Below are 56,739 nucleotides of genomic sequence, written 5' to 3'. Positions count from 1 at the left end.
GACCAGATAGCGAAGCGGCCCCGAGGTCACGGCGTCGAAGGGAAAGCATGTCGCCAGGACGAGATGGGCGCCGCGCGCATCGGGGTCTATTTCAGCCTCATCCCAGCGGGCCACGGCCATGCGGCTCACGCGGAAAGTGAAAGTCCGGCCGTCGCGACGTGTGATGCGGATACGGTCGTTCACATGGATATCTTTTAGGAAAGTAAAATGGGTATCGCGGTGTGCTGCATAGACCGCTGTACCCTCTTCGCCTGCCTGCGGGGTGTTGTCGAGATGACCGGGGCCGAAGGCAAGCGCCTGGCCGCTTGCACCCTTCAGGGCGATGGCGGAAACGCCAAGGCGCGGAACCTCGATACGCGCCACCGGCCAGGTATCGGCCCAGCTCCAGGGCTTGACCGCTGCGCCTGACGTTACGCTTTCGGCAAAGGCACGTTCCAGAAGGACTTGCGCCAAAGCTGCCTTGGCGTAGATCCATCCGCCTTGCGCGGCGAGGAAGAGACCGGCGGCAATGAAAATGCCGGCCGCAAAAGTCAGAAGGGAGCGCGCTGGCGCGCTCCCCATGGTTTGGAGGCGAGTGGCGACGATCATGCCCGGCTCCTTCGCGATGCTAGGAACAGCAGCGAAGCCCCACACAGAAGAGCAAGCAATCCCTGGAGGATGAGAAGCATTCCCGGCGTTGCCGTCTGCGGCAGCGGAACGCTTGCCGGAGCCGGTGCGGAGATTGGCTCGAGCTCCGCATCGCCATCGGCACCCTGCGACTTGTCGTCTGCCTGCAGATGCCTGGTGTCGGCTTTCGCATCCCGCGTTGCACCGATGCCGAGGAGCTTGTTGTAATCCCAGCCTGCGGGAAGCTGCAATGGAATGTCGGCCTGCGTCAGCGGTGCGTTTGTCGGTCGCAGACGCTTGGTATCGACGGCGACGAGACTTGTAAGGCGCGTGACCAGATGATGGTCGAGCGCCAATTGCAGGATGCGCTTGTCGGCATCGGCCTGCGAGATCTTGCCAAGCGTGAGATTGACCTCGGCATCATCTATCTGGCGCCGTGCCCAGATCTCGGAGATACCCTTGGCATTGCTTGCCTGATCGAGCGGCAAGGAGATCGTCCATGGGCGGTCACCGATCTTGCCGCTGACGGTCAGGGTTCCGGCAGCTTTTCCCATCCGGGCCGCCAGAACGAGCGGTTCGCCATGGTAGATGTCAGGCAGGAGGTTGGGCGACAGGCTGACATTCTTCTCCGAAAAGGCAGCGACGACATCGGTGACGGCCGGGTTCTCCAGCTTGTCGAAGAGGGCGCGCATGCGTTCGTTCACTTCTGCGACCGACCCGATATGGGTGAAGCTGCCACGGCCAAGTTCGGCGGCGCGGCTCATCAGGTAGGTGTTCGGCGCCGAGCCGATGCCGACCATGAAGATGCGAGAGCGCCCGCGCGACTTCGCGATCGCATCGAGAAGCTGCTGCTCGTTGCTGACCTCGCCGTCGGTCAGGAACACGACCTGGCGCAATCCGTTCGCTTGATGGCTGTCGTCGAGTGCTGCTTGAAGCGGTGGCAGCATTTCCGTTCCGCCGGCAGCTTCCAGACCGGTGACGAAGCGGCGGGCCGAGGCGATATTTTCAGCCGTCGCCATGACCGAATCGGGGAAGAATTTGGTCATCGTGTTGTCAAAGCGGATGACGTTGAAGCGATCGTTCGGCTCGAGTCGGGAGAGGGCATAATCGAGGCTCGCCCTTGCCTGTTCGATCGACGTGCCGCCCATCGACCCGGAATTGTCGATGACGAAGACCACTTCGCGGCCCGCCTTCTGCGGCGTTGCCACCGCCGGCGGCATCACATAGGCAAGCACATAGTCAGCCTTGCCGACACGCTCGCGGAAGAGACCGACGCTTGGCATATTGCTTGCGATCGCGCTCCATTCGAGCACGAAGTCGCGATCTGCAGTCGCATCGCCATCCAGGATGATCCGGCGCTCGGTGTCGCTTACTTTGTCGATCTTGACCGCGTGATAGAGGCTTTTGACGTCATCGAGCGGAAAGCCGGCATTGAGATTGACTTTGAGGGTGACAGGGTTGGTGCGGTCGTCGCCAGGTGCCATCAGGGGCGCCGAGACAGGCTTGTCGCTAAGTTTCCGCGATGAGCTCTGTTTGGACTGACCCCAGCCGGCCTTCAGATCGGCTTGCTGTGTAATGGGCGAGGCATCCCGCGGCGTGTAGCGCGGAGCCACAACCAGGGGAACTCGCAGGGAGAAACGCCCGTCGGCGAGATGCACGGCCTGCTGATATTCGATCTGAACGACGATCTTTTCATGCGGGCCTATGTTTGCGACCGCATTGGTAAAGACGTTCGGGCGCTGATGTTCGACGAGGGAGGCCTTCTTTCCTTCTCTGCGCGCCTTCTCGTAGATGGCACGCGCAGCCTGCTTCTCCTTGATATCAGCGACAACGACCCGGTTGCCGACGATCATCTTCAGGGAATAGACGGCGCTGTCTTCCGGAAGAGGAAATACGTAGAGGGCTTCGACCCATTTGTCGGTTGAATTTTCGAAGGCTTGGGTGAGGACTGCGCGTGCCGTCGGTCCATTGACGTCGAGATCGACATCGGTCGCAAGGCGGGGCGCCTCTATATATTTTCCTTCGTCCTTGGTCTGAAGAAGAAGGCTGCCGGTGCCCATTTCGTTCGGCGTGACGAAGGCTGCCGGTTGCGCGTGCGATTCCAGCGGATGCAGCAGTGCGAAAATGACGGCAAGCATCGGCAGCAGGATGGCATTGCTGAACCAAAGCAGCAGGCCGAATCTGATGAGGAAATTTTGCCGCTTCTGGCAGCGCGAGATGTTTGGCGAGGCTGACATGACAGGCTCCTTGTTTCGCTGGTGGATTGACTGAAGCCATTGTGAACAAAGGCTATTTTCTCGCCAGCGTAAGCTTTGACCTGTTTCGTCCGCATCTTGCCGCAAACGGTCTTGCCGGTTACGGCCATGTGTGGAATTGTGAAAAAAATTACGCAAACAGGAAACGAAGGAATGGTCCAGGGCGACCCCTATTTGTCCGACAGCCAGAACAGCGCCGTGGCAGCGCGGGTTCGCGAGGAGATCGCCAGACGGCGCATTTCCCGGCAGCGTCTTGCCAATGACGCGCGCATCAGCCTTTCGACCTTGGAGAAGGCCCTTTCCGGCCACCGTCCCTTCACGCTCGCGACCCTCATTCGGCTGGAGCAGGCGATGGGTGTCGTCCTGCGGGAGCCGGCTGGAACGCAAGCGACCGTTGTCAATGACAAGCCCGGCCATGCCCCCGAGGAGCTTGGTGCCTATTCCCGCGCCTCGGTGTCATGGCTGGAAGGCACTTACCTGACGCTTCGTCCGTCCTTCGGCGATGCGAAGGCGATTTTCGCCTATTGCACCGAGATCGCCTGGGATGGAGAACGGACCTGTCTGAGCTTCCGGGAACGCGAGCGCAGCGACGCCTCTTTTTCACAGCAGGGCTCGGTGTCGGTGCCGCACCTGTCGGGGCATATCTACCTGGTGACGAATTCGTCCGGGCAGTATCGCATGGCGATATTGTCGAGGCCCAGTATCACCGGCGAAATGTTCGGCTTGCTGACGACATTGCGCGCCGGGCAGGGGTCGCACCTCACACCTGTTTCGACGCCGCTCGCCCTCCTGCCCATGTCGGCTTTCGCGCAGCCGTCGCTCGGGCGCGTCTTGGCGGGCGATCAGAATCACGAGGCATACTCGGCCATCATGCACAGAATTATCGGAGAAAATTACGCCGGCTTCGTCGGTTAGCGGCGCCCTTAGCGGGCGTCGTGAAAGATGATCCCCACAGTGTGGCGCATGCCTGAACGGACGCGGCTTACCCCGTGCCTTAGATTGACACGGTGGCTGCCCTTTGTGCCCTGCGCGGGCCGGTTATGGACAGCAAAAGCGACGGCGTCGCCTTGCCGAAGCGACACGACTTCCACACGGCTTTGCATGCGTGGCCGCTGCTCGGTCAGGACAAACTCGCCACCGGTGAAATCCTGTCCCGGCTCGGAAAGCAGAGTGGCCACCTGGATCGGAAAGGCAAGCTCGCCGTAGAGATCCTGATGCAGGCAGTTGAAGTCTCCCGGCACATATTGCAGCAGCAGCGGCGTCGGACGCCTCTGGCCGGCTTCGTGGCATTGCCTCAGGAAGGCGGCATGCTCATCGGGATAGCGTTCGGCGACGCCCATGCGTTCATTCCACCGGTTTGCGATGCCGGCGAGGTGGGGATAAAGCGCTGTGCGCAGTCCACTGAGAAGCCCCGGTAGCGGATAGTTGAAATAGCGGTATTCGCCTCTTCCGAAACCGTGACGCGCCATGATGATGTGGTTGCGGAAATGACGTTCCTCGGAGTAGAGCCCGGAGACCGCAGCGCATTCATCGGGTGCCAGAAGCTTCGGAAGGACGACGCAGCCGAAGCCGTCAAGCTCTCTTGCGAGCGACGGCCAATCATAAGCGTCGACCCGAGCCTCTATAGAGTTTTCCGTGAAAGCCGGTGCGGAAGTGGAGATCGATGTGTTCATGTCGGGTCCTCGGAAGCCGTGATAAGCTGAAGTCTAGCGTTCGAACCGGAGCGGTAGCCACCCGATTTCCGATGAGCAGCTCACACGAATGGGTTTCCCTGGCTACATTGCGATACAATCGAGCCGTTTCCTGAAATTTAGCGGATACAATTCCCGGCGATCTTCTGCGGGATTATCCGTCAGGCAGGAGTCAAAAATGAAATTCGCATTCCTTGGCGCATTGGCCGTCTCAAGCCTTGCCGTCGGCATCGCCGCGTCTCAATCGGCAGGTTCTGCAACGCCGGAAAATGCTTCGCCGATTTACGGCGTCACCATACCGGAAGGCTATCGGGACTGGAAATTCATTGCGCCGGCACAAGAGGCTCCACCGCTTGACGAACTTCGCGCGGTACTCGGCAACGATATCGCTATCGACGCGTATAAAAAGGGTACCCTGCCTTTTCCGGATGGTTCGATCCTCGTCAAGCTTGCCTATAAGCGCAAGCAATCAACGGAGTTCGCGCCGGCAACGGTGCCTGGAACGCCGACCACGGTGCAGGTCATGGTGAAGGATTCCAAGAAATATCCCGACAGTCACGGCTGGGGTTTCGGACGGTTCGTCGACGGCAAGCCGGTTGATATTGCGCAACATGAAACCTGCCTCAGCTGCCATGTTGGCAACGTCAGGGATCACGACTACGTCTTTACGCGCTATGCGCCGTAAGGTGCGGCAACGCGATTGAGTGAAATTTGCCGGCCTGATTTCATCCTATCGCGGCCGGCCGGCTATCATGGTTTCTCCTCCCGCTAGGATAGTCCCCTCTTTTCACCGATAGGCGAGCGTTGCTCTCGGCAAGCCGCCATCGAACCTCTTCCATCATCGAAGACGACTTCCATACGCTCGCGCAAACCCTCTGGTTCCACTTCAGGGTTCGGCAGCGCCGCATTGCCTCATTTCCCACCCTCAAGATTCTCCAAAAATTCCTCTTCACTGGCTACTCGGCCAAGTTCCATATTTTTCGGGTGCATTTTGCCGCTGGCAAAGCCAAAACGCAGAGTTCTTTGTTCCATTGTAGCCTCGGTCGATCCGGACAAAGAGGGATACAATTTGGCTAGGTTGAGGACACAACCGGGATACACGCAGAGAGCAAAACTTCGCGGCATTCAACAAACCTCCCAAACATTTGGAGAACCTGATGTCGCCTTTATCCTTCTCAATGAATAGACGCGCCTTTGTGACTGCGGCTGCTGTCGCCGGTGCAGCCTCGCTCCTGAAGCCCGCCATATCCTTTGCCGCATCGGACGCCTTGCCTGATGGTGTGAAGCCGTTCAAGGTCCATATTGCCAACAGCGCGATTGCCGAACTGAAGCAGAGGCTTGCGACGGCACGCTGGCCGCTCAAGGAGAATGTCGCTGACGACTCCCAGGGCGTGCAACTCGAACGCCTGCGCGATCTCGTTGGATATTGGGCCGACGGCTATGATTGGCGAAAGGTGGAACAGAAGCTCAATTCTCTGCCGATGTTCATGACCGAAATCGATGGGCTGGATATTCACTTCATTCACGTGCGCTCCCCACACGAAAATGCAATGCCGCTGATCATGACCCACGGTTGGCCGGGCTCGGCTCTGGAAATGCTCAAGGTCATCGATCCCTTGACGAATCCGACCGCTCATGGCGGCAAGGCCGAAGACGCCTTTCATCTCGTGGTGCCATCGATCCCCGGTTTCGGCTTCTCCGGCAAGCCGAAGACGAGGGGCTGGGGTTCGGACCATATCGGCCGGGCATGGGGCACGCTGATGAATCGGCTCGGATATGAGAAGTTCGTCTCGCAAGGCGGCGATTGCGGCTCGGTCATCTCCGAGCGCATGGCGCATCAAAAGGTGCCCGGACTGCTGGGCATTCATCTCAACATGCCTGCGATCGTTCCAAAAGAAATCGTGCTGATCTTGGCTGCAGGTGCCCCTGTGCCCGCAGGTCTCACTGCGGACGAACGCGCCTGCTTCGAGAAGCTCGCGATTTTCTACCGGGACAGCGCTGCCTACGCCCAAATGATGGTTACGCGTCCGCAGACGATCGGTTACTCGCTCGTCGATTCGCCGATCGGAATGGCCGCGTGGATGTACGACAAGTTCGCCGAGTGGACGTATAGCAACAAGCAGCCGGAAAAGGTTCTCACTCGGGACGAGATGTTGGACGACATTTCTCTCTATTGGTTCACGGAGACCGGTACCTCGGCAGCCCAGATCTATTGGGAAGACCACACCAACAATTTCAACGCTCTCGAAAGGATCCCTTCCGTGCCGGTCGCGGTTAGTGTCTTTCCGGGAGAAATCTATCAGGCACCCAAGTCGTGGACGGAGCGTGCCTTCGGCAATCTGATCTACTTCAACAAGACCGAGAATGGCGGCCACTTTGCGGCCTGGGAGCAGCCGGCGATTTTCACCAATGAAGTCAGGGCGGCATTTCGCTCGCTGCGTTAAGCGGGCAGAGGCTCCTGGTTTGGTGAAAGCACCGCAGGCGAGCGATGCCCCACGCTTGGCTGCGGAGGAGGGGGAAGCGTATAGCGTTCCCCCTCACAGCGAATAACGGATCCTGGCGAAGATGGAGGCGACTTCAGCGATAGGAGAGCCCTTATGCAAAAGCGCTGCGGCGTGCGGAGAGCGACCCGATGCCCATCAAGGCGGCGAGGATGACCGGGATGCAGACAAGGTAGGCCGTGCGAATTCCTGCATGTTCGGCAACGAATCCCAGCAGCGGTGGAGCCAGGAAGAAGACGACGAAGGACATTTGTCCAAGTGCGGCAACATTGACATGAGCCGGACGATCGGTGCGCTGGGCGGCGGCCGAAACCGCAAGCGGATAAACAGCGCTGCAGCCGGCGCCCATGAGGGCAAAGCCGAGCAGCGCCACATTGGGGTGGGGTGCGACCCAGACGGCGCAGAGGCCGGCAGTCGAGAGGAGCAGCAGCGACAGTGCAACGGAGCGGGAGCCGAAGCGATCGACGAACTGGTCCGCAAACAATCTTGCCAGCGCCATGAAGAAGGTAAAAAGCGTCAATCCGAGACCGCCGACCAAGGGCTCGACGTGAAAGACGTCGCGCATGTAGATCGCCGACCAGTCGATACCTGCGCCCTCGACCAGAAAAGCGGCAATGCCGATCACGCAGAGAGGCAGAAGGCCGAGCGTCGGCAGCGCGACATGCCCGGCCTCCGGATGATCCTGTGCCGGGCGGGCGGGCGCATTGCGCATGCCGGCAATGACAAGCGAACCCACGATCAGCACGAAAGTGAATGTCAGGGCAAGGTGCAGCTGCATCGAAATGCCGGCCTGGCGGATGACCGAAGATGCGAGGGCGGTGACGAAGAAGCCGAGGCTCCAGAACCCATGGGCGCGGTTCATCACGCCCCGGCCAGCAGACCTTCACAAAGCAGGATGGCAAAGACAAGCGGAGCAACGCCCATCCAGGGCACGAGCGCCAGGGATGCGGAAGTTCCGAGCACGGTGATGAATGCCGTCTTGCGCGCGCCCAGACGTGCAACGATCGGGGAGGCGAAGGTGAGCGATATCAGCGCCCCGATAGCTGCGCCGATCAGTGTCAGACCGAGCTCCGATTTGTCGATCTGCAAGGCGTCCTGCAGATCGGGAAGGCGCGACAGCATTGCGCCCATCGATACCGCAAAGAGGAAGAAGCAGACATAAATTCGCTGCTGCGGTTCAAGACGCATTTCGATGCTCCGGAAAATCTGAACACGAGAGATGGAAAGGGTCTATCCGAAAGCAACCAGCGCTGGCAATACGAAGGCCTTTAATTCATAAGACAAATTAGAAGTGCCGGCCAATTTCGGTAAGTGTGGCACCGGCCAGCACTATACGACAAGGCGTGCCTTCGACAGGACAGAGCCACAAGCATCCCCGGAATGCGCAAAACCGCCTGCAGGCGATGGCATCAACCTGCAGACGGCATGATCAGGCTTCATTATCGAGGGCTTGGACGCTTTGAGCTTATCAAGCGCCGCAATTTGCCGGGAGCGATGACTGTTTGCGTGTACCGATCAACACCAGCGCCAAGCCGGCGGCGGCCAACAGACCTCCGGCAATCGCGACGGCCGCATAGCCGAAGCCGAGGCTGATGACGGCGGCACCGGTGGCCGCCCCCAGAGCATTGCCGAGATTGAAGGCTCCGACATTGATGGAGGAAGCAAGCCCCGGCGCTTCTGACGCTGCTTCCATGACGCGCATCTGCACGGGCGGGACGAGGGCAAATGCCGCGCCACCCCAGAGAAGCAGACCGATGGCGGCACCAACGTGGGTGACCATCGCCAGCGGCAGCGCGAACATGATGGCTGCGAGCAGAGCCAGGAAGATCTTGGTCGCACCGTCGAGCGACCAGTCGGCGAGCCGTCCGCCCAGCCAGTTGCCGATCGTGAAGCCGACGCCGATGAGGACCAACCCAAGGGTCACGAAGCTATTGGATGCGCCGGTAAGTTCGGTGAGAGCCGGAGCGACATAGGTATATAGCGAGAACATCGCGCCTGCGCCCATGACGGTGGTTGCCATCGCAAGCAGCACGGTGGGGTGAGTAAGTACGGTAAGTTCCCGCCTGATATCAGGCATCGCGCCGCGCTCGCCTTTCGGCAGGGCGAACCATAGCGCTGCAATGGCGGCTATGCCGATCAGCGCCGTTCCTGCAAAAGCCATGCGCCAGCCGATCGCTTGACCGACCCAGGTTGCGGCCGGCACGCCGCCGATATTGGCGATCGTCAGCCCCATGAACATGGCGGCAACGGCGCTTGCCTGCTTTTCCTTCGGCACGACGCTAGCCGCCACCACCGCACCTAGGCCGAAGAAGGCGCCATGGTTAAGGCTGGTGACGAGCCGCGCAAGCAGCAGCGTGAAGTAGCCCGGCGCCATCGCCGACATGAGATTTCCGATCGTAAAGATGCTCATCAGCAGCATCAGTGCCGTGCGCTTGCCAAAGCGGCTGAAGGCGAGCGTCATGAAGGGGGCGCCGACCATCACGCCGATCGCATAGGCGCTGATCAGAAGGCCGGCGGTCGGGATCGAGACGTCGACCCCCTTGGCGATGACGGGGAGAAGTCCCATCGGCGAAAACTCGGTCGTGCCGATGCCAAAGGCACCGATCGCAAGGGCGAGAAGCGCCCATTGGGCGTGAGAGGATGTTTGGGCCTTTTGGGCCGTCGAAATCTTGGTGTCCATATTGAAGCTCCTTAGGCGTCCCATTCGGGCGCGAGACCGGGCGGGCTGACGATCCGGCCATCCGGGCGTGCGAGATTGGCGATGGCGGCCATATCCGCCTCGTCGAGATTGAAGTCGAAGATTGCGATGTTTTCCTTGACGCGCTCCGGGTTGGCCGTCTTGGACAAAGCGATGTGGCCTTGTTGGATCAGCCAGCGAAGACCGACCTGCGCGGCGCTCTTGCCATATCTGGCGCCGATCCGCTGCAGCACTGGATCCTTCGGCACCGCACCGTCGGCCATGCCGTAGTAGGCGGTGATCGCAGGACCGCTTGCTTTTGCGGCTGCAACGAGCGCGTGCTGGGGCAGATAGGGATGGATCTCGACCTGATTGGTCATGATCGGCGTGCTGGAAAGTCTGACCGATTCCCGCATCTGGGCGATATTCTGGTTGCTGACGCCGACGAAGCGGGTTTTGCCGGTGGCTTTGACAGCGCTCAGCATTTCGATCTGCTCCGCGACCGGCACCTTGTCGCCCGGCCAATGCAGAAGGAGAAGATCGACGCGGTCGGTCTTGAGCTTGTCGAGGCTCTCGTCGACCGAGGCGGCGAACCTGTCCTGACTATAATTGTCGACCCAGATCTTCGTCGTCAGGAATAGATCATCGCGCTTGGCGCCGGCGGCAGCAAGAGCCCGGCCGAGGGCCGCCTCGTTCTGATAGATCTGTGCGGTATCGAAATGACGGAAACCGGCCTCCAGTGCGGCCGGGATGACCCGCTCTACTTCTGCGTCCGACATGCGGAAGACGCCGAAGCCGAGCGCGGGAATTGTTGCGCCATGGGCGGTAACGGTAAGCATCGAAAACTCCTTTTGAAAGCCTCGGCGGCTTCGGCCGCCGTGAATGGATCGAGCACCGGACTTGATGGCGCAATCTCTTCCGCCTATGAATAGAGAGCGCATTCTCGCTTGAGAATTGGCTGAGTTTTCACATTATTTGTGAAACTAAATCAAAGATTGGTGTTCCATGGACAATCGCGCTGGCGAAATGCAGGTATTTCTTCGTGTAGTGGAAGCCGGCAGCTTTTCGGAAGCGGCGCGCCTGCTGCGGATGACGCCTTCGACCGTCAGCAAGCTGATCTCCCGCATCGAAGCCAGGCTCGGCGTGCGGCTCGTCGAGCGTTCCACCCGGCGGCTGTCGCTGACCCCGGAGGGCCAGATTTATTATGAGCGCAGCCAGGCCCTGCTGCACGATCTCGACGAGGTCGAACAGGAGCTGGCACAGGGTGCGACGACGACCGGCGGCACGGTGCGGGTCAATATTGCCGTTGCGCTGGGGGTGCTCGGCCTCGAGCCGCTCTTGCCGGAATTTTGGCGGACCTATCCCAATGTTGTCGTCGATCTGTCGCTTTCCGATGAAATCGTCGATCTTTATCTCGACCGCACCGACGTTGCTTTTCGGGTTGGGGCTTTGCCGGCTTCAGGCATGATTGCACGCCGCATCGGTATTGCCCGCCGCAAGATCGTCGCAGCGCCCAGCTACCTCGATCACCACGGAATACCGCTGGGTGTCGATGATCTCTCGCGGCACAATTGCCTGGGTTTCAATTTCCGCCGTCTTGCACCTGTCTGGCCGGTGCGGGAAAGCGGCCGCATCGTCGATCGCGCCATGACGAGCTCGCTGCTTGCCAATAATGGCGAAACCGTACGGCGCATGGCGCTCGCGGGTGTGGGGCTTGCCCGCATGGGCGACTATCACGTGCGGGCCGATATTGCGGCCGGTCGTCTCATCGAGGTGCTTGCCGATGTCGTCGAGCCGGACGAGGAACAGATACACGCGGTTTTTCTCGGCGGCGCGCGCATGCCGCAGCGCGTGCGCGTCTTCCTCGACTTCGTCGTGCCGCGCCTCCGGCAATTTCTGGATGGCGAAGCCTGAGCCGCCTTGGTATGGATTTAATCCCGACCATGCTGTGTGCCGGCAACCCGCCACCAAGACGTCGGCGGGCAGGGATCACTGCAGCGGCCGCGGTATGGCGCCGGTTCGAGGCTGGATCGACAGATTTTCGTCCTCCCGATCGGTCTCGAGCCGCTGCAGGATCGGGCAATGCGGACGATGGTCGCCCTGGCAGGAGTTAACGAGCATGGTGAGTGTGTGCTCCATATCCTGCAGGTCCGCGATCTTTTTCTTCAGTGCCGCGATATGACCCTGAGCGAGGCGCTTGACCTCGGCGCTCTGGCGGCTTTCGTCGCGCCAGAGCCCCAAAAGCTCGCTGATTTCGGCAACGGCAAAGCCGAGATCGCGCGCCCGGCGGATGAAACGCAGCATGTGCACGTCGGTATCCGAATAGTCGCGATAGCCCGATGCCGTTCTGCCGGCCGCGGGGATAAGGCCGGTTTCTTCGTAATAGCGGATCATCTTGGCCGATACGCCCGATGCTTTCGCCGCCTGTCCGATATTCATGATGTTCTCCCTGACAGGTACCGCCTGATATTGCCGATGGAAGGTGGGGCTTCCAACCATGGGAAGGTCAATAGCATATTTTTCGCCGCAGGACACTTGACCTTACCATGGTTGGAACCTCCACTTTGAGCACCATGAGATCGAAACAGATGAGAATTCTCATGGTGCGGCGACTTGAAAACATGACCTGCGGCGGCGGCAGATCCGCCACCAAGGCAATCAGTCTGTCGATCCAGACGCCAGGATCGAGACCAGTCCGGATGCGTTCACGGTGGTGAGCGGTCTTATGAGGATATCGTTGAGCGAGAGGAAGCAATCGATGCATCGACGTAATTTTCTGACAGGGCTGGCGGGTCTTGCGCTTTCTGGGCCGACCGCGGCCCAAATGATGCATGACATGGGACATATGGGAACAAACGGCGCTCATGACATGCCGATGACCGGCGGTAAGCCTGTCCTGCAGGAAGGACAGCCTTTGCGGGAGCTGCCGCGTTTGCTGAACGAGGCCGGCGAAGCGGGTCTATTCAAGGCAAGGCTTGCCGCCGAACCGGGGTTGGTTCGCTTCGCAGACAGGCTCGACACGCCGGCCCTCCTCTATAACGACGGAAATCCGGTGATCGAGGCGCATGAGGGCGACAGGGTCGAGATCAGCTTCAGGAACGGCATTCCCGATGAACCGACGACGGTTCATTGGCACGGAATGCCGGTGCCGGCCGATCAGGATGGCAATCCCATGGAATACATCGCCTCGGGTAGCGAGCGCCTCTATGCTTTCGATCTGCCGCAAGGCAGCGCAGCATCCTATTGGTTTCATCCCCATCCGCACGGCTTCACCGCCGCGCAGGTCTATCGGGGTCTCGCAGGCATCTTTCTGGTGAAATCCAAGGATGACCCGATCCCTGCGGAATATGGCGATACTGTTTTGATGTTCACCGATCTTCGGATCGCTGAAGATGGAAGCATGCCGGCGAGCAACATGATCGATGTGATGAACGGGCGCGTCGGCGATCATGTGCTGGTCAACGGCCAGAAAAATCCGGTATTGACCGTGAGGAAAGGGGAGAAGCGTCGCCTGCGTCTCTTCAACGCGACAAATGCGCGCTTCCTGCGACTGGCCTTCGAGAATGCCGCCATGGCGCTTGTCGGAACGGATGGCGGCCTTATCGAGGCTCCCGTCGGCATCGACGATTTGCTGCTTGCGCCCGCCGAGCGCGTTGAGCTCATCATCTCCTTCGATAGGCCGGGAGCGGCAAAGCTTGTCACGCTCGACTATGATCGCGGGTGGATGGGACCCGGCAAGCCTGAAGCGGCCGGCATCACCCTGCTGACCGCCGATGTTTCAGAGGATGCTGCACCCAACGTGCCACCGCTTCCCGCGACGCTGCGCTCCATCGAACACCTTTCTAAGCCGGCCGTCACGCGTCGCTTTGTGTTGACGGAATCCATGGAAGGCATGGAGATGAAGTTCCTCATCAATGGCGCTAGCTTCGATATGAAGCGCATTGACGAAGTTTCGAAGGTCGGACAGGTCGAGCTCTGGGAAATCGTCAACCAGGCGGATATGGACCATCCGTTTCATGTGCATGGGACACAGTTCCAACTTGTCGAACGCGAAAAGAATGGCGCGGTCACCCAGCCATCCTACCGGGCCTGTAAAGACACTGTGAACGTTGCCGCCGGCGAGACGGTCCGTATCCTGCTGCGACAGGATTTGCCGGGGCGGCGCATGTATCACTGCCACATCCTCGAGCATGAAGATCTCGGCATGATGGGTACAGTCGACGTCCGGGCCTGACACTTCCATTCTTGCCGGTGTGAATGCGATGTTCGGGTCTTGCGCAAACAGCGGGTTCGGCGCTTTTATGTAAGCGTGTTCCACTGCAGCAAGCGCTCGCGGCGGCCTCGGAGGAGGGCCGGCCATGATCCCGCAGTGGATGCCAAATTGTGCTGACGGTGGCATTCAAGGGGAGGACTCGATGGCCGCTAATCATCAGACGCAATACCGCGAACGCGTTCGCTCTGCCCATGAGGCCGTTGCCCTAATACCGTCCGGTGCGAAGATCGCCATGCCGATCGCTGCCGGCCAGCCGCCTGCCATCCTTGCAGCATTGGCCGAACGCGCGCGGGCCGGGGCGGTGGACAACGTCCGGCTTTACTACCTGCTTTGCACGGGTGTCGCCGGCTCCAGCGTGCTCGACTTCGACCTGCGCGATCGCATCGTTCCCATGAGTTATTTTCATGGAGCGGTGGATCGCGCCCTGGATAAGCGACGAATGGCGGAGATGCTGCCTGCCGCCGAAATCGTGCCGTGCCATTTCAGCCAGGTGCCGCGCTCGCTTGTCGAGCATGTCGGCGTGGATACATTGATCGCTACCGTCTCGCCCATGGATGCGGACGGGAATTTCAGCCTCGGCGCCAGTACGGATTATGCCCTGGCGGTTGCCCGCAAGCCCGGCGCTCGGCTGATCCTCGAAGTCAATCCCAGCATGCCCTATGTGCGGGGAAATTGCATGATCCCGGTCTCGCGCGTCACGGCACTTGTCGAGAATGACGCAAACCTCCCGGCGCTTGCTGCCGCGCCTCGTTCGCAAGTCGATGATGCGATCGGTGCTATCATCGCCGGGCTTGTGGATGACGGTGATTGCCTGCAGATGGGCATCGGTGCACTGCCTGACGCAGTTTGCGCCGGTCTTTCACAGCACCGTCACCTCGGCATCCATACAGAAATGATGACATCGGGACTTGCCGCTCTGGTCAGGGCCGGCGTGGTCGACAATAGCCGCAAGCAGATACATTTAGGGCGAACCATCTTCACCTTTGCGCTGGGAGACAAGCCGCTTTACGACTTCCTGAACGATAATCCCGATGTCGAGGCGCATCCCGTTGATTATGTGAACAATCCGTTCGTCATCGCTCAGAATGACCGCATGGTGTCGGTGAATGCGACGCTACAGATCGATCTCAATGGTGCGTGCAATTCCGAATTCGTCAACGGAAGGCAGTTCAGCGGCTCGGGCGGCCAGGTGGACTTCGTTCGCGGCGCCTATGGCTCACGCGGCGGCCGCTCGATCATCGCCTGTCATGCGACAGCGGCGAAGGGAACTCTTTCGCGTATCGTTCCGAACCTCACAGGTCCCGTAACGACGTCGCGCAACGATATCCATATCGTTGTTACCGAATATGGCTGGGTGAACCTCAAGGGCAAATCGGTGGCAGAGCGGGCAAAGGCGATGATCGGGCTTGCTCATCCCGATTTCAGGGAGGCGCTGGATCGTGCCGCTCATCAGGCGGGCTACTACGCGCCAGACTGATGTCGTTTCTGAAGACAGGAAGGGCGTAGGTTGGCTGGGCAATAAGAAGGAACCGGAGGGAAACCGGATCCTTCCGGCTCTGATCGGAGGTCAACCGATTGCTATGAGAAGCCTGATGGATCGGTACATCAGGCTTCCCGTACCTGGTCCCAGGAGACCAGGTTGGTCGCTATTAGAAGCTACGCTGGAAGCGCAGGATACCAGCCCACTGATCCTGGTTCACAGAATCGAAGTTGGTGTAGGAGACTTCCGGCTCGATGAGCAGGTTCTTGACCGGGTTCCACTTGACGTTGGTGGTTGCGGCAAAAATCTTCGAGTCGGTGTAGGCGAGCTGCAGGTTCCACTTCAACTTTTCGTTGATCGGAACGCCGACGCCGCCCCAAACAGCCCAATCACCCCAGCCGCACTTCGATGCATCGTTAGCCGGGCAAGAAGAACGAGCCAGGTTGGTGCCGGCATACTTGTTCAGGTTGTCGCCGTCGGTGTTCCAGCCGCCCATCAAGAAGGCCGAGAAGACGCCGAAGTCAGCATCGACACGAGCCTTGATAGCGCCTTCCGACTTGATCGAGTCGTAACCGCCAACGACCTTGAAGCCCCATGCGCCGGACTTGAAGCCAGCACCGGCAACGACGTCAGGAGCGTAGTGGTTGGCCTTGTCGTCCGATGCCCAGCTTGCGCCGTAGCCAGCGCCCGAGCCGCTGGAGTTCGAGTCTTCGACCGAGACCACAGCCGTGAAGCCGTTGCCGGCGTCGTAGTTGTAGGTCAACTGGTTGAGTTCGTACGGACCGTCATAGATCACGTCGTCGTTGATGACGTCGCCGGCATAACCGATGTAGGAGTTGAACTGCGAGTCAGCCTTACCGACCAGAAAGCCGCCGAGGCTGATGTTGGCGAACAGCAGCTTAGAGGAAGTGGAGTTGCCTTCCTGCCAGTCCCAACGGATGACCGTGTTGGTCTTCAGCGGGCCGTATTCGGTGTCGGTCGCGGTATCGAGGCTCAGCTGAGCGCGGGTATGCCAGAGAGTGCCGTTATGGCTGTTGGCATTGTAGGCGTCGTACCACTTGCCTTCGGTACGGACCATGCCGCCGACCTTGAGGCAGGTTTCAGTGCCTGGAATGAAGAAGTAGCCAGCGCCGTATGCGTCGCAGATGCGAACGTATTCCAACGGCTCGGGCTCAGCAGCGACGATTGCGTCAGCCGCATGGGCGCCAGAAACTGCTGCCAGTGCAGCAGCGGAGCCGAGAAGGAGGCTCTTGATGTTCATTATTAAACTCCTGATTGCAACGGATCGTACATATTCCAAGGAGCGGGCACAACGGACCATCCCGGCGACACTGCTTGCAACACGAAGCAACCACCAGGCATCTGCGAGAGACTGCGGGTATTATCCCCACCCCTTTGGAACCTCGTTAGCTGGCGGCTGAAATAACACCCCACCAGATCGCAAGCTAATTAGCTCCCGGCAACACAGCTATATACATTCTGATTGTTTGTAAATCAGCTCCGGAAGTATCCGGAAACGGAAAAAAGGGTTGTTGATTTCATGCAACACATGCCAGGCGGGAAAATTCGGCGGGAGGGGAGCCGGCCTCCTTATAATGCCCTGCGCTGCATCTCCTGTCCGCCGCTTCAATCAGCGATCGTGAACAATTCCATCGCCTCGGCAAAGCCCTTCAGCCTCTGCCGGCCGATGGAGATTGCATCGTTGATTCCGGCCTCATCTCGAAACGCGTCGGACATCAGGAGCGCTTCGCCCCTTTCGCTGCAGACGTTCTGTATGCGGCTAACGATATTGACATCAGGACCGATCAACGTGAAATCCAGGCGATTGCCGGAGCCGACATTGCCGTAGCTCACCTCGCCATAGTGCAGCGCGATGCCGACCTTGACTGGTATGCCGCTGTATTCGAAACCGCTTAGCTCGGAGAGGACTGTCCTGGCTGCGGTGAGCGCCGCATCGCAGGCTCCGGACGTGTCGGCGCCTGGAAAGAATGCCAGAACCGCATCGCCCATGAATTTCAGTACTTCACCGCCTTCATGGGCAATCGCCGGTATCACTTTGTCGAAATAGGCATTCAGCAGTTCGAGGACGGTGCTGCCTGGCTGGCGATTGGAAAGCTCGGTGAAGCCGCGCAGATCGCACAGCAAAAGGGCTGCCTCCATCGATTCGATTTCGCCGCGACGAATGTGTCCGGCAAGGATACGGCTCGCCGTCATCGGGCCGATATAGGTATCGAGAAGGCTGAGTTCGCATTGTCTGAGGACGCGGAGTTCGCAGGTGTTGCGCAATGCCGGCAGGATGCGCTCGATAAGGTCATGCTCGCCGGATGTGAAGCCGCCTGGCCGCCGCGTGGCGAAGACGGCGCTGCTGATCGGCCCGTCAGCGTTGCAAAGCGGCGCCACGATCAGTTGCACCAGTCCCCGGCCGGAAAATATGTCGATATGCTGCCAGCGCCCATGCGGACTTTCGCCCGGACCGACGACGAGCGGCTCGCGCATCTCCTGTGCCTTCATGAGCGGTGTATTGGCAAGCGCGAGGCGTGAGCCATGTTCGCGATCATGGATCTCGACCGGTTCGCCGGGCGCCCAGGCGAAGGTGCGGCCGATGAATTCGGGATGCAGCGTCGTCAGGTGCAGTGTCAATCGATCGACGGGAAGGCCAAGGGCCTGCAGGCGGCGGCCAAGCCCGGCAACGAGGCTGGCCTCATCGAGAGCATGGCATTCGTCGCCGGTCAGCCATTCGATGAGGCTCAGTGTTGCTCTGTTACCGATGCCGCCGTTAAGCGTCTTGGGGTCGGCTGTTGCGGATTTTGGAATGTCATGCAGCAAGGTCATGGTTATTTCCTCCTCTTCGAGGTGCGGCGCTCAGTGCGCGCCGCCGCCGGAAAGTTGACCGGCTTTTTTCAGAAGCAGGCTGGCAATCAGGGCAACGACCAGCGCGACGCCGAGCAGATAGAAGGTATCGCTGAAAGCCATGATATTGGCTTGCTTGCGAAGGCTGGCGGCTACTGCGACAATGGCCTTGTGCGCGGCAAGCGCCTGATCGCTCACCCCATGGTTCATGAAGTAGTTGGTGAGGTTGGCAATGCGCGCGCGGGTCGCCTCTTCGAACACCGAGACTGAATTGGTGAGGATGTTGGAGTGGAACTGCTCGCGTTTGGTAAGGAAGGTCTGCAGCGCGGCAATGCCGACCGCGCCGCCGAGATTGCGCATCATGTTGAACAGCGCCGAAGCGGATCCGGCATTTTCCTGTTCGATGCCGGCGGTCGCGATCGCCGTCAGCGGCGTGAAGGCGAGTGCCTGGCCGACCGCACGCACGATATTTGGCCAGAAGAGCTGATCGCTGGCATAGTTGCTCGTCATGTAGATGTTCATGAAGTTCGAGGCGGCGAAGAGCGCGAAGCCGACGATGATCAGCAGGCGAGCGTCGATGCGCTTCATCAGCCGTGGGACCAGCGGGATCAAGATCAGCTGCGGAATGCCGGTCCAGGCAAGCACCATGCCGATCTGCTCGGAATTGTAGCCCTGGATGCGCGTCAGATAGATCGGCAGGATGAAGACCGAGCCATAGAGGGCGACGCCCATCAGGAAGTTGGCGACGATACCGAAGCCGAAATTGCGGCGCACCAGCAGACGCAAATTGAGGAGCGGATGAGAAGCGCGAAGCTCGATGAAGAGGAAGAGCGTCAACGAAACCGCGGCAATGACGGAGAGACGGACGATGAAAGGCGAGCCGAACCAGTCGTCCTTGTTGCCTTCTTCGAGCACGGTCTGCAGTGCTGCGAGACCGACTGCCATGGTGATGATGCCGGGCCAATCGCCCTTGGCGAGCAGCGAAAGATTCATCGGCGCGCGGTCGAGCGAGATCCAGAGCATGCCGACCATCAGGACGCCCGGCACGAGATTGACGTAGAAGATATATTCCCAGCCCCAGTTTTCGGTGAGATAGCCGCCGATGGTCGGGCCGATGGCCGGCGCGAAGGTGGCGGAAAGGGCAAAGAGGGCAAGACCCATCGGTTGTTTCGGTTTCGGCAGCAGCGTGATGATGATCGTGAAGGCCATCGGGATCAGCACGCCGCCGGAAAAGCCCTGGATGGCGCGCAGCACGATCATCTGTTGCAGGTTTGCGGCAAAGGCGCAGGCGACTGAAAAGAGCAGGAAAAGGACAGCGTTGGTCAGCAGATAGTTGCGCACTGAAAAGACGCGAGCGAGCCATGCGCTAAGCGGAATGACGACGATTTCTGCGATCAGGTAGGAGGTCGAAATCCAGCCGCCATCGTCCGTTCCAGCGCCGATCGCGCCCTGGATGTCGGCTAGCGAGGCATTGACGATCTGGATGTTGAGAACGGCCATGAAGGCGCCAAGTGTCGAACCAACCACGGCGGTCCACATGCGCAGCGGGCTCATGGCCGGTCGGACGACGGTAGCGTTTGAAGCGCCCGGCGATGCGGCTGGATTGTTGTTTGCGGCGATCTGAAGAGTGGCCACGGCGTGTCTCCTTCCGGCTCATGCCGGAACAATCTCATGACGATGCTGAGGTGATAATCGACGAAGATCGGGAGGGATCATCCAGCCTGGCTGGATGATCCCTGTGCGCCGGCTGTCGATGTCTGGGCAGCCTTGGTATCGATTTCCGGCTCCACCGACATGCCCGAGCGCAGCAATCCGGCGAGATTATCGTCGTCGATGACGATCTTAACCGGTATGCGCTGGACGATCTTGGTGAAGTTGCCGGTGGCGTTGTCAGGCGGCAGCAGCGAGAATTCGAGCCCGCTTGCCGGCGAGAGGCTGTCGACATGGCCCTTGATGGTGACGTCAGGGAAGCTGTCGACCTTGATTTCGACGGACTGGCCGGGGCGCACATAGGTCAGCTGCGTTTCCTTGAAATTCGCAACGACATAGACCGAATGCAGCGGCACCACCGCCATCAGCTGCGTGCCTGCCGTCACATATTGTCCCACGCGGATCGAGCGGGCACCGATCGTGCCGTCGACGGCTGCGACGATGTTGGTATAGGAAAGATTGAGCTCGGCTTGCTGGACGGCCGCAGCGGCGCGATCGCGCTGGGCTGCTGCCTGGTCTCGCTGGGTCTGCAGCACGGGAACTTTGGTTTGAGCCGCGACGAGCGCGGCCTGGTCGCGCTCGACAGCCGCCGCTGCCTGCCTTCTGGCCGATTCCGTCTCTTCAGCGCGCGACTGTGTGCCAACGCCGTTGGTAATCAAACGAGCCGAACGGGCGGCATCCGATACAGCATAATCCAAAGAGGCTTGCGATGCGTCGACCGTTGCCTTGGCTTGCCCGATCAGCGATTGCTGCAGCCGGATCTGCGCATCGATATTAGCGATCGCTGCATCTCCAGCCTTTAAATCGGCTTTTGCTTGGGAAAGCGCGGCCTGGAAGTCGCGGTCATCGATGCGGGCAAGCAGCTGGCCGGTCTTGACATGGTCATTGTCGTTGACAAGCACCTCCTTGATGTAGCCGGCGACCTTTGGGGCAATCGTGGTGTAATCGGCCTTCACATAGGCATCGTCGGTGGATTCGATGAAGCGTCCGACCGTCCAGTAGCGATAGCCGAAATCCGCTGCGACCGCGACGCCGGCCAGCAGCGCGGCGATCAACAAGCCACGCTTGATGAGCTTCCTATCTGCCTTGGGGCTGGCGTCAGCAACAGGCGCTTCGGCAACTCTTCCTTGCGGAACGTCGGCGGCGGGAGATTTCGCAACCTCGTTGACTGGAGCAGCATCGGCCTGGCTTGCGTTCTTGAACGCCTCGTTGCGCGGTAGTTCGACCATCGTCCGTTTCCTTCAGTACGCTACCCCTTTTGTTCGGGGTCATTTTTGATGCCATGAAGATGCGTCCGAACGATCCTTCTGATAATCTCCTCAAATCGGGAAGGATCATCAAGTCACAGTGGATAATCCGAGGACAATATGGATCGGTTGACCAGCCTCGCAGTCTTTGGCCGGGTGGTGGAATGTGGTGGTTTTTCCGCCGCCGCCCGCCGCCTCAACATGTCGGTCACCATGGTAGGCAACCATGTGCAGTCATTGGAAGATCACCTCGGTGTGCGGCTTCTGAACCGCACGACGCGCCGGGTCAGCCTGACGGAAACCGGCAAATATTATTATGAGCGATCCTCGCAGATCATTGCCGATCTCGAGGAGGCCGACCGGACGGCGGGCGCGCTTAGCACCATGCCGCGCGGCACGCTGAAGCTCTATACCAGCGGCGCCATCGTCCGGTTCCTGCTCCCCGTCGTCAATGAGTTCATGACGCTATATCCGGCGATCTCGCTCGATTTCAACGTCGGCGAACGGTCGATCGACATGATTGAGGAGGGCTACGATCTGATGATCCGAACCTTGCCGGCGCCGGACTCGACGCTCGTCGCGCGCAAGCTCGCGCCCTGGCGCCATATGCTCGTCTGCTCGCCCGAATATCGTGAAACGCATCCCATGCCGAAAGTGCCGGCCGACCTCGCGGAGCATAATTGCCTGCAATATACCTATTATCCCTACGGCGACGAATGGCGTTTCGACGATGCTGACGGGAAGCAAGTGAGGGTCAAGATCTCAGGCAATGTCGTCTCGAACAATGCCGAGACGCTGCGCTTTCTTTTGGCAAGCGGACAGGGCATTTTTCTGGCCCCGAGCTTCATCGTCTTCGAAGAGGTCGCCGCCGGCCGTCTCGTGCGTGTCATGCCCGACTACCGCGCCGTGGAATTCACCATCAGCGCGATCTATCCCAACCGCAGTCATCTGCCGACGAAAGTGCGTTTGTTCATCGACCTTTTGGCAGAGCGTTTCGTTGAGCACCGCAAGTGGATGACCTGAACGCGCCTTGATTTTGCACGAACGCGTTTCTAAAAGAGGTCATAAGTGACCCTTTTAGGAGCCTGCCATGACAATGATCAGCTTAAAGGATGCCAAGGCGTCGTTTTCCCATATCATCGATCAGGCTGCGGCCGGTGAGTTTGTAACAATTACCCGTCATGGGCGTGCCGCAGCCGTCGTTGTCAGCGTGAAGGCAGCCGAAGAGGCAAAAAAAGCGATCCGGAAGGGCCGACCGAGCCTGGTTCAATACCTGAAGACCTTTCCGGCTGATTTCGATCCCACCGAGGATGTTTTCTCCAGAAATCCCGCTCCATCTCGCGAGGTCGATTTGTGAGCTTTCTTCTCGACACCAACGCCATCTCCATGTTCGCTCCGTCCAAAGCCAGCGCATCGAATACTTTTGCCGAATGGGTGGATGAACAGGATCGGCAGGATGCAGTCTACCTTTCAGTCCTGACGATCCACGAGATCGAAAAGGGGGTGCGGTTGTTGGAAGCAAAAGGCGCCAAAGCAAAGGCTGCGGGAATTCATACCTGGCTGCAAGGATTGATTGCCGGCTATGGTGATCACATCCTGCCCGTCGACAAGGACATCGCTCTTGAATCCGGGAGGCTCGAGGCGAAAGCAGTCATCGCGGGACATACTCCTCGCACGGCGGATGCGATCATCGCGGGAACGGCAAGCACTCACAAGCTGACCGTGATCACCGCCAATCTCAAACACTTCCTGCCCTTCGGCGTAGCCGTCAAGTCACCGGATCAGGTGGGGCGCTGACGCCGTCTCGACAGAATGTTTGGTGGCTTTACCACTGCGTCGGTGATCAGATGGCGGTAAAGCCGTTGTCGACGAAGAGATGGATGCCGTTGACGAAGTTGGACTCGTCGGAGGCAAGATAGAGGGCGGCCCGCGCTACATCCTCGGGTTCGCCGATCCGCCCTTGCTGGGCCGCGATTGCCGCATCCGAGACATCGACGCCAAGGGCCTGCAACTCCGCCACTTCGCGCAGCCCATGCGGCGTGCGGATGAAGCCGGGGCATACGGCATTGCAGCGGATATTGCGATCGCGGAACTCGACTGCGATGGCGCGGGCAAACATGTGCACCGCTCCCTTCGTCGTGTCATAGAGAACTTCCATCGGGGTTGCGGCAACAGCCGAGATCGACGAGGTGCAGACGATGGAACCGCCGCCGGCTGCGATCATGCCCGGCAGTACGGCCTTGGTCATCAGGAACATCGAGCGGACGTTGACGCCATGAAGCCATTCCCATTCCTCAAGCGTCGTTTCGAGGAACGGCTTGATGACGATGGTGCCGGCATGATTGAAGAGCACCGTTACCGCACCAAAGCGGTCTTCGATGCTTTTGACCGCCGCATTGACGGCCGCCTCATTCGAAACATCGGCAACCCAGTGGTCGGCAACGCCGCCGGCGTCTCGGATTTCGCGCACGGTCGCAGCCGCTGCGTCGCCGTTTCTGTCGATGATCGCCACCTTGGCGCCTTCCGCCGCAAACAGGCGCGACGCTGCGCCGCCCATGCCGGTGGCGCCGCCCGAAATGATGGCAATCTTGCCCTTGAGCCTATCCGTCACGCATTTCCCCCATCCGCCGCACGCGCAAAATCGATGCCGATGCGACCCTTTGCCGATGCCAATCAAAACTCTCGGAGATGCCGAGTGTCATTGCGAAAGATGCGCTCGGTTGCAGTTCGAGGCAAGGATGATCAGGGGACAGATTCCGAATTTCCCCTCAGCGCAGATAGTGAATGTGCGGCCGGGCGTGGTGAGGAGAGGTCTCGATCCTTGCCTCAACGGCAAAGACATTTCTCAGCAAATCTTCCGTCAGCACGTCTTCCGGGGCTCCGGAGGCCACGACCCCGCCTTGCTGCATGATGATCAGCTGATCACAGAACATCGCGGCATGGTTGAGATCGTGGAGAGCGATGATGCTGGTTACGGGCAGGCCGGCAACCAAGCGCATCAGACCGATTTGATGCTGGATGTCGAGATGGTTGGTCGGCTCATCGAGGATCAGTTCCTTCGGCGACTGTGCCAAAGCCCGCGCAATGTGAGTGCGCTGCTTTTCGCCGCCCGACAGGCTCTGCCATCGGTCCTCGCGTTTCTCCTTCATGCCGGCGCGCTCGAGAGCGTCTTCCACGGCCTCGTCATCTGCCGATGTCCAGCCTGAGAACATCGAGCGATGCGGAAACCGGCCGAGCTTTACGACATCGATGACCCTGAGATTGGCATTGGTTGCGCTGTGCTGCTCGACGAAGGCGACACGCCTTGCGATGGAGCGGCGGGACATCTGCTGCAGATCCTTCTCTTGCAGGGTGATGCGGCCGGAGTTCGGCCGTTTCAGCCCCGCAAGCAGACGCAGAAGCGAGGTCTTGCCGGAGCCATTCGGCCCGAGGAGACCAAGCATCTTGCCTGCAGGCGCCTCGAAAGAGACGCCGTTGAGAACGGTCTTCGCGCCGATTTTCCAGGTGATATTGTCGGCCTTTATGCTCATGATGCCCGCTGGAGCCGGTAGAGAATGACGGAGAAGAAGGGAACGCCGACCAGCGCCGTGACCACGCCGATCGGCAGAACCTGCTGCGGAATAAGGATGCGGGAGGCAATATCGGCGAGAACCATGAAGATGGCGCCGGTAATTGCACAGGCAGGCAGCAACCGGATGTGAAGCGGTCCGACGACGAAGCGCGCCGCATGCGGGACGACCAGACCGACGAAGCCGATCGTGCCGACCATGCTGACGATGGTTGCCGTGATGACCGCGGTCAGCGCAAACAGAATGATACGGGTGCGGCCGACATTTACGCCGAGCGAGGCGGCCGCCTCGTCGCCAAAAGCGAAAGCGTCAAGCAGACGCGAATAGAACAGGCAGACGATCAGACCCAATCCGACGACAATCGACACCAGTGCAAATTCCGGCCAGCGCACACCACTGAAGCTTCCAAGCAGCCAGAACATAACGTCGCGCGCCTGCTGGGCATTGCCGGAGGTGGTGACGACGTAGGATGTCGCTGCATTGAATAGCTGCGACGTGGCAACTCCCGCCAAAATCGTTCTGTCCGGGCCACCGCGTGCTCCGTTCGAAAGCACGGCGACGAGGATAAAGGCCGCAAAAGCACCGGCGAAGGCACCGGCGGAGAGCGAAACGGCGCCAGCTCCGATCCCGAGAATAACGACAGCAACCGCGCCGGTGGAGGCGCCAGCGGAGATGCCGAGCACGTAAGGCTCGGCCAAGGGATTGCGCAGCATGGACTGCATGATCGCGCCGCAAAGCGCGAGACCCGCGCCGCAGAATATGGCAACCAAAGCGCGGCTCAGCCGATATTCCCAGATGACGGTTTCATGGATGCGGTTGAGCTCGACCGAGGTCCAGCCAAACTTGTTCGTGATGGCGAAATAGGTGGTGGAAAGCGGGATGGGCATATCGCCGATCCCCACACTGATGCCGACCACCAGCGCGATCGCTGCAAGGCACGCCAGAAAAAGTCCGGCAGGGGCGGCGACCCGCGGCAAAAGGCGACCGGACTTACTGGTTTCCGCCACGATGCTCACCTGAGGCCGAGTACCTTCAACTGCTCAGCCACCTGTTCGGCGCCGAAGATTGTCTGCACGCTCGGATTCATCGCCTGTGCGGGCATGATCACCATGGCCTTGTTCTTCACCGCCGTCATCTGGCTGGTCGCCGGATCGGTCGTCAGGAACTTGATCTTTGCCTGGACTTTGTCGAGTTCCCAGCGATTGCGGTCGACCTGCGTGACCACGATGACGTCGGGATTGCTAGCGATGATGCTTTCCCAACCGAGCTGCGGCGATTCCGCATCGGTTTTGATGGCGTTGGTTCCGCCGAGAACGTCGGCGATATAGCCCGACGGGCTGTTTTTTCCGCCGACATAGGCATCTGCAGATGGGGATGGGCTGGAGAACCAGAAGACATAGGAGAGCTTCTTGCCATCCTTCGGCGCATTGACGCGCAGTGCCTCTTCCCGCTTTTTCAGATCCGTGATCAGAGCCTGGCCCTTGTCGCGGACGTCGAAAATCTGCGAGAGCTCGTCGATTTCCTGGTAGAGCGTGCTCATGTTCCAGATCTGGCTACGGGCGGCATAGCCGTATTTGTCCTGAGAGGCTCCCTGGGCTGGGCACATACTGGGGGAAACATAGGTCGGAATATTGAGCTTTTCGAAGTCCTCGCGCTTTGCCACTTTGCTGCTTGGTCCCATAAGGGTCGGCAGGGCGGCTGTAACGAAATCAGGATTTTCCGAGAGGATCGATTCAAAGGTCGGGAACTCGACCGTCAGCAGCTTGACCTTGGAATTGGCTTCCGCAAGCTGCGGCAGAACCTTGTTGGGCCAGAAAGCGGTGCCGACCATTTTGTTTTCGAGGCCGAGCAGGAGAAGAATTTCGGCGCTATTCTGGCCGAGCCCGATCGCGCGCTCCGGAGCCTTTTGAAACGTGACCTTGACGCCGCAATTATCGATGGTCAACGGATAGCTGGTCGAAGCGGCAAAGGCTGTTGACGCGGCAAAGCCAAGGGTCGCACAAAGAGCTGAAACGGCCAAAACTGATTTCAATATGGTCACGAAAATATCCTGATGACTGTTGTCGACGAGATCGAACGAAGGCGCGTGCGCGATATAGCCGTGTAACCGGGTCAAAACAAGAGAAAAAAAGTCATATTATTTATACGACGCCGTTTGTAAACTTTGCCGGCATGCATTCTCGAGAGAAGACGTAATTCTCATCGGTCTCGCCGGCTGGATTTCGAGGCTACAACAGGAAACCAGTCGCTGCCCAGCCGAAATGGTATTGATGAGGGTGGCTTTCGCAGCTTCAGCCGTTCAACGATTTTTGGCCGGAAGCGCTGCGTTGTTGTTCGCTCTTGCTCTGTGAGGTCAAAGGGCGCGCTATGGCCAGCCAGGTGCATGCGCGCTAGCAAGAATAACTCAGGACCACCGAAAGAAGAAAAGACGCGACTATTCCTGCTTTTCTAGCCTTTTCAGGGATTCTTGAGCAGTTGCGAGTCCCTGGTCGGACGCCTTACGGAACCATTTGATTGCCTCGTCCCGATCCCGCGCAACTCCATGGCCCATTGCATACATGTTGCCGAGATTGCCTTGGGCCACATCCAGGCCCTTGTCGGCGGCTTTTTTATACCAGGCGATCGCTCGACCGTAATCCTGGGGAACGCCCAGACCTTGGTCGTATAAGAGACCGAGGGCGTACTGGGCCATGGCAAAGTCCTGATCGGCGGCACGGCGATACCAAATCAACGCTTGCGCATAGTCTTGGGGAACGCCTTGGCCGCTTTCGTAGCTGTATCCCAGATTATACTGAGCAACAGCGAGCCCCTGCTCAGCCGCTTTACGGCCCCAAATCACAGCTTGCGCATAATCTTGCGGAACGCCTTGGCCGACGGCATAGAGATCACTAAGGCTGCTTTGCGCTTCCGCCCAACCTTGCTCCGCTGCCTTTCGGATATAGGTGACAGCGAGGGCGGAATCTCGATCGACACCTAAACCGAACTGATAAAGCCCGGCGAGCTTATATTGCGCGACCGCCGCCCCTTGATCGGCGAGCGGCTTCCAGTAGCTCAGCGCGGCGGCGTAGTTGCCGCTATCATAGGCGGCCTGTCCTTCCTCGATCGCCGATCTGTCGAAAAGCTGCGACTTGGCTGTCGCGGAATTGGTACCGGGCTCTGGCTGCAGAGCAACAGCGGATGCAGACATGGCCTGGCTGTTCCAGTTCGACAGCTCGGGCAGACTCGCCGGCAGGTCCTCGCGCCAGACATGGCTCATTGCGGTAATCTTTATGCCGCCGCTTTCCGTAGCAACTGTTTCCAGCGCTTCAAGCGTCGAGCCGTCGCGCAGGGATACGATGAATGTCATCGTCGCGTTTTTGCTGACAATTTTGGCGGCCGCCAATTGCTCGCCAGTAAGCTGCTTGGCCTTTTCGCCAAAGCTTGCGATCACTCCCTCGACGGCTGATGCCTGCGATTGTTGGAACGCCACTTTGTCATAGGCTTTTTTGAGGCTGAAAGTGGCTGTTTGATTGGCCAAATCCGCGGCTTCGAGCTTCCATTCTATGGTGGCAGGAACAGGCATGCCCCGCGAATATTCCATCGTCGCCACCGTTCCCGTTTGGCCGACATCGTATGTCGCGGCGTCCTCCTGCTGTATGGTGGCGAGCAGCTCCGCTTCCGGTGCGAGATTATGAATAACCAGCAGCGGATTGCTTTTTATACCGTCAATAATATTTGTGAGGCTGCTTTGCGGTGCGACGACAAGGCCGTCTGGTCCAACTGCGGCCGCATTCTGTATGTTACGGAGGATCGCGTCGAATCCGACTAGTCTATTTGGAAAGCCGTTCAACCCCGCTTCATATTCCAGTTGACGGATACCATAGACCGACAATGAATTTCCGTAGAGGGCGTTCATTGCGTAGGAATCGGCGGCGCCTTCGGCACCTTGCGGCAGATCCGCGCTGAGGGACCAGCGAACCTGCATACTATTTGCATTTCGCGAGACGACCGTCATACGCTGACGGAAATCTCCACGTATGATCGCGGCCGGCTTATCGAACCATAAGGACATGTCGGTGGAGGTGGTCTTGCGAGAGCGATAGACGTATTCGACGCCCGTTTTGGGAGCGTATCCTGGAATCGTCACGCTATCGGCAGCGCGAGCAGTCTCCATGCAAATCAAAAGGCATGGTGAGAGGAGAAAAAGCAGGCTCTTTTGCAAGCTGTCCATTTTTTATTGTTCCCACTCTTCAACCATATTGGCGCGAACCGAAATATCCAAAAAGTAGTTGCGGCCAGAATGCCGGAACAACCGCTTTTCGATTTCCTGCGCGTTTCCGACCCGGAGATCGATCATGAATTGATCAACGGCGACGGCCCCGTTCCCCATCATTTACTCAAGGTTGCGGCATCTGCCAATATGGCGTCATTACAACCGCGCCGCACGCAAATTATTTCAGTCTGAGAAGGGTGCCGAGGTTACGACAGGAAAACGGTCATTGCCCAGCCGAAATGGCATCGATGAGGGTGGCGCAATCCGATCTCGCGCCTATTTCAACAATCGGGAAATGGAGAGCAGGAGGATGAGAACAATGGCAAAGAACACGATTTGCCTGTGGTACGACAAGGACGCAGAGGCCGCCGCCAATTTTTATGTCGAGACTTTTCCAGATAGCGCCATGGGTGCCGTCATTCGCGCGCCGGGAAACTATCCGGAGGGCAAGCAAGGCGATGTGCTGGTCGTCGAGTTCACGGTTGCGGGTGTTTCCTGCGTCGGCTTGAATGGAGGTCCGATGTTCAAACACAACGAAGCCTTTTCATTTCAGATCTACACCGAAGATCAGGAAGAGACGGATCGCTATTGGAACGCCATTGTCGGCAATGGCGGCCAGGAAAGCGAATGCGGCTGGTGCAAGGACAGATGGGGCGTATCCTGGCAGATCACGCCGCGTGTTCTGATGGAGGCGCTGCGCGAGGGCGGCGATCAGGCAAAGCGGGCTTTCGACGCGATGATGACCATGAGGAAGATCGATGTGGCCGCGATCGAAGCGGCACGCCGAGGCTGACGCGCGAAGCCCTTCCTCAATACTTGGATCGTCGATGCCGCGGCAGTTTGTGAAGTCGGCGGCGTCGACGTCATGATTGCTTTTATTCAAGACTCCATTAAATATGGTTTCAGGAATATGCAGCCGGCTGTTGTAGATCGGATATCGGCAACCTATCCTTGATCGAGTGAAGCGGCGGCCGTTGGCGTTTGACTGGTGAGGTTTGCAGAGGATGGCCGCACGAAACGCCGCCAGCTGGAATCATTGTAAGGTCAGTGTCGTCTTCAGCGGGCGAAATCCGCGTGACAGGCGCAGCAGCCAAGGAACTTGGCTGATCGAACCTGTCAGCCTTGATAAAGGCTACTTTCCATACAGAGATTGGCCGCGGGCTACCATATGCTTGCGATTGTCTCGGCGCCGGCGGGTTTTTGATAGAATTGCCGTGAAATCCCGTTGCGCCGACACCAATAGAATTTCTCCCGACCTGTTTCCGAAGAGTAGAGCTGACACTCATGATAAAACGCATGATCATCATGCTGATCGTCATAGGCCTGATCCTTGGCGGGATCTTCGGCTTCCAGGCATTCAAGAATCGCATGATTGCGGCCTACCTGGCTAATCTCAAGGCGCCACCGCAGACCGTCTCGACAATCACCGCGGCAGCGAGCCCATGGCAGACGACGCTGCAATCGATCGGCAGCTTCAATGCCGTCGAAGGCGCCAATCTTTCGGCGCAGGTCCAGGGCATCGTCCAGAAGATCGGCTTCGAAGACGGCCAGGACGTCAAGAAGGGCGATCTCATCGTGCAGCTGCTTGCCGATCAGCAGATCGCGACGCTTGAACAATACAAGGCGACGATGGCCAATGCGCAGATCGCCTATGATCGCGATTCCAAGCTGATCAAGGCGAATACCATCGCGCAAAGCCAGGTCGACAGTGATCTGGCGACATGGAAGGCGGCGCAGGCGCAGGTCGCGTCACAGCAGGCGTTGATCGATCAATATTCGATCCGCGCTCCCTTCGATGGCCATCTCGGCATCAGGCTGGTCAGCCTCGGTCAGTATCTCTCGGCTGGGACCGCAGTCGTCACCTTGCAGTCGCTCGATCCGATCCAGTTCGATTTTTCCATGCCGCAGCAGGCTCTGTCACAGCTGAAGGTCGGCCAAGCGGTAACGGCGACGGTCGATGCCTATGGGAACCAGACTTTCGACGGCAAGATCACGGCGATCAGCCCGCTCGTCGATACGCAGAGCCGCAACATCACCATCCGGGCAACCTTCCCCAATGCCGATCGCAAGCTGCTGCCGGGCATGTTCGGCAACATAACGGTGGTAGTCGGGGAGCCGAAGGAATACATCTCCCTGCCGCAGACCGCCGTCACCATCAATCCTTATGGCAACGTTGTCTACGTGGTGACCGACAAGGGCAACGGGGCAGATGGAAAGCCGCAGCTTGTCGCCAATCAGAAGTTCGTCAGCACCGGGCAGGCGCGGGGTGATCAGATCTCCGTGACCAAGGGCTTGAATGCGGGCGAAGTGGTGGTCACGTCAGGCCAGCTGAAACTCAACAACGGCTCGCCTGTCATCATCAACAACGAAGTCCAGCCGTCGAACGATCCAAATGCGAACCCGGCGAACCCCAACTGAGGTGTGGCGATGAATATCACCGATATCTTCATCAAGCGCCCCGTTCTCGCCCTCGTGGTCAGCGCGTTGATTATCGTGATCGGCTACCAGTCGTTCCGTTCGCTCACCGTGCGCCAGTATCCGCAGACCCAGAACGCTGTCGTTACGGTGACGACCACCTATCCCGGCGCGGCGCCCGACGTCATTGCCGGCTTCATCACGACGCCGCTCGAAAACGCCATCGCGCAGGCCAACGGCATCGATTACATGACCTCGACGAGCACCAGCGGCACATCGACCATCACCGTCAACCTGCGGCTCAACTACAGCGCCGATGCGGCGATGACCGAAATCAACGCCAAGGTATCTTCCGTTCTCAATCAACTGCCCACGGGGACGCAGCAGCCGATCATGACGGTTTCCATCGGCCAGTCGATCGACGCCATGTATATTGGCTTCCGAAGCGACGTTCTGGCCAGCAACCAGATCACCGACTATCTGACGCGCGTGGTCCAGCCCAAATTGCAGGCGGTCAACGGCGTTCAGACGGCCGAAATCCTCGGCGCGCGAACGTTCGCCTTGAGAGCCTGGCTGCAGCCGGACAAGCTTGCCGCCTATGGCCTGTCGGCCGGCGATGTCTGGACCGCGCTCAGCGCCAACAATTATATCTCCGGCATCGGCACCACGCGCGGCCAGATGACGCAAACGGTGCTGACAGCGAAGACCGACCTGCATTCGACGGATGAATTCAGGGAAATGGTGGTCAAGCAGATCGGCAGCACGATCGTGCGGCTGAAGGATGTCGCGACCGTTGCGCTCGGATCTCAAAATCCCGACGTCCAGATCGGCTTCGATGGGCAGGACGGCGTGTTCATGGGCATTCAGATCGCCCCAACCGCCAACCTGCTCGACGTGATCGCCGGCGTGCGTGCGGTGTTTCCGGGTATTGAGCAGCAATTGCCGCAGGGGCTCGAAGGCTACATCGTCTATGATTCCAGCACCTTCGTCACGACCTCCATCGATGAGGTCGTAAAGAGCCTGGTCGAGGCTCTCGTGATCGTCATTTTCGTGGTCTTCGCCTTCCTCGGCTCACCTCGATCGGTCGCCATTCCCGTCGTCGCCATTCCCCTGTCGCTGGTCGGCACGTTCGCGATGATGTTGATCTTCGGCTTCTCGATCAATCTTCTGACGCTGCTCGCCCTGGTTCTGGCGATCGGCCTCGTCGTCGATGATGCCATCATCGTGGTGGAGAACGTCAATCGTCACATAGAAGAGGGATCGACACCCATGAGGGCGGCGCTGGATGCGGCGCACGAACTGGTCGGACCGATCCTGGCCATGACGGTGGTGCTGATCGCGGTCTACGTGCCGATCGGTTTCCAGGGAGGGCTCACGGGCGCACTGTTTACGGAATTCGCTTTCACCCTGGTCGGCGCCGTGACCGTGTCCATGATCATTGCGCTCACGCTGACGCCAATGATGTGCTCGCGCATCCTCAAGCCGCACCTGACCGATCGCAGCGGCTGGGAAGAGCGTATTTCCGACTTCATCGACCGCCGCTTTTCGGAAATCCATCGACCCTATGTGCGCATGCTGCACGGCAGCTTGAACACCGTGCCGGTGACATTGTTGTTCGCCGCCATCGTTCTGGGCAGCATCTATTTCCTCTATTCCAGTGCCAAGAACGAACTGGCCCCTAACGAGGATCAGGGCTTCCTCGGCGCGCAGGTAACCAACGCTCCCAACGCGACGCTTCAACAGAAATTGCTCAATTCCGACCAGGTCACCAAGATCTTCAAGAGCTTCCCGGAGACCGACAAGACCCTGCAGGTCGAGGCGCCAGGTACTTCATTCGAGGGTATGGTGCTGAAGCCATGGGATCAACGCACGAGAACGGCGGATCAGCTGCAGCCACTGGTACAGGGCGACATGGCAAAAATTGCCGGCGGCCAGGCGGTGGTCTTCCAGATACCGCCGCTGCCTGGCGCCAGCGGTCTGCCCGTGCAATTCGCCATCGGTAGCACCAGCGGTTTCGAACAGCTCAACGAGGTCTCCACTGCCTTCCTGCAGGAAGCGCAGAAATCCGGCGAGTTCATCTTCCTAACGAAGGATCTCTACGTCGATAATCCGCAATATTCGATCCAGATCGACCGCAGCAAGGCCTCGGCCCTCGGCCTGTCCATGAACAATGTCGGCTCGGCGCTCGCTTCCATGCTGGGCGGCGGCTATGTCAACTATTTCAGTATCGACAACCGTTCCTATCAGGTCATTCCGCAGGTCGAGCAACGGTCACGGCAGACCATCGATCAGATCATGAACTATCCGATCGCAAATGTGAACGGCAACAAGATCCCGCTTTCGGCGATCGCGACCGCGAAACTTCAGGCCACACCGCGCTCGGTTGCGCACTTCCAGCAATTGAACTCGGCCACGATCTCCGGCGTGCCGGCGCCCGGTGTTGCCGTCGGCGATGCGCTCAATACGCTGAAGTCGATTGCGGCGCGGACATTGCCGCAAGGCTACTCGGTCGACTACGGCGGGCAGTCGCGCCAATATGTGCAAGAATCGAGCGGCATGGCGACGACGTTCGCGCTCGCCCTGATCATCGTGTTCCTGGCGCTTTCGGCGCAGTTCAACAGCTTCCGAGACCCGTTCATCATCCTCGTGTCCGTGCCGATGTCGATCGCAGGCGCGCTCGCCTTCATCAGCCTCGGCATCGGCGGCGCCTCGATGAACATCTATACGCAGGTCGGTTTGGTGACGCTGATGGGGCTGATCAGCAAGCACGGCATTCTGATCGTCGAGGTGGCAAACACGTTGCAGGCCGAAGGAAAAACCAAGCGCGAAGCCATCGAAGGCGCTTGCGCCATCCGCTTGCGGCCGATCCTGATGACGACAGGCGCCATGGTTCTCGGTGTCGCGCCGCTGATCCTGGCGACCGGAGCAGGCGCTGTCGCCCGCTTCAACATGGGCCTTGTGATTGCCACCGGTCTTGCCATCGGAACGCTGTTCACGCTCTTCGTCGTGCCTGCGGTCTATATGCTGCTCGCGGCTGACCATCATAAGAAGGATGCGCCCGAGGCAGAGCCGGCTCCTGCACATTGAGCGTGCCGGCCGCCGAGACGGCCGTTGCAATGATCCGGCCAATCCCGCCTGGTCAAGCGGCTCCAGTTGTCAAAGGTTTCGAGCTTAGAGCATTTCCGCTTTTCTTCGAATCGCGAAAACGCTCTATCTCCTTGTTTTTACGCAGTTCCGGACGCAAAGCCGCTTCGCACTTTTGCTGGAACTGCTCTAGGCCTACGACAAATCGGTCGCGGCATAGATTGTCACCAAAGTGATATTGATTCCCGTTAGGGAACCGTCACGGCTAAGGAGGAAAGGCGCTGCGTCGTGCAGACCGGCCCTCTTCAGGCCGGAGGCACACTCTTTACGCCGGGATTGCCATATCGAGTTCCGCCTGGCGTCCGAGGCGGGTCATCCATTCGACAAAGTCGGGCCTTCCCTTGATCTGCCGGCCATAGTGGCGGGCAAGTGCCGCCTTCAAGTCGCCGTTCCTGCCGAGTTGCTCGTCGGCGAAGCCGATCATTTGAGAGTTCGGCCAGGCCTGCGGGCGGATGGCAATCAGGCGAGCAAAGAGGCTCTCCCCCGATTCTTCGGGGTTTGATTGCGCCATCAATGAGAGCATGGCTGCGGTCGAGCGCGATACGCCCATATGGCAATGCACCAGCAGATGGCTCGGCGCCTGAGGGTCTTGCCGAGCCTGAAACTCGGAGCCGAATTTCAGGATCGCTTCGACATGTTCCGGCTGCGGCATCACGCGACCCGGCGCTGACGCTATGATGTCGTGAAAACGCAACGTCGTGCGATGGTGCTCGGCATAGGAGTGGAAGACATCGAGCTCGGGATATTCCGGATCGAGGAGGGAAAGCACGTGGGTGACGTTTCGCACGCGCTGATCGGGCAGCTCCTCAATGCCGCAAACCGTGAGTTCGGGAGAAAGAAGCACGCTCATTGTCATATCCCTTTAATCAGCTGGCGATTCCGCCGCGCTCGATACGATAAGTGTCGTCGCTCTGAAGTGAAAGCGTTTTTACTCCTTGCCAGGCACGCCCTAAGCTTGGGTGGGTTCCATTCCGGCAATCTGCTTCTCGGGAACAAAACGCCTGCAAGTGCGGTTCACTCGCACCGGACGGCACGATGATGCGCTGTGCCGGTTTCTGCTGGGAGGCAGTCATGAGCGACTATCAGATGGATGACAAAAGTGAGGTCGTCGAGCCGTCAAAGCCGAGAATTTTTGAAATCCTGGGGCCGGGCCTGGTCACCGGCGCCTCGGACGACGACCCGAGCGGGATCGCGACCTATTCGCAGGCCGGAGCGCAATTCGGGTATATCGCGAGTTGGACTCTGCTCCTGACCTATCCGCTAATGGCTGCCGTGCAGATGATCAGCGCGCGCATCGGCCGGACTACGGGACGAGGTTTGGCGGGCAGCATGGCGAAGTGTTATCCCAGATGGGTGGGGATAAGCATAACCTTTCCGCTCCTGATCGCCAATGTCATCAATCTCGGCGCCGATCTCGGTGCGATGGGAGATGCCGCACATTTGCTGCTGAGCGGCAATTCGCTGATTTACGTCGCTGCCTTCGGCATCGTTTGCATTCTTCTGCAGGTCCTTCTCAAATACAAGCGTTACGTTGCAGTCCTGAAATGGCTGAGCCTGGCACTTTTATCCTACATCGCGACCCTGTTCGTGGTGCATATCGATTGGTCGGCTTTCACCCGCGGACTGCTGCTGCCGACCTTCAAGACCGATCCGAACTACTGGTCCATGATCGTCGCAATTTTCGGAACGACGATCAGCCCCTATCTGTTTTTCTGGCAGGCGTCCCAGGAGGCCGAAGATCTGAAGGAGAAGCCGCGGCAGGAACCGCTTGTGAAACACCCTCAGGAAGCGAAAAGGGCGGACACTCGCATCACGTTGGACACCCTCATCGGCATGGCCGCATCCAACATCGTCGCGCTCGCGATCATCACGACCACAGCAGCCACGCTTAACAAGGCCGGTGCGACAAACATCGAGAGTTCCGTCGATGCAGCGAAGGCGATTGAGCCGCTAGCCGGACAATTTGCCAAGATCATTTTTGCCACAGGGATTATCGGAACAGGCCTTCTGGCTGTTCCAGTTCTCGCAGGGTCGGCTGCATATGCTGTCGGGGAGGCGGCGCGGTGGAAGGTCGGGCTGTCGCGCGAGCCGAGCGAGGCGAAGGCTTTCTATACGACGGTGGGCTTGGCGACGGTGGTGGGCATGCTGTTGAACTTTACGCCCATCCCGCCGATGAAGGCCCTGTTCTGGAGTGCCGTCATCAACGGTGTCGTCGCGATTCCAGTCATGGTGATTCTGATGCTGATCGCCACCAATCGCGACGTCATGAAACAGTTCGTCATCCGGGGCGGGTTGAAAGCGCTTGGCTGGATCGCCTGCGCTATCATGTTCGTCGCCGTGATTGGCATGGCCGTGACCGCATTTATGTAGGAACGATCGGACGACGCAAATGGCCGTTTCGGCTGACGATGGTTCAGGCGAAACGTCGGCAGGCGCCCCATAGTGGCCGAGTGCACTACCCGAAATGTCGGGTAGTGACATATTTATAATCGTCAGAGCGGTCTGACGTTTTCCGCCTTTGTCTTGCCTGTCTTCCGGTCCTGACCGAGATCGTAGGAAACGGACTGTCCCTCCCGAAGCACGTTGCCGTATTGCAGGGCGGAGACATGAACGAAAACGTCAGGTCCTCCACTTTCCGGCGTAATGAAGCCGAAACCCTTGTCTGTATTGAAAAACTTAACCGTGCCAGTTGGCATGATATCCCCATATCTTTGCGTTTGATTGCGGCGGCAACCTAGCGGGCAACCGCTGTCAGATCAAGCATATCTGCTGCGGCTACCTAAAAATGCCTATGATCAGACCACCGAACGCGCCTCACGCTGAATTGCGCTGACGATTTCTTTGCGCCCAATTGCCCGCTTGGCCGCCTCGGCCCGCGCAGCTTATGCCCATGGGGAACCAAAGCGGAGGAGGACAGTTTGGATTGTCACCGATCGGCCGGACACTTGCCGGACAAAATGCATGGTTCTCTTGTAACGGCAAGGCGTGCCCCGCCTAAGAGACTCCGAGGTCAGGAGGTGTAAGATGGAAATCTATCATCGATATCGCGAGAACGCGGTGGTGCAGGGTTCTATTGTCGTCAAGTTCTACCATTCTGGCGATCAGATCCGCGGATTCCTGCGCAGGGTCACGCCGCCCGGCGAGGATGACATCATCTTTCCGGGCGAGGAGATGGAGCCCGATGACGCTTTTCGGGCAGCCCGCAACAAAATGTCCGGCGAAATCATGAGGCCGATTTACGTCGAATTGTCGGAAGGCGTGAATTGGAACCCGGCATGGGGTCAGCTCGAATGAGCTGAGTTGATTACGCTGACCGATGTTGCGGTCGGGACTTTGGGATTTCCCGCCGATGCCGCCGCACGTGCTTCGTAGGGGCTACAGTCTCCTTCTGCGGGGTTAGTCCAAGGCACTCGTTCAGTCGCTGTGCGTCGGCCGGCGCACGTACCTTCACATCATTGTCGAAATAGACATAGACGTCGCGGCCACGCTGTGGTTGTTTCAGCGGTTCCAGGACGCGGTTGGCCTTGGTCGGCTCGCGCCCGTGCGCCCAATCGTCGATCCGTACTGCCCAGACCTTCAGAGCCTCGTCATCATATCCGCTGACATATAGCTCCTCCGAGCCATGCAGGCGGCAATAGACGAAGTCTGCGGTGACATCCATGAGCAAAGGCCATTCGACTGTATCTGCGCAGACGAGCCCGATCTTATGCTTCCGTAAGAGTTCGATAAAGTCTGGGTTCACGAAGCTCTCGTTGCGGATTTCGAAGGCATGGCGGAGCGGTCTTTTTTCTTCCGTCCGCAACCAATCGCGGCCGTTCACCCGGTCGTCGTGCCGCCTGGCGAGATGAGCAGCTTCATCGGCATCTTTCGGCAGCATCTCTATAAAAGAGGAAAATAAGACCGGATCAAAGCGCAGTCGCGGAGGAAATTGCCAGAGGATCGGGCCGAGTTTTTTTCCCAGGCGCAGCACGCCGGACGCCATGAAGTTGGCAAGCGGCACCTCGACATCCCGGAGCCTGCGCAGATGGGTTATGTAGCGGGATCCCTTGACTGCGAAGACGAAATCATCCGGTGTCGCGTCCCGCCACCTGGCAAAAGTCTCGGGAGTTTGAAGGCCATAGAAAGTGCCGTTGATTTCGATGGATGGAAATTGCGAGGACGCGTAAGCGAGCTCCCCTTTTTGCGGCACGTTCTTCGGATAGAAAACACCGCGCCAGGGAGCGTAAGTCCAACCTGAAATACCGATACGGATGGTTCCAGTTCTTTTCATGTTATCTATTGTGCTTGCATCGGATTGCGTTCATGCGGGACGTTGCCGATGTCCAACGTCCTGTCGTCTCAAGTGACGTTGATGGAAGGCAGGAATGACATGACTTCGCTTCGTCGCTTAGGCGGCAGACTCTCGATTTCCCTTTTCCAGAAGGCTTCCGCTTCGAGGGGATCGGCCTCCCAACTATTGGTCGACAGGATGTTATCGTCCATCACCAGCAGTCTTTTGCCCCCAAGCCTTAAATATTCTTCGGCAAGCTCTTGAGCACTGTTCATCATGATTCTGCTCCTCGAATGATCCGCCTGTTGCGGGCAATCCACATTATGGATGCCGGCAACGAGGGGAGTTCGTGAAATTCAGATGGCATTGTCGCATCCATCAGCTGATGTCACTGCGGGCAATTGCTGCGTGATGTGCTGTCACTCGACTGGCCGCTACTTTGGGTATCCGCACCTTGCGCAGTATTCTTGCCGGTCTTCATGGCATTGCAATCCTGCGATTGACCATTGGAATTTGGGGTGCCATTGGTTCCCGTCGTATTGTTGCCGGTACCTACATTTCCACTGGTGGCAGCTCCGTTCTGCGAGTTGGTGCCAGCGCCGTTACCGCTACCTGAGCCACCTGTTCCGGTTCCTCCAGAACCAGATTGCTGCGCCATGACTGCCGTAGCCATGCCGATCGAAAGGGCACATACCGCAATCATTCTTGTCAACATTGGTATTTCCTCCTTTGGCTTTGCTGCCTTCAAACTCGGAACCCGCGCCGTTGTTTCCGGATTTTTGGATTTTTCGTCCGTTGGGAGTGGATCGGGTCTACCTGCTCGAATGTCGGGAACAAGCCGTTCGTATGAAAGTTGGGGTTCTTTTTTACCAGAGGCCCCCTCATGTCTTCCTTTAAAGATCGCCCTGTCATCAGCGACTTCCAGCAGCCCGGCAAGGCTCCAAGCGGTGATCCGCTTTTGGGCACGATCGATAGCGAGCTTGCCGACGAGGGCTTCCTTCGTCACCAGCACGGACGAACTCGCCACCTGGGCTCGCGGTGGCACCCTGATGTGGATGACATTCGGACTTGCCTGCTGCGCCATCGAGATGATGCAGATGTCGATGCCGCGCTATGATGTCGAACGCATCGGTGCGGCACCGAGAGGCAGCCCGAGGCAATCGGATCATTCCGATCGATATCTATGTGCCCGGGTGTCCTCCCACTGCGGAAGCGCTGCTCTGCGGCGTTCTGCTTCTTCAGCGCAAGATTCGGCGCAACGGGACGATCGAGCGATAGCCGGAATAGAGCGATTTCGCTTCCTTCCTATCGTCCTGATTCGATAGACTGCAATTATTTGGATTCTCTTGGAACAAGCTCCGGATGCAACCGTTCCCTTGAAAGATGCCAGGAGCATCCCGAGTAGGAAACGCTCCGAAGCATCCTGATATGCATCACCGCGCATAGCGAGCAGCAAATCTGCACAACTCGTCAAGTCGTTTTGTTCTAACGACTCCTGGGTGTGCTGACGCGCGTCGCGCCTCGGCAGCAGCCGAGTCCCGGCATTGCGATCCAATGCCGCCGGATACCGCTATGCGCTGCTTCCCAAGGAGAAGGCTTGTGAGCGATATGTACCGAACGGCCGGTCTGCAAGATGAAATCGTTGAGCTTATTCCAGCTCTTCGCGCCTTTGCGCGTAGCTTTCACAGAAATGCCAACGACGCCGATGATCTGGTCCAGGAAACCTTGACGAAAGCGCTGGCCAATCTCGACCAATTCGATCGTGGCACCAGGCTGAAATCCTGGTTGTTCACGATCATGCGCAATACCTTCTGCACCAAATTCCGTATCAACAGGCGCGAAGCTCCCGGCGCCGACAAATGCGTTTCCGGCGAGGGAGTGGCGCAGCCATCACAGGAATGGACCGTTCGCGCGAAAGAGCTCGAGGAGGCATGCAATCTGTTGCCGGAGCACTATCGCTCGGTGCTTCAATACGTTGTCATCGAAGGGCGGTCCTACGATGCTGCCGCGGAAAGATTCGGTTGTGCGATCGGCACGGTGAAAAGCCGGATCAACCGTGCCCGCCAGCAATTGGCGGCGCGCCTCGGCGAAGAGGCTCATTGACGATCTTATCATTCCCCGATCTTGCCTCAACACGGAGGTTCCGGACCCCATGCGGAGACCTCTGCAAAGCCGCTTTATATCGGAGGATTTGAGGAGCAAATGCCAATATCCGGTGTTCGATCCAACGGGAGGCGGGCATCCAGAAGAACGAGAGGCAGGAGATGGGGAGGATTGGATGTACGATGTCATTGATGTGGAATTCACGACGCTTTGGACCAAGCCAGTCCGTCTTGCAGCCAGTGATCGAGACGATCAGATGATCCGGGCGCCAGAGGCATCAAGAGCTACTTTCGTGACCGCCTGCCTCGATGCACGCCTTGTGTTGGAGCAGGTATAGCCATGAAAACCGGAAGCGACGATAGGAACTCCGAAGACGAGGCGTATGAGCTCGGCAGAAGGGCCTTTGCCAAAGGGGCGTGCAGCGACAACAATCCGTTTGCACAGGGCGATCAACGGCGCGATGAATGGGCGCATGGCTTCACGGATGCGCAGAAGATTCGCAGTGATCAGCATAAGCCGGGCCACCCGCCAAACTGATTGCATGTGATTGCCAAGAGCGGAGACCCGCCTCAGCGCCCGCTTTCCCGTTCGTTGATCTCGATCTGGCCTTTCTCCGCTAGGATGGGCAGGGCGATCTTGTGCTGTGCCTCGTCCACCTCCTGGACCGTGACCAGCGTTCCTCCCTGTTCCAGCGCCGCCGCATAGGCTGTGCGCTGTTCTTCATGAAAGAAGATGCCCGTCAACGCGTCGAGAAAGCCCATATGATCGATTGGCGTTGTATCGGGCCGATTACCGGGCGTCATCGTGATCGCGTCTTTCGGAATGCCGGCATCTACCAGTTCCTGGGCCGCAGCTTCCGCATCATATTCATCAGCGAAGAATGCACTGAGTGCGAAGGGGCCTGGTTTGCTTTGACCGCTCATGAGGATTTCTCCTTTTGGATGTTCCTATCGATCTAACGAATGCCGGTTGCGCGGGTTCCCTGCAGCGGCAAACTCACACGAATGGAACAAACAGAAGAGCGATTAGTTGATCGTTGAAGAATCTGGAACCATTGCGAGCCCCCAATGCTCGAGAGATTTGCTTCGGCCGGCGCAGGCCCATCGTTAGCGTATGAACATGCAGACGCAGAGACACTCGACGAGCTGCGTGACGATGCGCAATCATGCCAACGCTGCGACCTTTATCGCAACGCCACTCATCTTGTATTCGGCGAAGGGCCTCGCACCGCTGAAATCGTCCTCGTCGGCGAGCAACCCGGCGACAAGGAGGATCAGGCTGCTCGGCCTTTCGTGGGGCCTGCGGGCCGGCTGTTGGATCAATGCCTTGATGAAGCAGGGGTGGATCGCGATCGTTGCTATGTCACCAACGCCGTCAAGCATTTCAAATATCAGATGCGCGGCAAGAAGCGTCTGCACGCTCGGCCGAATGCCGGAGAGATACAACGTTGCGCCTGGTGGTTAGGCGCGGAACTCGAGCTGCTCCAGCCAAAACTGGTCGTCGCCCTCGGCGCAACCGCCGTATCCTCCCTGCTGGGGACAAAGGTGAAGGTCATGCGTGATCGCGGACATATCCTGCATTCCGCCACGAAGCTCAATGTTCTCGTGACCATCCATCCCTCGGCGTTGTTGCGGATCAGGGAGGCTGACGAGAGAGAAAGAAACCGGGCCGCCTTCATCCAGGATTTGAAAAAGGTCACGCGCTTTCTATAGGGCTGACCACCTCTTCATTGAACCGCCGAAGTCAGATTGAGCAGGACAAAAGCAAAGGTCATGTCATGGCTGACAATCAATCCACAACCATGGAAACCAGGCCCGACCGGCCGACACAGCAGGTTTCAGATGAAATCGAACGTCAGAGGGAGGCCCGGCAGGAAGCAAAGCGGCCTTCCTTCCTTCGCCGTCATCCCTTCTGGATCCTGTTCGCGGCCGTAGCTCTGGTGGTTCTCATTGCCGCCGGATGGTTCGCCTGGAAGGTGTATTTCTATCCCTACGAGACGACGGACGATGCCTTCGTCGGCGCTCGTAATTTCTCCGTTGCCGCCAAGGTCTCCGGCTACGTTTCCGACGTGCCGGTGACCGACAACCAGCATGTTAAGGCCGGCGATGTCATCCTGCGGATCGAGCCGCGGGATTACCAGATCGCGCTTGACCAGGCAAACGCGCAGATAGAGGCCGCTAAGGCTTCTGTCGAGAGCGCGAGTGCACAGATCGAGGCGGCTGCCGCCTCCGTCGATGTGGCAAAGGCGCAGCTGAATTCGGCCAAGGCGGCTCTGCAATATGCGCAGCAGGAGGCCAATCGCCAGCAGCAGCTGGTGAAATCCGGATCGGGCAGCGTGCAGGCGGTGCAGCAGGCGGCGTCCACCTTGCAGCAGATCAGGCAAACCTTGCCCAGATGCAGGCAAACGTGACTTCCGCCTTGAAGAACAAGGCCGTGGCCGAAGCGCAGAAATCGAGCGCGCTCGCAAGCCTCAAGCAGGCGCAAGCGCAGGCCGAAGAAGCCCAGCAAAATCTCAGCTATACGACGATAACCGCTGCGCAGCCCGGCCGCGTCGTCCGTCTCACCGGCGCAAAGGGCCAGTTCATCGATGCCGGCCAGGCGATCGCGACCTTCGTCCCGGATGAAATCTGGATCACTGCGAATTTCAAGGAAACGCAGCTGACCGACATGCGTCCGGATCAGCCGGTGGATGTGACGATCGACGCCTATCCGGATCATACGCTGCATGGCAAGGTGGCCTCCGTCCAGCCAGGCTCCGGCACCGCCTTTTCACTCCTGCCGGCGGAAAACGCGACTGGCAACTATGTGAAGGTCACGCAGCGCGTACCGGTGAAGATCGTCGTTGACCAATGGCCCGCCGATCTCCCCATCGGCCCCGGCATGTCCGTCGTGCCGACGGTCACGGTCCGGCCGAGGAACTGAGATGAGCGGCACAGCAACGGCAAATGGAGGCGCGGCCTCATCCGAGCGTGCCACGAACCCTTGGCTCATTGCCATCGTCGTGTCGCTCGCGACCTTCATGGAGGTGCTGGATACTACGATCGCCAACGTGGCGTTGCGCTACATTTCCGGCGGCCTTGCCGTCAGTTCCGATGAAGCCTCGTGGGTGGTGACGACGTATCTCGTCTCGAATGCCATCGTGCTCGTTGCCAGCAGCTACTTTGCGGAACGGTTCGGCCGACGGCGTTTTTATCTTTTGTGCCTCGCAACGTTCACCATCGCTTCCATCCTGTGCGGGTTGTCCTGGAACCTCGAGACGTTGCTGATCTTTCGGATGATCCAGGGCTTTGCCGGCGGCGGCATGGTGCCGACCTCGCAGGCGATCCTGGCGGATGCCTTCCCGCCGGCAAAGCGCGGGCAGGCTTTTGCGCTTTTCGGCGTCGCCGTGGTCGTCGCGCCGGTTATCGGCCCGACCCTGGGCGGCTATCTCTCGGATAATCTTTCCTGGCATTGGTGTTTTCTCATCAACGGTCCCGTCGGCGTCTTCGCCTTCATCCTCGTTTATGGCCTGCTCAAGGAAACGCCGAAGACGAAGCAGATGCGTGAGGAGTTTCGGCGCAAGGGCGTGCGCTTCGACATTGTCGGTTTTCTGCTGGTTGCAACATTTCTCGGTTCGCTGGAGCTTACGCTCGATCGAGGGCAAACTGATGATTGGTTCGGTTCCAACTTCATCATCCTGACGGCGACGATCTGCCTGCTATCGTTTCTTCTTGCCATTCCATGGGTTCTGACGAAGGCCAATCCGATCATCGATGGCTGGCTGCTCGGCACACGGCAATTCGGCTCCTGCTTCATCGTCATGATGGCGGTCGGCGCGATCCTGATCGCAACGACGCAGTTCATTCCCGAAGTCGTGCAGCAGAACTACGGATATACCGCAACATGGGCGGGGCTGGCCTTGTCACCGGGCGGACTTGTCACCATGGTCATGATGTTCGTGGCCGGACGCGTCAATTCCATAATACAACCGAAATATCTGATCGCCATCGGCGCGGCGATTATTGCGGTATCCATGTGGCAATTGACCAGGCTTTATCCGGGATTGAACTTCAGTTTCTTTGTCTGGTCGCGCCTCTATATAGGACTTGGCCTACCGCTGATCTTCATTCCGATCACCTCGGCTTCCTATTTCGGTCTGAGACCGGAGCAGACCAATCAGGCATCCGCCATGATCAATGCCGCCCGAAATATTGGCGGTTCGATCGGCGTCTGCATTGCGTCGAACGTGCTTGCTCATCGCGAGCAGTGGCACCAGAGCCGGCTCGTTGAGCACATCACGCCATCTTCACCCGCCTATCACGACGCGCTGCAAACCATGACACGCTATTTTGCCGAGAAGGGAGCGACCATGGCGGATGCGAAGGCGCAGGCGACCGCCTGGGTCGGCCAGCAGGTGCAGACCCAGGCGAGCTTCCTGGCCTATATCGATGTATTCCATGTGTTGATGCTGATCGTGCTCTGCGCCATTCCACTCGCCTTGATTCTCAGCAATGTCGATCTCAAGGAGGGCGGCGGCGGTGGCATGCATTGAGTCTCGGCCGCAATAGCGTCATGCCAGGGAACCAGGAAATGCCGGAGATCGTTCCCTTCATATTGGAGAGAAAAACATGGCTCCGCGTTCTTTCTGGAAAGGCTATCTCAAGCTGTCGCTGGTGACTTGCCCGGTCGCCATGGCGCCGGCGACAAGTGATAATGAAAAGGTTCGTTTTCACACGCTCAATAGAAAGACAGGCAATCGCATCGTCAGCCAATACGTCGATTCCGTCACGGGCAAGGCTGTGGATGAGGACGATGAAGTGAAAGGCTATGAGCGCGGGGAGAATGACTATGTCATGCTTGAGGATGAGGAACTCGATGCGGTCGGCCTTGAAAGCACCCGGACGATCGATATCGAGATGTTCGTACCGCGCGACAGCATCGAATGGATCTGGTTCGATACGCCGCATTACCTCACGCCCGACGATGCTGTCGGAGAGGAAGCCTACTGCGTCATCCGCGATGCGATGGCTGCAAGCCGCATGGTGGGCATATCCCGGCTCGTCATGTATCGCCGCGAACGTGCCGTCATGCTAGAGCCTAGAGACAAGGGGATCGTCCTTTGGACCTTGCGCTTCGGCGACGAGGTGCGCGATGAACGGAACTATTTCGGAAATATCGGATCAGAACCCGTAGACGGCAAGCTGATGAAGCTGGTCGGCGAGCTGATAGATGAACGAACGAAACCATGGGACCCGGCGATGGTTTCGGACCCAGTTCAGGAAAAGCTGCTCGATATCATCGCCGCCAAGAAGAAAGGGCGCAAGCGGCCCGCCAAGGCAAAGGTGGAAGAAGCCGCAGCGCCCAGCAACGTCATCAGCATCATGGATGCCCTTCGCAAGAGCCTTTCGCAGGAAGAGGGCGCAAGGAAACGCTAGTCACCTGCGGGCTTTCGCTGTCAGGAAGAAATTTGTTCGTCAAGACTTACGCTTGGTCTTCGCGGACGCCTCGCGCAGGGGTTCGGCGGCTTTCCGGAAGTCTGCCCAGGGATCCGAACGGAGCGCGGCAAGCCGCGTCGGCACATTGAGCACGGTGAAATAGTCCGGCCCTATTGCAGGGCTCAACTCCTCCCAGGATAAAGGCATCGAGACCGCGGCGCCCGGCCGTGCACGGGTGGAGTAAGGCGCGACGGCAGTCGAGCCGCGTTGATTTCTCAGATAATCGATCAGGATCTTGCCGCGGCGCTTCGATTTGGTGATGGTGGAAACATAGCGATCTGGGCTGTCGGCGGCCATGGCGTCGGCGATACCCTTGGTAAAGGCCTTGACGACAGGCCATTCGGCCTTGGCGACCAGCGGGCAGACGATGTGCAGCCCTTTTCCGCCCGAAGTCTTCACGAAAGGAACCAGTCCCGTCTGCCTCAGCCGCTCAGCCGTTTCTTCCGCGGCGGCGATGACCTTGCTCCAGGCGACGTCCGGACCTGGATCGAGGTCCATGATGATCATGTCAGGCTTTTCCCAATTGCCGATCATCGATCCCCAGGGATGGATTTCGAGGACTGCCGCCTGCACGAGGCCGATTAGGCCATTCAGGTCGTCGATGCTGACATAGGGTTCTTCGTCTTGCGGATCTTTCGCCAATGCGATGTTCCTGTTCATGCCCTTCCAGGCATGCTTCTGGAAGAAATGCTGGCCGGCGATGCCGTTGGGACAGCGCACGAGCGCAAGCGGCCGACCGACGACGAAAGGCCCCATATGGCGCCAGACCTCGGTATAATAATCCGCAAGCCCCGCCTTCGTAACACCTTCGTCAGGCCAATAGAGGCGATCGCCGTGGGTCAAGGATACGCTGCTGCGCGCGGGCTTTTCAGTCGAAGACGTCCTCGTGGATTTCGGTGTTTCGCGAACGATCTCGAGCGGATTCTTGTCTTCTCGCAATCCGCGGAAGGAGGCGTGGCGCAAATGGCCATCTGCCGTCCAGGCGCGAAATTCGACTTCCGCAACCAGTTCGGGCCGCACGAAGCGGACACCGCGATGCTCTTCCGCGGTGAGCTTGGTTGCGAAAGGATTTTCCTTCACTTGCAGATGGGTTAGCCTTTTGAAGAGCTGCTCGGCGACAGTGTGCGTGTAACCCGTACCGACGCGGCCGACATGTTCGAGCTTGCCGTCTTCATAGACGCCGAGCACCAGCGAGCCGATCGCCTTTCGTGACGTTGTCGATGGGACCCAGCCGCCGATCACGAATTCCTGCCGGGAGGAACATTTTGATTTCACCCATGTCTTGCCGCGGCCGGGGCGATATGGATCATCGGCAATCTTCGATACGATCCCTTCCAGGCTCAATCTGCAGGCATGCGACAACAGCAGGTCGCCATTTTCATCAAAATGACTGCTGAAGCGAAGGATCCCGGTTTCGGAGGGGATGATCTTCCGCAGCAATTCCTTGCGGCCGATCAAGGGCGATGCCTTCAGGTCATAGCCGTCGAGATAGAGGAGATCGAAAGCATAGAAGACGAAGCGGTCGCTACGGCCTTCGCTGAGATCCGCCTGCAGAGCAGAGAAATCGGACGCGCCGGCCGCCGGCTCGACGACCAGCTCGCCGTCGATGATTGCGGTACCGAGGGGGAGATCCCGGAAGGCGCTGACAATCTCCTTGCCGAATTTCTGACTCCAGTCGAGGCCGCTGCGCGTTAGCAGCTTGATGCGGCCTGCCTCGATGCGGACCTCGAGCCGATAGCCGTCGAATTTGATTTCGTGAAGCCACCGGGAGCCTGAAGGTGGCTTGGATACCAATGTCGCCAAAGCGGGTTCGACGAAGGATGGCAGAGTAGCCTTGCGGGCACCCTTCAAAGACGAGGGATCAACGGGCGTTGCGTCCGTTTGCGTTGCGGTTTCGCCGGCTTCCTCCTTGGCGGCATCATGCTTCTTGCGGCTGGCCCTGCGACGGATCTTCCCGGTCTTCGAGGACCAGCCCGGCTTTTCGTTCTCGACTTCGTCTATGACACGCCCCGTTTTTGCAGATTCCGGTCGTTCCTCGAGAATATCGGCAGCGCCTTCCGGGCGGGCCGCCTCGTCTTCGCCTTTGATCAACAGCCAGTTTTCCCGCTTCTCGCGTGGCTTCCCCGCCATGCGGATCAGATGCCACCGGCCGCCGAGTTTCTTTCCGTGGAGCTCGAATTCGAGATGTCCCTTCGCAAGGCCCTTATGGGGATCGCCAAGCGGCGTCCAAGAGCCCTTGTCCCAGACGATGACGGTCCCGCCGCCATATTCGCCCTTGGGGATCGTGCCTTCGAAATCACCATACTCCAGCGGGTGATCTTCGGTCTGCACCGCCAGCCGCTTTTCGCCGGCTACCAGGCTCGGCCCCTTGGTCACGGCCCAGCTCTTCAAGACCCCGTCCAATTCGAGGCGAAAATCATAGTGTAGCCGGCGCGCATCGTGTTTCTGAATGACGTAGCTGTTGCCGGATACCGCGATCTTTTTTCTGCCGCCTCGCCCTCTCGGCTCGGTGGTCTTGCTGAAATCGCGTTTGCGGTTGTAGGTCTCCAATGCCATCGTCAGCTCGCCTTGCGTTGCGGCCGCGAAGAAGACTTCGTTCGCGATTTGGCCGTCTTGCGGGAGGCCGCGCCCGATTTCCTAGCGGGTTCATTTGCGCTTGCCTTACCTTGGCCACTCATGCCGGCACTCTGGCGTAGAGCCTCCATGAGATCGGTCACCTTGGCGACCTTTGCCGGCTTGCGTTGCGGGATCTTCTTGCCCTCGATCTTGGCCTTTACGAGCTCCGCAAGCGCTGCTTCATAGCGGTCGTCGAATTCGCTCGGGTCGAATTTGCCCTTCTTGGTGGTGATGATGTGCTTGGCGAGATCGAGCATTTCGCCCTTGATTTTCATATCGGGCACATCCTCGAAGGCTTCTTTTGCCGAGCGAACCTCGTAGTCGAAATTCAATACCGTCGCGATCAGCCCTTTGCCGTGGGCACGGATCATGACGGTTCGCAGGCGGCGAAACAGAACGGTTTGGGCAATGGCAGCGACCTGCTTCTTGCGCATTCCGTCGCGGATCAATGCGAATGCCTCTTCGCTCGCAGGAGTGGAAGGGGCGAGATAATATGGACGGTCGAAATAGACGTCATCAATGTCGTCGCATGCCATGAAGGCCTTTATCTGTAAGACCTTGTCGCTTTCCGGCACCGCCGCGGCGATTTCCTCAGGCTCAAGAACGATGTAATCATCCTTGTTGAGTTCGTAGCCTTTCACCTGATCCTCGCGCGACACCGGTTTCCCGCTCGCAGCATCTATGAATTCCCGTCGGACGCGATTGCCGGTTGCTCGGTTCAGCGTGTGAAAAGAAATCCGCTCGGAAGTGGAAACTGCCGTATAGAGCGCAACAGCGCAGCCGACCTCCCCGAACTTCAGATATCCTTTCCATTGCGCACGCGCACTCATCTGCGGACTCCATGTCGACGACAGGAAACAAACGGGACCTAGCGGTCATTGTTCCCTGTTGTCCTTGTTTTGTTGGGGAAACCGACAGAAGCGCATGGCAATTTACGGTTCTTACGCATCGTGCAGGTCTGGGTGTGGCACCTCTATCGGCATCCCAACTCTTGCGAGACTGTCGAAGACCGTGGTTTCGCGGGCACATCGGCTTTTCATGGTGGCCTCCATCATTTATGACGGATTTATGACAACACACGTTCGGAGCGCCGAGAGTGAATTGGTTCCGTAAATTGATGCCCCGGGAAGATCGCTTTTTTGATCTGTTCGGGCGGCATTCCCGTACAATCGTCAGCGCCGCGGAAGCCCTGAACGAACTGCTGAGCGGCAAAGACACCGAGCAGCACTGCAAACGGTGATGTCAGGTTAAATTCCAGATCTACGGATCGGGCATTTTGCTGAGCGATCAGGCGTCGATTCCGGCGACGCCCTTCCAATGTGCCATCGCCGCGAGGCGATGCAGACGGATGTCGAATGCTGAGTGCTGACTTCGTGCTGGGACGAAGAGATTTCGGACCGCGGAGAAGATGCTGACGAAACGTTACAGTCCGCCTGGCGAGCGAAATCGCTGCATCACCCGCTCTCGTTTCCGTAGTGGAAGATGCGAGTTTTCGGCGCGATTGTTCAGCCCCTTGTGAGATCGATGCTCGATCGTTGGCATCACCTGCCGCCGAGCCGCACCATAAGAGCGAAGCTTGTCGGTGACGATGCGTTTCGGTTGACATCCCTGCTTTTTCATCAATCGGATCAGCAGGCGCCTGGCAGCCCTGGTGTTGCGACGGATCTGAACGATCTCGTCAAGCACATAGCCGTCTTGATCCACCGCGCGCCAGAGCCAGTGTTTCCGGCCGCCGACGATCACGACCACCTCGTCCAGATACCAGATATCATTCGGACTTGGCGGTTTCCGACGCAGATGCGCGGCATAGTCCGGGCCGAACTTCTTTGCCCAGCATCGGATCGTCTCATAGGAAACGATGATGCCGCGCGCCAACAGCATTTCCTCCACCAAACGCAGGCTCAACGGAAGCCGGAAATACAGCCAGACCGCATGAGCGATCACAGCGGGAGGAAAGCGATGGCGCTTGTAACTGACCGGGCTCTTGCTCATCACAGCGAAATAGCCGCAAACCCTTCAGCCCAAGTTAACCTGACATCACCATGGTTCCGGTTGATTGCTGGTTGCCTGGCCGAAGCGCGATCATTGGGGCTAGTTCTGTTCGTGCTGGACAACGGCGCGCTCGGCATCATGGTGCAGGGCCTGCCCGTGGTCATTCCAGACTATTCATCCGATCGCTACCACAGTGACCTCTACCGCATCGACTTTGGGTCAATGGCGCGCGCATGCGGCTGGACAAGCCGGAAGCTGATGCCGGATCTCAGCAACCTGGCCGAGATCATGCGCGAAAGCTACAGCCCCGGTCACCCATCCATCTTGGTCGAGGTGCCGGTAGATGCAGAACAGGTCGTGGGACAAAATCCGCGAGCTAACAATCTGTAGCGCCACACAAGCCCATCCCAATAAGGGCCGCAGCGCATGCGGGGCGAAAAGCGTGACCAGCTGTTGCATCGATTCGAAGCGGCAGGGCGAAGCAAAGACAGATCATAACGACCACCGTCTGCCTGAGACAAAGCCCCCTGGGCGGCATGGCATCATGACAGAACATGAGATCCGGTCGGGAGCGTTGCTGTTACCGCATCCTTCGCCGATGCACCTGCCCCTTCCGTGCCGATCACGAAGTTTGTCGCAGGCGGCTAACTCGTGATGGCTTCGGATGGTAACCGAAGAGGAACATTCTATTGGCTCAGTAATTCTCCTTTCAGCTCACAAGAGCTGGAATTAAAGGAGAATGCTATGAAAACGAGACTTGTCGTTTCAATGGCCGCCTTCGGCCTTCTGGCCGGTTCGGCCTTCGCCCAGTCTTCCACCGTAACCGGCGCCGCAGGCGGTGCGGTGACCGGAGCAGTAGTAGGCGGCCCTGTCGGCGCTGCAGTCGGAGGTGTCGCCGGTGCGATTGCTGGCACCGCGATCGATCCACCGCCAGAGAAAGTGGTCACATACGTTCAGGAACAACCCCTGCCTCCATCCGAGGCAGTCGTCCAGGACCAGATCGTTGTCGGCCGCGCGCTCCCAGAGACGGTTGTCGTCACACCGGTCCCGGACAACCCGACCTATGCCTACGCTGTCGTGAACCACAAACGTATCATTGTCCAACCGAAGACGCGCACGGTTGTCCGCATCCTTGAATAATGCCGAAAGGGTGGCCCTAAGGATCGGGAAAGGCAGAAAAGGACCGAGGCCATCTTCTTGAAGATTGGCTTATGTCTGGTCGGAGACCTTTCCCGACCATGAGAGTGCGCTCGCGGCTGCCAAATCTGCTGCAGCCCGCCAGCCACAGGGCGGTGAGGATGCAGAAATCAGCTATCAGCTGTCTGACCGGCGTTGGCAGACGGAGCATGTCAGCCGTGGGCAAGGCCCGATCACGAATGTCAGCGATGATGAGGACATACTATGACGGAATCGACCGGATCGTGCCGGTGCGGGCAAGTGCGTCTGACGGTGCGCGGAACGCCGCTTCATATCGGCATTTGCCATTGTACAGATTGCCGATAGGAAAGCGGATCCGCCTTCACTTATTTCGGTCTGTGGCCGGCAAGTGAATTTCACTATGAAGGCGAGACAAGCGAGTTTGCTGGACGGGAGTTTTGCCCGTGTTGCGGTTCGCGCGTCTTTGCCATGGGTGATAACGAGGTTGAGATCAAACTCGGGATCCTGAGCGAGGCGCCCACGCGTCTCCGCCCCACCTATGAGCTATGGACCAAACGGCGGGAACCCTGGCTTTCTCCGATCGAGGGAGCGGAACAGCACGAGGAGGATCAGCGATGAGCAGCGCATGATGTTGGTTACTATCTTTGCTGCTCCCGCCGTCGGCTCGCGGGCATGACCAGATATGCGTCCAATTCTTGGTATGCCCAGCTGATTCATAAGCGCAAGACTGGGTTGCCTGGGAGCAAGAGCCGTGGACATCAATCTCAAGACAAGACAGTATCATAGTCGCGGTTATCATTATCACGACCACGTCCAGGTGCTATTTCCGTTGCGGGGCGCGATGAAGATCTCCATCGACGCGGGATCGGGCGTTATCGCAGGCGGCTCAGTCGCTGTCATCCCGACGGGGTGTTACCATGACTTCGTCCCAAGTGCGGATTGCAGTCTGTTGGTCGTAGATCTCAAACTCCACGAAAGCGATGCGGAACAAGCACCGGTTCTGCTGACCAGAGGTAGCCCTTTGGTCTCGCGCATGGAGCCCTGGCTTTGGCGAATCTTCCGCCAGATCGGCATAGAGGTCAATGCGGATGGGCATCGCGCTCAAGATGCAGCCATGTTGGCGCTAACCGGACTGCATCTTATCCGTCCGGCCTCGGCCCCTAAGACAAAATCAAAAGCATCGACCAGAATAGAGCGGCTGGCGGCCGACCTTGGAACAGGCGGCGGCAAAACAAATATCAGCGCTATGGCGCGCGAGGCCGGCATTAGCCAAAGCCATTTCCATGCATTAGTGGCCTTGGGCTTCTTCAAAAATGAATGAACACAGCTCTACAGCTGGGAGGGAAGATGAAAGCGATAGCACTTAGCATCAGATTTGCGCTCGAGCTTTGTATACTCGCTTCGCTTGCGGCGTTGGCCGCACATCTTGCCGTACCGATCATGGCACAAGTGCTGTTGGGGTTTGGGCTGTGCGCAGCAGTTGCCACTTTTTGGGGTAAATTTCTTTCCCCGAAGCGGAGATACGAGGTTGGCCCGGCCGGCCGGCTCGTTCTCGAAGCCGGCATTTTCTTGATCACAGCCCTGATATGGACAATCCTCACAGGAAACTCGCTTCGATCTCGAACAAGGCCTGGGAGCAGATCGAGGGAGAGGCGAGAAGGACGCGCAAGCGTCACCTGGCCGCACGGTGTGTGGTGGATGTCGACGGTCCGAAGGGCGCCGAATTTTCAGCCGCCAGCACCAGGCACCTTAAGCAGATTGCAGGATTGGGTGAGGGCGTCCAAGCTTCCGTCTTTTCGCGTGCATCAAAAGCGGATGCTTCACGAGTTGCGCCGAATGCCAGCCCCTTGGGAAATGACCAGCGTTTCGAGTTCTTCATACAGCGATTCCGCAAAGCTGCGCAGGACAGTCAGTTCGAAATCCTCCATGCCCAGGCGCGTGAGCTGCACGGAGATATGCCCGAAGAGCGTCATGGCGCTGCTTCCCTCCGGGAAGTTCGCTGGATGCAGGTCGACAGCAGTACCTCTATTGAGCATCCGGGCGGCGCTCGATCCTGAGATGCGGATACGGATGCGCCCGTGGCTTTGATCGGAGACGAAAGCTCTGCCCGCCAGAGCGTCCGCAAGTGCCCGCTCTTGGGAGCCGGCAAGCTGCTCGCCGCCGGCGATGAACCATTGCCGGTATCCGGCCGGACGCACGGAGCTCTCCGTGAGGCCGGCTGCTGCAAGATGCGCCGCAAGCTCTTCGCTCGTCGTCGCTCCCATTACCTGCAGCAGATGACCCTCAGGTAAGGCTTCAAGCCGGATGGTCTCGCCTTGTAGAACGGCCTTGCCGGCGAGGACCGGCTTCGATGTCGGCAAATCAGGCATGGAGTTTCTCGTTCTGAGGGTCGATGAAGACGGGGCTGCAGATCACCGCATCCGTGTATTCGTTTCTGAGGCCATTCCAGACGACGATCTTTTCGCCGATACGCTCCGGCCCATTCTTGATGAGCGCGAGCCCGATTGTATGGCCGAGGTTGGGGGAAAAGGCGCTCGAGGTGACATAGCCCTGATCGTTTTCGAGCGTTGCGGCAGCGCCTTCCGCCAGGATGTGGGCCCCAGTGCGGAAGCTGGTCGCAGGGTTCACCGGTTTGACCCCGACGAGGCGAGGCCGGTTGGGCGCCTGCAGGCCTTCGCGCGCGAGCATCGCTTTGCCGATGAAATCGGGTTTCGTGGTCGAAACCATGCGACCAAAGCCAAGATCGCCTGGTGTTACCGTACCATTGATTTCCGCATGGGTGACGTGGCCCTTCTCGATGCGCATGACGCCGAGCGCTTCGGCGCCATAGGCGCAGATACCATGCTTCTCGCCTGCTTGCATGATGGCGTCGGCAACGAACTCGCCATAGGCCGCGGGTACGCCAAGCTCATAGGCGAGCTCGCCGGAAAAGGAGATGCGGAAGAGCCGACCCTTGAGTTTGCCGCCGAACAGAGAGACGGCGCGCGCGCCCATGAAGGGGAAAGCCGCGTCGGAAATGTCCTCGTCGATGATCTCGGACAGGATCATCCGCGATTTCGGGCCGGCGACCGCCATCTGCGCCCATTGATCGGTTGACGACGCAAAATAGACCTCCAGCTCGGGCCAGAGCGTCTGGGCGCAGAACTCCAGATGGGTGAGCACGCCGGCGGCAAGCGCCGTCGTCGTCGTCATGAAGAAATGGTCTTCGCTCAAGCGGCTGGTGGTGCCGTCATCATAGATCATGCCATCTTCGCGCAGCATGATGCCGTAGCGCGCCTTGCCGACGGAAAGCTTGGCGAAGCCGTTGCAATAAACGCGGTCGAGGAAGGTCGCCGCATCCTTGCCGAAGATCTCGATCTTGCCGAGCGTCGAGACATCGCAGATGCCGGCATTTTTCCGGATATTCAGCACTTCGCGATCGACACTTTCGCGCCAGGTCTTCTCGCCGTCACGCGGGAACCAGGAGGAGCGGTACCAGAGGCCGGTTTCGACGAAGACTGCGCCATTCTTCTTTGCCCATTCATGCAAGGGAGATTTGCGCGCCGGTTGAAAGTGCTTAGCCCGCGAAGTACCTGTCAGCGCGCCGAAGGAAACAGGGGTATAAAACGGTCGGAACGTTGTAGTTCCGACCTCGGCGGGGGAGACGCCGCGGGCCTCGGCCAGAATGCCGATTGCGTTGATGTTGGAAAGCTTGCCCTGGTCGGTCGCCATGCCGTTCGTCGTATAACGCTTGGCGAGCTCGACATCGCCATAACCTTCGCGCACGGCAAGCCCCAGATCTTTCAGGTTCACGTCGTTCTGGTAGTCGACGAAGGCTTTGCCTTTGCTCCCTTTGACATGCCAGAGCCGCGCGGCAACAGTCGGTACTTCTTCTTCTGCTGAAGAAAAGGCGGGAGCGATCTTTCCAAAGCCGATGGTTTCCAGCGCCTCGGCAGCTTTGATTGCTCCGTCGCTAAGGCAGCTATCCGTGGAGGCGAGGCCGGATGCCGAGCCGGCAATCAGCAAGCCCTCCTGTCTTTCGGGCGCGAGGAAGGCTGCATGCCGTTCGGACCATACCGGCCTTGTGCCGCGATGGCAGGCAAGATGGATGATCGGGCTCCAGCCGCCGGACATGGCCAAAGCGTCCGCATCGATCTCCTGAGTGCCCAAACCGCTCGCAATCTTGACCCCGCGAACCTGCTTGGTTCCGACCGCATCGAGGACGCAAGCACCGGTCAGCACCCGCGCCTTGCCGCCCCAGTGTTCACCTGCGGCGCGCGTATCGACGATGGCGACCACGTCGACGCCCGCGGCCTCGAGGTCGGCGGCGGTGCGGTAGCCGGAACCGTTGGTCGTGAAGACGACCGTGCGCTTGCCGGGAGCGACAGCTTGACGGTTCAGATAGCTGCGCATGGCGCCAGCCATCATCACGCCTGGAATATCGTTGCCGCCAAAGACGAGCGGCCGCTCCTCGGCG

At 58.8% G+C, this 56,739-nt stretch carries 49 protein-coding genes and 8 pseudogenes (2 of these 57 only partly in view); 30 read left to right on the top strand and 27 right to left on the bottom strand.

The window, feature by feature from the left end; translation table 11 throughout:
• Both ACK83U_RS28265 and ACK83U_RS28260 read right to left on the bottom strand, forming a co-directional pair.
• Positions 1-588, bottom strand: the 5' portion of a protein-coding gene (locus tag ACK83U_RS28265) for a class GN sortase (RefSeq protein WP_412474956.1). It extends 33 nt beyond the left edge of the window; the window shows 588 of its 621 coding nt (coding positions 1-588); the start codon lies at positions 586-588; its stop codon lies off the left edge, out of view.
• The gene (locus ACK83U_RS28260; protein ID WP_112611012.1) at positions 585-2,843 is read right to left on the bottom strand and encodes a marine proteobacterial sortase target protein; all 2,259 of its coding nucleotides are present in this window, start codon (positions 2,841-2,843) and stop codon (positions 585-587) included. Before ACK83U_RS28260 ends, ACK83U_RS28265 begins: the two co-directional genes overlap by 4 nt.
• Before the next feature lie 171 nt (positions 2,844-3,014).
• On the opposite strand from ACK83U_RS28260, the gene ACK83U_RS28255 reads away from it, so the two are divergent.
• Positions 3,015-3,776, top strand: a complete 762-nt coding sequence (locus tag ACK83U_RS28255; protein ID WP_112415937.1) for a helix-turn-helix domain-containing protein — start codon at positions 3,015-3,017, stop codon at positions 3,774-3,776.
• 8 nt (positions 3,777-3,784) lie between these two features.
• Here the strand turns inward: ACK83U_RS28255 and ACK83U_RS28250 are convergent, their stop codons facing one another.
• Positions 3,785-4,534 carry a 2OG-Fe(II) oxygenase gene (locus ACK83U_RS28250; protein ID WP_112611014.1) on the bottom strand — a complete coding sequence of 250 codons (750 nt, stop codon included), beginning with the start codon at positions 4,532-4,534 and terminating at the stop codon, positions 3,785-3,787.
• Between the two features lie 196 nt (positions 4,535-4,730).
• On the opposite strand from ACK83U_RS28250, the gene ACK83U_RS28245 reads away from it, so the two are divergent.
• Positions 4,731-5,237 carry a cytochrome P460 family protein gene (locus ACK83U_RS28245; RefSeq protein ID WP_112611016.1) on the top strand — a complete coding sequence of 169 codons (507 nt, stop codon included), beginning with the start codon at positions 4,731-4,733 and terminating at the stop codon, positions 5,235-5,237.
• 472 nt (positions 5,238-5,709) lie between these two features.
• Positions 5,710-6,996, top strand: coding sequence for an epoxide hydrolase family protein (locus ACK83U_RS28240; protein WP_112611018.1), 1,287 nt, complete (start codon positions 5,710-5,712; stop codon positions 6,994-6,996).
• A 151-nt stretch (positions 6,997-7,147) separates the two neighbouring features.
• On the opposite strand, the pseudogene ACK83U_RS28235 reads toward ACK83U_RS28240, so the two are convergent.
• The 3 genes and pseudogenes from ACK83U_RS28235 to ACK83U_RS28225 form a co-directional block, all read right to left on the bottom strand.
• Positions 7,148-8,241 (bottom strand): annotated as a pseudogene (locus ACK83U_RS28235) (MFS transporter).
• Between the two features lie 280 nt (positions 8,242-8,521).
• A complete protein-coding gene (locus tag ACK83U_RS28230; protein ID WP_112611020.1) occupies positions 8,522-9,733 on the bottom strand; it encodes an MFS transporter in 1,212 nt (403 codons plus the stop codon).
• Between the two features lie 11 nt (positions 9,734-9,744).
• Entirely contained in the window at positions 9,745-10,569 is an 825-nt protein-coding gene (locus ACK83U_RS28225) for an aldo/keto reductase (protein ID WP_112611022.1), read from the bottom strand.
• A 166-nt stretch (positions 10,570-10,735) separates the two neighbouring features.
• Here ACK83U_RS28225 and ACK83U_RS28220 point away from each other — a divergent pair, with 166 nt between their 5' ends.
• Positions 10,736-11,644 (top strand): LysR family transcriptional regulator, encoded by a 909-nt coding sequence (locus ACK83U_RS28220; protein ID WP_112611024.1) that lies wholly within the window; start codon positions 10,736-10,738, stop codon positions 11,642-11,644.
• Between the two features lie 75 nt (positions 11,645-11,719).
• On the opposite strand, the gene cueR is transcribed toward ACK83U_RS28220, so the two are convergent.
• On the bottom strand, positions 11,720-12,169 hold the full coding sequence (gene cueR, locus ACK83U_RS28215; RefSeq protein ID WP_112611026.1) for a Cu(I)-responsive transcriptional regulator: 450 nt from the start codon (positions 12,167-12,169) through the stop codon (positions 11,720-11,722).
• A 319-nt stretch (positions 12,170-12,488) separates the two neighbouring features.
• On the opposite strand from cueR, the gene ACK83U_RS28210 reads away from it, so the two are divergent.
• Both ACK83U_RS28210 and ACK83U_RS28205 read left to right on the top strand, forming a co-directional pair.
• Positions 12,489-13,964 carry a multicopper oxidase family protein gene (locus ACK83U_RS28210; RefSeq protein WP_112611028.1) on the top strand — a complete coding sequence of 492 codons (1,476 nt, stop codon included), beginning with the start codon at positions 12,489-12,491 and terminating at the stop codon, positions 13,962-13,964.
• Between the two features lie 181 nt (positions 13,965-14,145).
• Positions 14,146-15,480 (top strand): acetyl-CoA hydrolase/transferase family protein, encoded by a 1,335-nt coding sequence (locus tag ACK83U_RS28205; protein WP_112415934.1) that lies wholly within the window; start codon positions 14,146-14,148, stop codon positions 15,478-15,480.
• Between the two features lie 172 nt (positions 15,481-15,652).
• Here ACK83U_RS28205 and ACK83U_RS28200 read toward each other — a convergent pair whose 3' ends face one another.
• The 4 genes from ACK83U_RS28200 to ACK83U_RS28185 all read right to left on the bottom strand — a co-directional run bounded on the left by ACK83U_RS28200 (position 15,653) and on the right by ACK83U_RS28185 (position 21,272).
• Positions 15,653-16,744 carry a porin gene (locus ACK83U_RS28200; protein WP_412474955.1) on the bottom strand — a complete coding sequence of 364 codons (1,092 nt, stop codon included), beginning with the start codon at positions 16,742-16,744 and terminating at the stop codon, positions 15,653-15,655.
• A gap of 365 nt (positions 16,745-17,109) precedes the next feature.
• Positions 17,110-18,315, bottom strand: a complete 1,206-nt coding sequence (locus ACK83U_RS28195) for an adenylate/guanylate cyclase domain-containing protein (protein WP_112606103.1) — start codon at positions 18,313-18,315, stop codon at positions 17,110-17,112.
• Between the two features lie 30 nt (positions 18,316-18,345).
• Complete coding sequence (locus tag ACK83U_RS28190; protein WP_112606106.1) at positions 18,346-19,968, bottom strand: MDR family MFS transporter; 1,623 nt, start codon at positions 19,966-19,968, stop codon at positions 18,346-18,348.
• 77 nt (positions 19,969-20,045) lie between these two features.
• Entirely contained in the window at positions 20,046-21,272 is a 1,227-nt protein-coding gene (locus ACK83U_RS28185; protein ID WP_112606109.1) for an HlyD family secretion protein, read from the bottom strand.
• Between the two features lie 138 nt (positions 21,273-21,410).
• Between ACK83U_RS28185 and ACK83U_RS28180 the strand changes: the two genes are divergently transcribed.
• The 3 genes from ACK83U_RS28180 (at position 21,411) to ACK83U_RS28170 (ending at position 23,087) form a co-directional block, all read left to right on the top strand.
• On the top strand, positions 21,411-22,313 hold the full coding sequence (locus tag ACK83U_RS28180; RefSeq protein ID WP_112606112.1) for a LysR family transcriptional regulator: 903 nt from the start codon (positions 21,411-21,413) through the stop codon (positions 22,311-22,313).
• Between the two features lie 67 nt (positions 22,314-22,380).
• Entirely contained in the window at positions 22,381-22,647 is a 267-nt protein-coding gene (locus ACK83U_RS28175; RefSeq protein ID WP_162708031.1) for a type II toxin-antitoxin system Phd/YefM family antitoxin, read from the top strand.
• Positions 22,644-23,087, top strand: coding sequence for a PIN domain-containing protein (locus ACK83U_RS28170; RefSeq protein WP_112606115.1), 444 nt, complete (start codon positions 22,644-22,646; stop codon positions 23,085-23,087). Before ACK83U_RS28175 ends, ACK83U_RS28170 begins: the two co-directional genes overlap by 4 nt.
• A gap of 46 nt (positions 23,088-23,133) precedes the next feature.
• On the opposite strand, the gene ACK83U_RS28165 is transcribed toward ACK83U_RS28170, so the two are convergent.
• From ACK83U_RS28165 to ACK83U_RS28145, 5 genes are all read right to left on the bottom strand, one after another.
• Positions 23,134-23,901: an SDR family NAD(P)-dependent oxidoreductase gene (locus tag ACK83U_RS28165; RefSeq protein ID WP_112606118.1), complete on the bottom strand. Its 768-nt coding sequence runs from the start codon at positions 23,899-23,901 to the stop codon at positions 23,134-23,136.
• A 157-nt stretch (positions 23,902-24,058) separates the two neighbouring features.
• On the bottom strand, positions 24,059-24,820 hold the full coding sequence (locus ACK83U_RS28160) for an ABC transporter ATP-binding protein (RefSeq protein ID WP_112606121.1): 762 nt from the start codon (positions 24,818-24,820) through the stop codon (positions 24,059-24,061).
• Entirely contained in the window at positions 24,817-25,869 is a 1,053-nt protein-coding gene (locus tag ACK83U_RS28155) for a FecCD family ABC transporter permease (protein WP_412475039.1), read from the bottom strand. The genes ACK83U_RS28160 and ACK83U_RS28155 overlap by 4 nt, the downstream gene beginning before the upstream one ends.
• Before the next feature lie 2 nt (positions 25,870-25,871).
• Complete coding sequence (locus ACK83U_RS28150) at positions 25,872-26,900, bottom strand: ABC transporter substrate-binding protein (protein WP_112606197.1); 1,029 nt, start codon at positions 26,898-26,900, stop codon at positions 25,872-25,874.
• A 393-nt stretch (positions 26,901-27,293) separates the two neighbouring features.
• Positions 27,294-29,069, bottom strand: a complete 1,776-nt coding sequence (locus tag ACK83U_RS28145; RefSeq protein WP_412474954.1) for a tetratricopeptide repeat protein — start codon at positions 29,067-29,069, stop codon at positions 27,294-27,296.
• Between ACK83U_RS28145 and ACK83U_RS28140 the strand changes: the two genes are divergently transcribed.
• The 4 genes from ACK83U_RS28140 (at position 29,055) to ACK83U_RS28125 (ending at position 34,613) form a co-directional block, all read left to right on the top strand.
• Entirely contained in the window at positions 29,055-29,303 is a 249-nt protein-coding gene (locus tag ACK83U_RS28140; protein ID WP_162708032.1) for a hypothetical protein, read from the top strand. The two genes, ACK83U_RS28145 and ACK83U_RS28140, sit on opposite strands and share 15 nt — an antisense overlap.
• Positions 29,304-29,430: 127 nt before the next feature.
• On the top strand, positions 29,431-29,904 hold the full coding sequence (locus ACK83U_RS28135) for a VOC family protein (RefSeq protein WP_112606124.1): 474 nt from the start codon (positions 29,431-29,433) through the stop codon (positions 29,902-29,904).
• Between the two features lie 491 nt (positions 29,905-30,395).
• A complete protein-coding gene (locus ACK83U_RS28130; protein ID WP_112413102.1) occupies positions 30,396-31,529 on the top strand; it encodes an efflux RND transporter periplasmic adaptor subunit in 1,134 nt (377 codons plus the stop codon).
• Positions 31,530-31,538: 9 nt separating this feature from the next.
• Positions 31,539-34,613, top strand: a complete 3,075-nt coding sequence (locus ACK83U_RS28125; RefSeq protein WP_112606127.1) for an efflux RND transporter permease subunit — start codon at positions 31,539-31,541, stop codon at positions 34,611-34,613.
• 322 nt (positions 34,614-34,935) lie between these two features.
• Here the strand turns inward: ACK83U_RS28125 and ACK83U_RS28120 are convergent, their stop codons facing one another.
• Positions 34,936-35,520 (bottom strand): tyrosine phosphatase family protein, encoded by a 585-nt coding sequence (locus ACK83U_RS28120; protein ID WP_183716084.1) that lies wholly within the window; start codon positions 35,518-35,520, stop codon positions 34,936-34,938.
• A gap of 221 nt (positions 35,521-35,741) precedes the next feature.
• Between ACK83U_RS28120 and ACK83U_RS28115 the strand changes: the two genes are divergently transcribed.
• Positions 35,742-37,040 carry an NRAMP family divalent metal transporter gene (locus ACK83U_RS28115; RefSeq protein WP_246712251.1) on the top strand — a complete coding sequence of 433 codons (1,299 nt, stop codon included), beginning with the start codon at positions 35,742-35,744 and terminating at the stop codon, positions 37,038-37,040.
• Positions 37,041-37,162: 122 nt separating this feature from the next.
• On the opposite strand, the gene ACK83U_RS28110 is transcribed toward ACK83U_RS28115, so the two are convergent.
• The gene (locus ACK83U_RS28110) at positions 37,163-37,366 is read right to left on the bottom strand and encodes a cold-shock protein (protein ID WP_015343887.1); all 204 of its coding nucleotides are present in this window, start codon (positions 37,364-37,366) and stop codon (positions 37,163-37,165) included.
• A 328-nt stretch (positions 37,367-37,694) separates the two neighbouring features.
• Here ACK83U_RS28110 and ACK83U_RS28105 point away from each other — a divergent pair, with 328 nt between their 5' ends.
• Positions 37,695-37,964, top strand: coding sequence for a hypothetical protein (locus ACK83U_RS28105; protein WP_112606136.1), 270 nt, complete (start codon positions 37,695-37,697; stop codon positions 37,962-37,964).
• A gap of 10 nt (positions 37,965-37,974) precedes the next feature.
• Here ACK83U_RS28105 and ACK83U_RS28100 read toward each other — a convergent pair whose 3' ends face one another.
• The 3 genes from ACK83U_RS28100 to ACK83U_RS28090 all read right to left on the bottom strand — a co-directional run bounded on the left by ACK83U_RS28100 (position 37,975) and on the right by ACK83U_RS28090 (position 39,655).
• Positions 37,975-38,940 carry a DUF72 domain-containing protein gene (locus ACK83U_RS28100; RefSeq protein ID WP_112606140.1) on the bottom strand — a complete coding sequence of 322 codons (966 nt, stop codon included), beginning with the start codon at positions 38,938-38,940 and terminating at the stop codon, positions 37,975-37,977.
• A gap of 68 nt (positions 38,941-39,008) precedes the next feature.
• Entirely contained in the window at positions 39,009-39,218 is a 210-nt protein-coding gene (locus tag ACK83U_RS28095; RefSeq protein WP_112339117.1) for a hypothetical protein, read from the bottom strand.
• A gap of 110 nt (positions 39,219-39,328) precedes the next feature.
• Positions 39,329-39,655 (bottom strand): oxidoreductase, encoded by a 327-nt coding sequence (locus ACK83U_RS28090; protein ID WP_183716088.1) that lies wholly within the window; start codon positions 39,653-39,655, stop codon positions 39,329-39,331.
• A 168-nt stretch (positions 39,656-39,823) separates the two neighbouring features.
• Between ACK83U_RS28090 and ACK83U_RS28085 the strand changes: the two are divergent.
• From ACK83U_RS28085 to ACK83U_RS28070, 4 genes and pseudogenes are all read left to right on the top strand, one after another.
• Positions 39,824-40,218, top strand: a pseudogene (locus ACK83U_RS28085) (hypothetical protein).
• Positions 40,219-40,539: 321 nt separating this feature from the next.
• Complete coding sequence (locus ACK83U_RS28080) at positions 40,540-41,043, top strand: sigma-70 family RNA polymerase sigma factor (RefSeq protein ID WP_112339119.1); 504 nt, start codon at positions 40,540-40,542, stop codon at positions 41,041-41,043.
• Between the two features lie 175 nt (positions 41,044-41,218).
• A complete protein-coding gene (locus ACK83U_RS28075) occupies positions 41,219-41,380 on the top strand; it encodes a hypothetical protein (protein ID WP_183876405.1) in 162 nt (53 codons plus the stop codon).
• Between the two features lie 2 nt (positions 41,381-41,382).
• Positions 41,383-41,580 (top strand): hypothetical protein, encoded by a 198-nt coding sequence (locus ACK83U_RS28070; RefSeq protein ID WP_112606143.1) that lies wholly within the window; start codon positions 41,383-41,385, stop codon positions 41,578-41,580.
• A gap of 32 nt (positions 41,581-41,612) precedes the next feature.
• Here ACK83U_RS28070 and ACK83U_RS28065 read toward each other — a convergent pair whose 3' ends face one another.
• Positions 41,613-41,966, bottom strand: a complete 354-nt coding sequence (locus ACK83U_RS28065) for a hypothetical protein (protein ID WP_112606146.1) — start codon at positions 41,964-41,966, stop codon at positions 41,613-41,615.
• A gap of 144 nt (positions 41,967-42,110) precedes the next feature.
• On the opposite strand from ACK83U_RS28065, the gene ACK83U_RS28060 reads away from it, so the two are divergent.
• The 4 genes and pseudogenes from ACK83U_RS28060 (at position 42,111) to ACK83U_RS28045 (ending at position 46,457) form a co-directional block, all read left to right on the top strand.
• Positions 42,111-42,755, top strand: coding sequence for a UdgX family uracil-DNA binding protein (locus tag ACK83U_RS28060; protein ID WP_112606149.1), 645 nt, complete (start codon positions 42,111-42,113; stop codon positions 42,753-42,755).
• Between the two features lie 65 nt (positions 42,756-42,820).
• Positions 42,821-43,965 (top strand): annotated as a pseudogene (locus tag ACK83U_RS28055) (biotin/lipoyl-binding protein).
• 1 nt (position 43,966) lies between these two features.
• The gene (locus ACK83U_RS28050; RefSeq protein ID WP_112606155.1) at positions 43,967-45,574 is read left to right on the top strand and encodes a DHA2 family efflux MFS transporter permease subunit; all 1,608 of its coding nucleotides are present in this window, start codon (positions 43,967-43,969) and stop codon (positions 45,572-45,574) included.
• Between the two features lie 76 nt (positions 45,575-45,650).
• Positions 45,651-46,457: a Ku protein gene (locus ACK83U_RS28045; RefSeq protein ID WP_112606159.1), complete on the top strand. Its 807-nt coding sequence runs from the start codon at positions 45,651-45,653 to the stop codon at positions 46,455-46,457.
• A gap of 39 nt (positions 46,458-46,496) precedes the next feature.
• Here ACK83U_RS28045 and ligD read toward each other — a convergent pair whose 3' ends face one another.
• Together ligD and ACK83U_RS28035 are read right to left on the bottom strand one after the other, a co-directional pair.
• A complete protein-coding gene (ligD, locus tag ACK83U_RS28040; protein ID WP_112606162.1) occupies positions 46,497-49,073 on the bottom strand; it encodes a DNA ligase D in 2,577 nt (858 codons plus the stop codon).
• Between the two features lie 2 nt (positions 49,074-49,075).
• Positions 49,076-49,963 carry a Ku protein gene (locus tag ACK83U_RS28035; RefSeq protein ID WP_112413111.1) on the bottom strand — a complete coding sequence of 296 codons (888 nt, stop codon included), beginning with the start codon at positions 49,961-49,963 and terminating at the stop codon, positions 49,076-49,078.
• Between the two features lie 287 nt (positions 49,964-50,250).
• Here ACK83U_RS28035 and ACK83U_RS28030 point away from each other — a divergent pair.
• Positions 50,251-50,370 (top strand): annotated as a pseudogene (locus tag ACK83U_RS28030) (nuclease PIN); the annotation flags it as partial.
• 50 nt (positions 50,371-50,420) lie between these two features.
• Here the strand turns inward: ACK83U_RS28030 and ACK83U_RS28025 are convergent.
• A pseudogene (locus tag ACK83U_RS28025) lies at positions 50,421-51,153 on the bottom strand (IS6 family transposase).
• A gap of 65 nt (positions 51,154-51,218) precedes the next feature.
• On the opposite strand from ACK83U_RS28025, the gene ACK83U_RS28020 reads away from it, so the two are divergent.
• The 6 genes and pseudogenes from ACK83U_RS28020 to ACK83U_RS27995 all read left to right on the top strand — a co-directional run.
• Positions 51,219-51,515, top strand: a complete 297-nt coding sequence (locus tag ACK83U_RS28020; RefSeq protein WP_412474953.1) for a hypothetical protein — start codon at positions 51,219-51,221, stop codon at positions 51,513-51,515.
• A 354-nt stretch (positions 51,516-51,869) separates the two neighbouring features.
• On the top strand, positions 51,870-52,265 hold the full coding sequence (locus ACK83U_RS28015; protein ID WP_112339137.1) for a DUF1236 domain-containing protein: 396 nt from the start codon (positions 51,870-51,872) through the stop codon (positions 52,263-52,265).
• Positions 52,266-52,526: 261 nt separating this feature from the next.
• Positions 52,527-52,901, top strand: a pseudogene (locus ACK83U_RS28010) (GFA family protein).
• Between the two features lie 133 nt (positions 52,902-53,034).
• Positions 53,035-53,604, top strand: a complete 570-nt coding sequence (locus ACK83U_RS28005) for an AraC family ligand binding domain-containing protein (RefSeq protein ID WP_162708035.1) — start codon at positions 53,035-53,037, stop codon at positions 53,602-53,604.
• Positions 53,601-53,819, top strand: a pseudogene (locus tag ACK83U_RS28000) (DUF2568 domain-containing protein); the annotation flags it as partial. The gene ACK83U_RS28005 and the pseudogene ACK83U_RS28000, both read left to right, overlap by 4 nt.
• Before the next feature lie 50 nt (positions 53,820-53,869).
• Positions 53,870-54,016, top strand: a pseudogene (locus tag ACK83U_RS27995) (encapsulin); the annotation flags it as partial.
• An 87-nt stretch (positions 54,017-54,103) separates the two neighbouring features.
• On the opposite strand, the gene ACK83U_RS27990 reads toward ACK83U_RS27995, so the two are convergent.
• A complete protein-coding gene (locus ACK83U_RS27990) occupies positions 54,104-54,652 on the bottom strand; it encodes a sarcosine oxidase subunit gamma (protein WP_112606170.1) in 549 nt (182 codons plus the stop codon).
• Positions 54,645-56,739, bottom strand: the 3' portion of a protein-coding gene (locus tag ACK83U_RS27985) for a sarcosine oxidase subunit alpha family protein (RefSeq protein WP_112606173.1). It continues 839 nt past the right edge of the window; the window shows 2,095 of its 2,934 coding nt (coding positions 840-2,934); its start codon lies off the right edge, out of view; its stop codon occupies positions 54,645-54,647. The genes ACK83U_RS27990 and ACK83U_RS27985 overlap by 8 nt, the downstream gene beginning before the upstream one ends.

It is taken from the genome of Rhizobium sp. WW22 (assembly GCF_047041135.1).
In the GTDB taxonomy this organism is placed as follows: domain Bacteria; phylum Pseudomonadota; class Alphaproteobacteria; order Rhizobiales; family Rhizobiaceae; genus Rhizobium.
Note: the sequence above shows the minus strand (reverse complement) of the source record. Positions and strands in the feature narration are given on the sequence as shown.

Coding starts and splice junctions, on each gene's coding strand:
- ACK83U_RS28260 (WP_112611012.1), bottom strand. CDS start 2,843: ATGTCAGCCTCGCCAAACATCTCGCGCTGCCAGAAGCGGCAAAATTTC.
- ACK83U_RS28255 (WP_112415937.1), top strand. CDS start 3,015: ATGGTCCAGGGCGACCCCTATTTGTCCGACAGCCAGAACAGCGCCGTG.
- ACK83U_RS28250 (WP_112611014.1), bottom strand. CDS start 4,534: ATGAACACATCGATCTCCACTTCCGCACCGGCTTTCACGGAAAACTCT.
- ACK83U_RS28245 (WP_112611016.1), top strand. CDS start 4,731: ATGAAATTCGCATTCCTTGGCGCATTGGCCGTCTCAAGCCTTGCCGTC.
- ACK83U_RS28240 (WP_112611018.1), top strand. CDS start 5,710: ATGTCGCCTTTATCCTTCTCAATGAATAGACGCGCCTTTGTGACTGCG.
- ACK83U_RS28230 (WP_112611020.1), bottom strand. CDS start 9,733: ATGGACACCAAGATTTCGACGGCCCAAAAGGCCCAAACATCCTCTCAC.
- ACK83U_RS28225 (WP_112611022.1), bottom strand. CDS start 10,569: ATGCTTACCGTTACCGCCCATGGCGCAACAATTCCCGCGCTCGGCTTC.
- ACK83U_RS28220 (WP_112611024.1), top strand. CDS start 10,736: ATGGACAATCGCGCTGGCGAAATGCAGGTATTTCTTCGTGTAGTGGAA.
- cueR (WP_112611026.1), bottom strand. CDS start 12,169: ATGAATATCGGACAGGCGGCGAAAGCATCGGGCGTATCGGCCAAGATG.
- ACK83U_RS28210 (WP_112611028.1), top strand. CDS start 12,489: ATGCATCGACGTAATTTTCTGACAGGGCTGGCGGGTCTTGCGCTTTCT.
- ACK83U_RS28205 (WP_112415934.1), top strand. CDS start 14,146: ATGGCCGCTAATCATCAGACGCAATACCGCGAACGCGTTCGCTCTGCC.
- ACK83U_RS28200 (WP_412474955.1), bottom strand. CDS start 16,744: ATGAACATCAAGAGCCTCCTTCTCGGCTCCGCTGCTGCACTGGCAGCA.
- ACK83U_RS28195 (WP_112606103.1), bottom strand. CDS start 18,315: ATGACCTTGCTGCATGACATTCCAAAATCCGCAACAGCCGACCCCAAG.
- ACK83U_RS28185 (WP_112606109.1), bottom strand. CDS start 21,272: ATGGTCGAACTACCGCGCAACGAGGCGTTCAAGAACGCAAGCCAGGCC.
- ACK83U_RS28180 (WP_112606112.1), top strand. CDS start 21,411: ATGGATCGGTTGACCAGCCTCGCAGTCTTTGGCCGGGTGGTGGAATGT.
- ACK83U_RS28175 (WP_162708031.1), top strand. CDS start 22,381: ATGACAATGATCAGCTTAAAGGATGCCAAGGCGTCGTTTTCCCATATC.
- ACK83U_RS28160 (WP_112606121.1), bottom strand. CDS start 24,820: ATGAGCATAAAGGCCGACAATATCACCTGGAAAATCGGCGCGAAGACC.
- ACK83U_RS28145 (WP_412474954.1), bottom strand. CDS start 29,069: ATGGACAGCTTGCAAAAGAGCCTGCTTTTTCTCCTCTCACCATGCCTT.
- ACK83U_RS28135 (WP_112606124.1), top strand. CDS start 29,431: ATGGCAAAGAACACGATTTGCCTGTGGTACGACAAGGACGCAGAGGCC.
- ACK83U_RS28130 (WP_112413102.1), top strand. CDS start 30,396: ATGATAAAACGCATGATCATCATGCTGATCGTCATAGGCCTGATCCTT.
- ACK83U_RS28125 (WP_112606127.1), top strand. CDS start 31,539: ATGAATATCACCGATATCTTCATCAAGCGCCCCGTTCTCGCCCTCGTG.
- ACK83U_RS28120 (WP_183716084.1), bottom strand. CDS start 35,520: ATGAGCGTGCTTCTTTCTCCCGAACTCACGGTTTGCGGCATTGAGGAG.
- ACK83U_RS28115 (WP_246712251.1), top strand. CDS start 35,742: ATGAGCGACTATCAGATGGATGACAAAAGTGAGGTCGTCGAGCCGTCA.
- ACK83U_RS28110 (WP_015343887.1), bottom strand. CDS start 37,366: ATGCCAACTGGCACGGTTAAGTTTTTCAATACAGACAAGGGTTTCGGC.
- ACK83U_RS28105 (WP_112606136.1), top strand. CDS start 37,695: ATGGAAATCTATCATCGATATCGCGAGAACGCGGTGGTGCAGGGTTCT.
- ACK83U_RS28100 (WP_112606140.1), bottom strand. CDS start 38,940: ATGAAAAGAACTGGAACCATCCGTATCGGTATTTCAGGTTGGACTTAC.
- ACK83U_RS28095 (WP_112339117.1), bottom strand. CDS start 39,218: ATGATGAACAGTGCTCAAGAGCTTGCCGAAGAATATTTAAGGCTTGGG.
- ACK83U_RS28090 (WP_183716088.1), bottom strand. CDS start 39,655: ATGTTGACAAGAATGATTGCGGTATGTGCCCTTTCGATCGGCATGGCT.
- ACK83U_RS28075 (WP_183876405.1), top strand. CDS start 41,219: ATGTACGATGTCATTGATGTGGAATTCACGACGCTTTGGACCAAGCCA.
- ACK83U_RS28070 (WP_112606143.1), top strand. CDS start 41,383: ATGAAAACCGGAAGCGACGATAGGAACTCCGAAGACGAGGCGTATGAG.
- ACK83U_RS28065 (WP_112606146.1), bottom strand. CDS start 41,966: ATGAGCGGTCAAAGCAAACCAGGCCCCTTCGCACTCAGTGCATTCTTC.
- ACK83U_RS28060 (WP_112606149.1), top strand. CDS start 42,111: ATGCTCGAGAGATTTGCTTCGGCCGGCGCAGGCCCATCGTTAGCGTAT.
- ACK83U_RS28050 (WP_112606155.1), top strand. CDS start 43,967: ATGAGCGGCACAGCAACGGCAAATGGAGGCGCGGCCTCATCCGAGCGT.
- ACK83U_RS28045 (WP_112606159.1), top strand. CDS start 45,651: ATGGCTCCGCGTTCTTTCTGGAAAGGCTATCTCAAGCTGTCGCTGGTG.
- ligD (WP_112606162.1), bottom strand. CDS start 49,073: ATGGCATTGGAGACCTACAACCGCAAACGCGATTTCAGCAAGACCACC.
- ACK83U_RS28035 (WP_112413111.1), bottom strand. CDS start 49,963: ATGAGTGCGCGTGCGCAATGGAAAGGATATCTGAAGTTCGGGGAGGTC.
- ACK83U_RS28015 (WP_112339137.1), top strand. CDS start 51,870: ATGAAAACGAGACTTGTCGTTTCAATGGCCGCCTTCGGCCTTCTGGCC.
- ACK83U_RS27990 (WP_112606170.1), bottom strand. CDS start 54,652: ATGCCTGATTTGCCGACATCGAAGCCGGTCCTCGCCGGCAAGGCCGTT.